The sequence below is a fragment of the Planctopirus hydrillae genome (assembly GCF_001707835.1).
GTDB classification, from domain to species: domain Bacteria; phylum Planctomycetota; class Planctomycetia; order Planctomycetales; family Planctomycetaceae; genus Planctopirus; species Planctopirus hydrillae.
Genome location: NZ_LYDR01000004.1, coordinates 1 through 57671, shown reverse-complemented (window position 1 = coordinate 57671; position 57671 = coordinate 1). Strand labels below are relative to the sequence as shown.

The 57671-nt window shown below is 53.1% G+C and carries 53 protein-coding genes and 2 tRNA genes (1 of these 55 running past the window's edge); 25 read left to right on the top strand and 30 right to left on the bottom strand.

The window, feature by feature from the left end:
* The 4 genes from bamD to A6X21_RS00700 all read right to left on the bottom strand — a co-directional run.
* Nucleotides 1–551: the 5' portion of an outer membrane protein assembly factor BamD gene (gene bamD / locus A6X21_RS00715; protein WP_165603634.1), read on the bottom strand. It extends 895 nt beyond the left edge of the window; only the first 551 of its 1446 coding nucleotides appear in the window; it begins with the start codon at nt 549–551; its stop codon lies off the left edge, out of view.
* A gap of 136 nt (nt 552–687) precedes the next feature.
* Nucleotides 688–1437 carry a DNA repair protein RecO gene (gene recO / locus A6X21_RS00710; RefSeq protein WP_068845284.1) on the bottom strand — a complete coding sequence of 250 codons (750 nt, stop codon included), beginning with the start codon at nt 1435–1437 and terminating at the stop codon, nt 688–690.
* 108 nt (nt 1438–1545) lie between these two features.
* The gene (locus A6X21_RS00705) at nt 1546–2070 is read right to left on the bottom strand and encodes a hypothetical protein (RefSeq protein ID WP_068845282.1); all 525 of its coding nucleotides are present in this window, start codon (nt 2068–2070) and stop codon (nt 1546–1548) included.
* A 111-nt stretch (nt 2071–2181) separates the two neighbouring features.
* Nucleotides 2182–2577 carry a Minf_1886 family protein gene (locus tag A6X21_RS00700; protein WP_230849390.1) on the bottom strand — a complete coding sequence of 132 codons (396 nt, stop codon included), beginning with the start codon at nt 2575–2577 and terminating at the stop codon, nt 2182–2184.
* Between the two features lie 930 nt (nt 2578–3507).
* Here A6X21_RS00700 and xylB point away from each other — a divergent pair.
* The gene (gene xylB, locus A6X21_RS00690; RefSeq protein ID WP_068845278.1) at nt 3508–5043 is read left to right on the top strand and encodes a xylulokinase; all 1536 of its coding nucleotides are present in this window, start codon (nt 3508–3510) and stop codon (nt 5041–5043) included.
* A gap of 63 nt (nt 5044–5106) precedes the next feature.
* The gene (locus A6X21_RS00685) at nt 5107–6063 is read left to right on the top strand and encodes an ornithine cyclodeaminase family protein (protein WP_068845276.1); all 957 of its coding nucleotides are present in this window, start codon (nt 5107–5109) and stop codon (nt 6061–6063) included.
* Between the two features lie 52 nt (nt 6064–6115).
* On the opposite strand, the gene A6X21_RS00680 is transcribed toward A6X21_RS00685, so the two are convergent.
* From A6X21_RS00680 to A6X21_RS00630, 11 genes are all read right to left on the bottom strand, one after another.
* Nucleotides 6116–7060, bottom strand: a complete 945-nt coding sequence (locus A6X21_RS00680; protein ID WP_068845274.1) for a phosphatidate cytidylyltransferase — start codon at nt 7058–7060, stop codon at nt 6116–6118.
* Nucleotides 7047–7712, bottom strand: a complete 666-nt coding sequence (locus A6X21_RS00675) for a lysophospholipid acyltransferase family protein (RefSeq protein ID WP_068845272.1) — start codon at nt 7710–7712, stop codon at nt 7047–7049. The genes A6X21_RS00680 and A6X21_RS00675 overlap by 14 nt, the downstream gene beginning before the upstream one ends.
* A gap of 4 nt (nt 7713–7716) precedes the next feature.
* On the bottom strand, nt 7717–8442 hold the full coding sequence (locus A6X21_RS00670) for a CDP-alcohol phosphatidyltransferase family protein (RefSeq protein WP_068845270.1): 726 nt from the start codon (nt 8440–8442) through the stop codon (nt 7717–7719).
* A gap of 152 nt (nt 8443–8594) precedes the next feature.
* Nucleotides 8595–8966, bottom strand: coding sequence for an Hpt domain-containing protein (locus tag A6X21_RS00665; protein WP_068845268.1), 372 nt, complete (start codon nt 8964–8966; stop codon nt 8595–8597).
* 44 nt (nt 8967–9010) lie between these two features.
* Nucleotides 9011–10684 carry a sigma-54-dependent transcriptional regulator gene (locus tag A6X21_RS00660; protein WP_240490132.1) on the bottom strand — a complete coding sequence of 558 codons (1674 nt, stop codon included), beginning with the start codon at nt 10682–10684 and terminating at the stop codon, nt 9011–9013.
* 87 nt (nt 10685–10771) lie between these two features.
* Nucleotides 10772–11788 carry a diacylglycerol/lipid kinase family protein gene (locus A6X21_RS00655; RefSeq protein WP_068845267.1) on the bottom strand — a complete coding sequence of 339 codons (1017 nt, stop codon included), beginning with the start codon at nt 11786–11788 and terminating at the stop codon, nt 10772–10774.
* A gap of 272 nt (nt 11789–12060) precedes the next feature.
* Complete coding sequence (locus tag A6X21_RS00650; protein WP_068845265.1) at nt 12061–13017, bottom strand: bifunctional riboflavin kinase/FAD synthetase; 957 nt, start codon at nt 13015–13017, stop codon at nt 12061–12063.
* 229 nt (nt 13018–13246) lie between these two features.
* Nucleotides 13247–14731, bottom strand: coding sequence for an alkaline phosphatase family protein (locus A6X21_RS00645; protein WP_083233289.1), 1485 nt, complete (start codon nt 14729–14731; stop codon nt 13247–13249).
* Nucleotides 14732–14903: 172 nt separating this feature from the next.
* Nucleotides 14904–14985 (bottom strand) — tRNA-Leu (locus A6X21_RS00640).
* Between the two features lie 113 nt (nt 14986–15098).
* Nucleotides 15099–15887: a YceH family protein gene (locus A6X21_RS00635; protein WP_068845264.1), complete on the bottom strand. Its 789-nt coding sequence runs from the start codon at nt 15885–15887 to the stop codon at nt 15099–15101.
* Between the two features lie 116 nt (nt 15888–16003).
* A complete protein-coding gene (locus A6X21_RS00630) occupies nt 16004–16285 on the bottom strand; it encodes a hypothetical protein (protein ID WP_068845261.1) in 282 nt (93 codons plus the stop codon).
* On the opposite strand from A6X21_RS00630, the gene A6X21_RS00625 reads away from it, so the two are divergent.
* Together A6X21_RS00625 and A6X21_RS00620 are read left to right on the top strand one after the other, a co-directional pair.
* Nucleotides 16284–17171 (top strand): hypothetical protein, encoded by an 888-nt coding sequence (locus A6X21_RS00625; RefSeq protein WP_068845260.1) that lies wholly within the window; start codon nt 16284–16286, stop codon nt 17169–17171. The genes A6X21_RS00630 and A6X21_RS00625 overlap by 2 nt on opposite strands.
* Before the next feature lie 191 nt (nt 17172–17362).
* Complete coding sequence (locus A6X21_RS00620; protein ID WP_068845308.1) at nt 17363–17899, top strand: hypothetical protein; 537 nt, start codon at nt 17363–17365, stop codon at nt 17897–17899.
* A gap of 363 nt (nt 17900–18262) precedes the next feature.
* On the opposite strand, the gene A6X21_RS00615 is transcribed toward A6X21_RS00620, so the two are convergent.
* From A6X21_RS00615 to A6X21_RS00600, 4 genes are all read right to left on the bottom strand, one after another.
* Nucleotides 18263–18682, bottom strand: coding sequence for a hypothetical protein (locus A6X21_RS00615; protein WP_068845258.1), 420 nt, complete (start codon nt 18680–18682; stop codon nt 18263–18265).
* A 133-nt stretch (nt 18683–18815) separates the two neighbouring features.
* Complete coding sequence (locus A6X21_RS24490) at nt 18816–21041, bottom strand: DUF1559 family PulG-like putative transporter (protein ID WP_068845256.1); 2226 nt, start codon at nt 21039–21041, stop codon at nt 18816–18818.
* 1148 nt (nt 21042–22189) lie between these two features.
* Nucleotides 22190–22513 (bottom strand): hypothetical protein, encoded by a 324-nt coding sequence (locus tag A6X21_RS00605; RefSeq protein ID WP_131818106.1) that lies wholly within the window; start codon nt 22511–22513, stop codon nt 22190–22192.
* Nucleotides 22514–22967: 454 nt separating this feature from the next.
* The gene (locus tag A6X21_RS00600; RefSeq protein ID WP_131818105.1) at nt 22968–23597 is read right to left on the bottom strand and encodes an SMI1/KNR4 family protein; all 630 of its coding nucleotides are present in this window, start codon (nt 23595–23597) and stop codon (nt 22968–22970) included.
* A gap of 325 nt (nt 23598–23922) precedes the next feature.
* Between A6X21_RS00600 and A6X21_RS00595 the strand changes: the two genes are divergently transcribed.
* The 7 genes from A6X21_RS00595 to A6X21_RS25395 all read left to right on the top strand — a co-directional run bounded on the left by A6X21_RS00595 (nt 23923) and on the right by A6X21_RS25395 (nt 30107).
* Nucleotides 23923–24366, top strand: a complete 444-nt coding sequence (locus A6X21_RS00595; RefSeq protein ID WP_068845251.1) for a hypothetical protein — start codon at nt 23923–23925, stop codon at nt 24364–24366.
* 18 nt (nt 24367–24384) lie between these two features.
* Nucleotides 24385–24681 carry a hypothetical protein gene (locus A6X21_RS00590; RefSeq protein WP_068845249.1) on the top strand — a complete coding sequence of 99 codons (297 nt, stop codon included), beginning with the start codon at nt 24385–24387 and terminating at the stop codon, nt 24679–24681.
* Nucleotides 24682–24921 carry a hypothetical protein gene (locus A6X21_RS00585; protein WP_068845247.1) on the top strand — a complete coding sequence of 80 codons (240 nt, stop codon included), beginning with the start codon at nt 24682–24684 and terminating at the stop codon, nt 24919–24921. It abuts the gene before it with no gap.
* Between the two features lie 438 nt (nt 24922–25359).
* Complete coding sequence (locus A6X21_RS00580) at nt 25360–25551, top strand: helix-turn-helix domain-containing protein (protein WP_068845245.1); 192 nt, start codon at nt 25360–25362, stop codon at nt 25549–25551.
* A 137-nt stretch (nt 25552–25688) separates the two neighbouring features.
* On the top strand, nt 25689–26036 hold the full coding sequence (locus A6X21_RS00575) for a hypothetical protein (RefSeq protein WP_068845243.1): 348 nt from the start codon (nt 25689–25691) through the stop codon (nt 26034–26036).
* Complete coding sequence (locus tag A6X21_RS00570) at nt 26037–28409, top strand: phage/plasmid primase, P4 family (RefSeq protein ID WP_068845242.1); 2373 nt, start codon at nt 26037–26039, stop codon at nt 28407–28409.
* A 378-nt stretch (nt 28410–28787) separates the two neighbouring features.
* A complete protein-coding gene (locus A6X21_RS25395) occupies nt 28788–30107 on the top strand; it encodes a tyrosine-type recombinase/integrase (RefSeq protein WP_369009481.1) in 1320 nt (439 codons plus the stop codon).
* On the opposite strand, the gene A6X21_RS00560 is transcribed toward A6X21_RS25395, so the two are convergent.
* The 4 genes from A6X21_RS00560 to A6X21_RS00540 form a co-directional block, all read right to left on the bottom strand.
* Nucleotides 30067–30140 (bottom strand) — tRNA-Val (locus tag A6X21_RS00560). The genes A6X21_RS25395 and A6X21_RS00560 overlap by 41 nt on opposite strands.
* A gap of 131 nt (nt 30141–30271) precedes the next feature.
* On the bottom strand, nt 30272–32839 hold the full coding sequence (locus A6X21_RS00555; RefSeq protein ID WP_068845239.1) for a WD40 repeat domain-containing serine/threonine protein kinase: 2568 nt from the start codon (nt 32837–32839) through the stop codon (nt 30272–30274).
* 2 nt (nt 32840–32841) lie between these two features.
* Nucleotides 32842–33459, bottom strand: coding sequence for an RNA polymerase sigma factor (locus A6X21_RS00550; RefSeq protein ID WP_068845237.1), 618 nt, complete (start codon nt 33457–33459; stop codon nt 32842–32844).
* A gap of 544 nt (nt 33460–34003) precedes the next feature.
* Nucleotides 34004–34438, bottom strand: coding sequence for a hypothetical protein (locus tag A6X21_RS00540; RefSeq protein ID WP_068845234.1), 435 nt, complete (start codon nt 34436–34438; stop codon nt 34004–34006).
* Between the two features lie 933 nt (nt 34439–35371).
* On the opposite strand from A6X21_RS00540, the gene A6X21_RS00530 reads away from it, so the two are divergent.
* From A6X21_RS00530 to A6X21_RS00490, 8 genes are all read left to right on the top strand, one after another.
* Complete coding sequence (locus A6X21_RS00530; protein WP_068845306.1) at nt 35372–36676, top strand: outer membrane protein assembly factor BamB family protein; 1305 nt, start codon at nt 35372–35374, stop codon at nt 36674–36676.
* Nucleotides 36677–37063: 387 nt separating this feature from the next.
* On the top strand, nt 37064–37957 hold the full coding sequence (locus A6X21_RS00525) for a hypothetical protein (RefSeq protein ID WP_068845230.1): 894 nt from the start codon (nt 37064–37066) through the stop codon (nt 37955–37957).
* 111 nt (nt 37958–38068) lie between these two features.
* Entirely contained in the window at nt 38069–40192 is a 2124-nt protein-coding gene (uvrB, locus tag A6X21_RS00520) for an excinuclease ABC subunit UvrB (RefSeq protein ID WP_068845228.1), read from the top strand.
* Nucleotides 40193–40535: 343 nt separating this feature from the next.
* On the top strand, nt 40536–41459 hold the full coding sequence (locus tag A6X21_RS00515) for a DUF2806 domain-containing protein (RefSeq protein ID WP_068845226.1): 924 nt from the start codon (nt 40536–40538) through the stop codon (nt 41457–41459).
* A 292-nt stretch (nt 41460–41751) separates the two neighbouring features.
* Nucleotides 41752–42357 (top strand): tetratricopeptide repeat protein, encoded by a 606-nt coding sequence (locus tag A6X21_RS24935; protein ID WP_068845224.1) that lies wholly within the window; start codon nt 41752–41754, stop codon nt 42355–42357.
* 478 nt (nt 42358–42835) lie between these two features.
* On the top strand, nt 42836–43168 hold the full coding sequence (locus tag A6X21_RS00505) for a hypothetical protein (protein ID WP_068845222.1): 333 nt from the start codon (nt 42836–42838) through the stop codon (nt 43166–43168).
* 105 nt (nt 43169–43273) lie between these two features.
* Nucleotides 43274–43732 (top strand): hypothetical protein, encoded by a 459-nt coding sequence (locus A6X21_RS00500; protein ID WP_131818104.1) that lies wholly within the window; start codon nt 43274–43276, stop codon nt 43730–43732.
* Nucleotides 43733–44333: 601 nt separating this feature from the next.
* Nucleotides 44334–44690 carry a hypothetical protein gene (locus tag A6X21_RS00490; RefSeq protein ID WP_068845216.1) on the top strand — a complete coding sequence of 119 codons (357 nt, stop codon included), beginning with the start codon at nt 44334–44336 and terminating at the stop codon, nt 44688–44690.
* Between the two features lie 260 nt (nt 44691–44950).
* Here the strand turns inward: A6X21_RS00490 and A6X21_RS25825 are convergent, their stop codons facing one another.
* The gene (locus A6X21_RS25825; RefSeq protein WP_240490131.1) at nt 44951–45325 is read right to left on the bottom strand and encodes a hypothetical protein; all 375 of its coding nucleotides are present in this window, start codon (nt 45323–45325) and stop codon (nt 44951–44953) included.
* Between A6X21_RS25825 and A6X21_RS25820 the strand changes: the two genes are divergently transcribed.
* A complete protein-coding gene (locus tag A6X21_RS25820; protein WP_498072424.1) occupies nt 45290–45610 on the top strand; it encodes a hypothetical protein in 321 nt (106 codons plus the stop codon). The genes A6X21_RS25825 and A6X21_RS25820 overlap by 36 nt on opposite strands.
* A gap of 148 nt (nt 45611–45758) precedes the next feature.
* Nucleotides 45759–46076 carry a hypothetical protein gene (locus A6X21_RS00480; RefSeq protein WP_068845211.1) on the top strand — a complete coding sequence of 106 codons (318 nt, stop codon included), beginning with the start codon at nt 45759–45761 and terminating at the stop codon, nt 46074–46076.
* A 692-nt stretch (nt 46077–46768) separates the two neighbouring features.
* Here the strand turns inward: A6X21_RS00480 and A6X21_RS00470 are convergent.
* Nucleotides 46769–47446 carry a hypothetical protein gene (locus A6X21_RS00470; protein ID WP_068845207.1) on the bottom strand — a complete coding sequence of 226 codons (678 nt, stop codon included), beginning with the start codon at nt 47444–47446 and terminating at the stop codon, nt 46769–46771.
* Nucleotides 47447–47675: 229 nt separating this feature from the next.
* A complete protein-coding gene (locus A6X21_RS00465; protein WP_068845205.1) occupies nt 47676–48119 on the bottom strand; it encodes a hypothetical protein in 444 nt (147 codons plus the stop codon).
* A gap of 1023 nt (nt 48120–49142) precedes the next feature.
* Here A6X21_RS00465 and A6X21_RS00455 point away from each other — a divergent pair.
* Entirely contained in the window at nt 49143–50621 is a 1479-nt protein-coding gene (locus A6X21_RS00455) for a TIGR01777 family oxidoreductase (RefSeq protein ID WP_205847354.1), read from the top strand.
* Nucleotides 50622–51035: 414 nt separating this feature from the next.
* Here the strand turns inward: A6X21_RS00455 and A6X21_RS00450 are convergent, their stop codons facing one another.
* The 3 genes from A6X21_RS00450 to A6X21_RS00440 all read right to left on the bottom strand — a co-directional run bounded on the left by A6X21_RS00450 (nt 51036) and on the right by A6X21_RS00440 (nt 53094).
* The gene (locus tag A6X21_RS00450) at nt 51036–51893 is read right to left on the bottom strand and encodes an alpha/beta hydrolase (RefSeq protein ID WP_068845201.1); all 858 of its coding nucleotides are present in this window, start codon (nt 51891–51893) and stop codon (nt 51036–51038) included.
* Between the two features lie 32 nt (nt 51894–51925).
* The gene (locus A6X21_RS00445; protein ID WP_068845199.1) at nt 51926–52381 is read right to left on the bottom strand and encodes a MarR family winged helix-turn-helix transcriptional regulator; all 456 of its coding nucleotides are present in this window, start codon (nt 52379–52381) and stop codon (nt 51926–51928) included.
* Between the two features lie 164 nt (nt 52382–52545).
* Nucleotides 52546–53094, bottom strand: coding sequence for a hypothetical protein (locus A6X21_RS00440; RefSeq protein WP_068845197.1), 549 nt, complete (start codon nt 53092–53094; stop codon nt 52546–52548).
* A 252-nt stretch (nt 53095–53346) separates the two neighbouring features.
* On the opposite strand from A6X21_RS00440, the gene A6X21_RS00435 reads away from it, so the two are divergent.
* Both A6X21_RS00435 and A6X21_RS00430 read left to right on the top strand, forming a co-directional pair.
* A complete protein-coding gene (locus A6X21_RS00435; RefSeq protein WP_240490130.1) occupies nt 53347–55038 on the top strand; it encodes a sulfatase family protein in 1692 nt (563 codons plus the stop codon).
* A gap of 59 nt (nt 55039–55097) precedes the next feature.
* Complete coding sequence (locus A6X21_RS00430; RefSeq protein WP_013108983.1) at nt 55098–55406, top strand: hypothetical protein; 309 nt, start codon at nt 55098–55100, stop codon at nt 55404–55406.
* Nucleotides 55407–55422: 16 nt separating this feature from the next.
* Here A6X21_RS00430 and A6X21_RS00425 read toward each other — a convergent pair whose 3' ends face one another.
* Nucleotides 55423–56514 (bottom strand): hypothetical protein, encoded by a 1092-nt coding sequence (locus A6X21_RS00425; protein WP_131818103.1) that lies wholly within the window; start codon nt 56512–56514, stop codon nt 55423–55425.
* A 291-nt stretch (nt 56515–56805) separates the two neighbouring features.
* Between A6X21_RS00425 and A6X21_RS00420 the strand changes: the two genes are divergently transcribed.
* The coding region (locus A6X21_RS00420; RefSeq protein ID WP_068845191.1) for an aldose 1-epimerase at nt 56806–57671 on the top strand (866 nt) is incomplete at its 3' end.

Genomic DNA, 57671 nt, shown 5'->3' with positions numbered 1-57671 from the left:
GGATTTTGCAGATTGGTCTGCTGAATCTCATCGATTTGCACAACCTTGGGATCATTCAACCAGATCCGGGCAATTTCAAAGAGACGTCGTGAGATCGAATCAAGATATCTGGAGGATGGGTACTCCTTGAGCAGCACAGCGACAATGTCATAAGCATCGGCATAGTGCTGTCTCTGGAAAGCAGATTCCGCCTGCATGAAGAGAGCGTCCTCTCGAATCTCGCTCTTTTTGAACTTCTTCGCGATTTTCTTGAATGCACTTTCCGCTTCAGCAAACTTGCCCTCTTTGAATAGTTCTTCAGCCTTGGCGAACTCTTCAGAGCCAGCGATCGGGGCCAGAGAACGCTCGTCTCCGTCCGCAACTTCCGTCGCACTGGCCTGGGTAATCAAGCCGCGGCGCAGACGCCTTTCGGTGGGGCCTTGAACGCCATCAATTTTGGGTTCTTTGAATCCAGAAACCAGAGGCGATTGCCACTTGGTTGCCGCACAACCCGCTCCTGCAAATGCGCAAAGGGCCAGCAGCATTGCCGCAACGACAAAGCGCGCAGCCATCTGATCAGGTCGTGGGAGCGAATTTATTGGGCCGGTTCCAGACATGGTCATCCATGACACTGAGTCGGACGTGCAAAATATCAGTTGGTGGGAGCAATGAAAGGCTTGAAGAGCGGCTTGTAGCAGAAGCTTGAATTTACTGGAAGCGCAGTAGTTTCAAAGTGTTGGGCCGCTTCCCCAAAGTGTGAGTCACGGCGGCCAACATTACTGCCCGAAGTTCCTTAACCTGTTGTGGCGAAGGGATTAACCGCGACCAGGCCGTATTTTCATTGCTCGCCATCCTTCGCAATAATTGAGCCGTCCCCGCGTGAACAGGAATCTGAGAATAGTCTTCCCGCTGGCATGCAGGGCAAATCATGCCCCCTTGCCCGGGCCAGAAACCAAACAGCCGGCCCTCTGTTAACTCGGCTCCACAAGCCATACAGGTCTCGAAATCCGGGAGTTGGCCACACTCCCTGAGCATGATCAATTCAAACCGAGTCAGCTTGATGGACAGGTTTGACGCATCTGCCAGACTCTCAAGCAGCTTCTGGGCTTCATCGTAAATCTCGGGATGGGGATCGTAATCTTCTGTCAGCCCCAGAATGAGCTCCGCGACGTAATAACCGGCATACAGTGCGTTGAGCTGATTCGGCTCAGGACGGAAGCGATGCACCAGCCGGGCTTCTGTGAGGAGATCCAGCCCGCTGGAAGCTTTCTTGAGAAAGACCACATCACAAGTTGATAGTAAATCCAGTGACGACTCGAATGGCCCTTTTAAACGCCGGCCACCTTTTGCCAAGGCCGAAAAACGCCCGTGCTCTCGGCTGAACATGACGACGATGCGGCTGGTCTCACTGAAGTCTGTGACCCGTAAAATGAGCGCCGTCCCCTTTTCTGCCGCCATTGCCGGGCCTCTGTCCTCTCTGCGGGATGGTCATGCTGAATGATTAAGGCGTATGCAAATCGTGCGGAAGAACGCCTGGTACCAGGAAAAACTCCGGCAATCCCTGGATCATTGGGAGGTTTTTTTTGACTGCGGTAATGCCAGTGCAGTCTCTAATTGCATGAGAACATCTGGCGATTCGACATAGACCAGAGGCTTCAGGTTGGTGGTCACTGGAGGCAAGCGGTAAAGCTGTTCAGCCCACGGGATTTGAGCCCAGGAGGCTGGCCCCTGTGTCACTTCCCAGCCTGTTTCGGTCTTTTGAAGGGGGACGACCAGCCGGGTCTTCGGAGGAAATTTTCTGAACTGGGAAAGTTGAGGGAGTTTTTCCGGGGGCTCTCCCTTCCAGGTTTTTACGACTTGATCGAATGATTGGCCTTGCTCGCTGGTTCCCAGTTCAACTGTCACCACCGCATCAGAGAGGGAAATCTGCAGTTGATTGACTACGACGGGATTGGCTGTGGAAGCAGCCAGACAGGTGAGAATTAAGATCCAGACAACGAGCATTCCTCCGGCCACATACAAGGGCCACTGCCTCGTGGGCAGCAGATCAGGAGGTGAATTCGAATCTCGCAACTGTGATTCAGCAGACAATATACCTCGACCTTTCGCTGCCATCCTCACCCGTCATCCAGTTCTGCAGGAGCAGACCTAAGGCACCTCGGAAGGGATGCATTGACTTGGCGTCGCCAGTGGATCAATTCGTCATGGTTGACGAAACGCCTTGGTCGTATCCACCAGATAAGAATTCAGGAAGACTTCATTGAACTCGTAGATACCATCAAAATCCGTCAGTTGATCTTCATCAGTTTTGCGGAGTTCCCCACGCTCGACGAGGTCAAAAACAACCCGGCCAAAATCGTGTGTCGATTCAATCCCCCACAAACGAAACACGGTGGGAGCCATCATCCCGAACATGCGACTCCCGAGAATTCGCACACCTTCGAGCAGTTCTGCGCCGGAAATGTGAGCAGACTCTTCAGACTCATCCAGATTGCGAAGTTTGCCAGCCTGATCCTGGGCCACTTTCAGGGCCTCTGTGACAAACAGGTAGGCCTGAGGTGGAAATTTCATCTTGGGACGAGTTGCACGATCAATCAAACTCATAGTTTCTGATGCCACCGTTAAGATTTGAGGGATGTAAGAAGAATAAAATAGGACAGCCCTCTGGCGTCTCATTGGATGATACACGCTGTGTCGAGCGTTTCGAAAGTCTGAAGTCGCGGGCATTTCCGCAAATTTATGCTCTTTGTTGTCATATTGACAATCACAGTTCCTGAGGTCTCGGGCCAAATCTGATCTCGAATCAAATTTCCCAGCCAAAACTGCGGAAGGATTGAAGCTCTAGACATCAATCTTTCCCGCAGAAATCACCAGAACGCAGACATGAAAGGCCTGATGGAGGTCTCTGGCTATGTGCGATGCCAGCTCAGCAAAAGCCTGCCAATTCCTGAGCCCCGCTTAGGGAATCGTCCAGATTTTTCGTGGGTCATGAAGGGTTTTTATCGGCACTTGATCAATTCGAGTGACATCGGACTGGCGGCGAAGGGGCTGACGAGCAGAAGGCTTCCTGAACTGTCGGCCAAACCTGCCACCCAACGAGCCCGAAGAGAAACTGCTCCCCGAGTCATGGCTTTAAAGGCGATTTTTGGGAGTGGAGCGCAGCACACGCACGAATCTGTTAAACTCTCGGGTTTTGTCGGGTGCAGGTCATTCAAACCAGCGATTCCTTGAACTCTGTCGAGGTCAAGAATCGCCGGTGAATATGATTTGGCCGTGGATGACAATACAGCGATCAACTCCTTTCGAGGTCATTGATCACAGGATCTGTTTCCACGGATGCTTCCCCGGCCGGCTGGTTTTTGTCAGTAACCAGCACCACGGCAGATGAACCACACGATCAGTAGACAACATCACGAACAGCATTTGGAGTTAAAACAGCTCTCGCCAGAGTGATGTTTTGACTCCCAGGCAATTCCAGCGATTGTGAAACGCCTGAATTCACTGCGAACAACTTGAGGGTAACGGTCTATGGGCGCCTTTCTCGGGATCGACATCGGCACAAGCGGCACAAAGACAATCGTCATGCGGGCTGACGGCGAAATTCTAGGCTCAGCCACCGTCGAGTACCCACTTTCCAGCCCGAAACCCGGGTGGTCGGAACAGGACCCCGAAGACTGGTGGAATGCCGTTGTCGAAAGCACCAAGAAGGCCATTAAGTCAGCGAAAATCAAGGCTGATGAAATCAGCGGGATTGGCCTGAGTGGCCAGATGCATGGCAGTGTCTTTCTGGATAAATCCAGCGAAGTGCTCCGCCCTGCCATTCTCTGGAACGATCAGCGAACTGCCGCCGAGTGCCTCGACATTGAAAAGAAGGCCGGCGGCCGCGAAAAATTGATTGAAATGGTCGCCAATCCGGCACTCACAGGATTTACCGCTCCCAAGATTATGTGGGTCAAGAAAAATGAACCCAAAATCTTTGACAAAACAGCTCAGATCCTGTTGCCGAAGGACTACATTCGCTTCCGGCTGACCGGGACATATGCCACCGAGGTCAGCGATGCTTCCGGCACATTGCTGCTCGATGTCAGCCAGCGGGTCTGGTGCAAGCCACTGCTCGACAAGCTCGATATTCCACTTTCGCTGCTCCCGAAAATGCACGAATCGGAAGAGGTCACCGGGACTGTCAGCGCAATTGCTGCCAAACAACTGGGACTCAAAGCCGGGATCGCTGTCGTGGGTGGGGCCGGTGACCAGGCTGCCGGTGCTGTCGGAAACGGCATTGTCAAACGCGGCGTGATTTCGGCCACGATGGGAACCAGCGGCGTGGTCTTCGCTCACTCCGATGAAATGCAGCTTGACCCTCAGGGCCGTGTCCATACGTTCTGCCATGCTGTCAAAGGAAAATGGCATGTCATGGGCTGTGTCCTTTCCGCTGGCGGCAGTCTCCAGTGGTATCGAAATACACTGGGCCTCGTCGAAGTGGCCGATGCCCGCAGATTGAAAACAGATCCTTACAATCTGATTACCGAACAGGCAGCAGAAGCTCCTGCAGGTTGCGAAGGGCTCTTCTTCCTGCCTTATCTGACGGGCGAGCGCACTCCGCATGCCGATCCACTGGCTCGCGGCGCCTGGGTGGGGCTGACGATTCGGCATGGCCGCGCACACCTCATTCGAGCTGTGATGGAAGGTGCCACTTATGCCATGCGGGATTGCCTGGAAATCATCAATGAATTGAAGATTCCCATTCGCGAAATCCGCGTTTCTGGCGGTGGGGCACGCAGCCAGTTCTGGCGGCAGATGCAGGCAGATGTCTATGGACGCCGCGTGGTCACGATCAATGCGGAAGAGGGGCCTGCCTATGGTGTGGCACTTCTGGCTGCCGCTGGCACTGGCGAATACAAGAGCGTGGTCGAAGCCTGTACTGCCACCATTCGTGTCAACGGCGCGACCGATCCGAACTCCGAGGCCAAACGCGTTTACAACAAGTCGTACCCCATGTTCGGTAAGCTCTATCGATCGCTCAAGCCCGACTTCCCGGAACTGGCCAAGCTGGTCGATGTCTAAAGCCGCTGGAGCTGCATCTATTTGGCTCGATGACGAACAATTCCCCTCCCAGTGACAACTATCATGACGGCATTCTTTCTCTCAGAAGGGGACGTTCGATTTGTAGCCGACATGCCTCTGGCATTGGCAGCGGCCGAACAGGCGTTTCAGGAACTGGCGACCGGGCATGCGGTGAACATTCCGCGCAGCCGGGCGTCGATTCCCGGAGTGATTCTGCACAGTATGTCAGCGGCCTCGACCGGGGTGAAGATTCTGGGGACCAAGTCGTACACCACGACGAAGCAAGGTGCGCAGTTCCTGGTCACTTTGTGGGATGCCGAAACGGGAAAGCCTTTATGTGTCATGGAGGCGGATTATCTGGGCCAGCTACGCACCGGGGCTGCCTCAGGACTTTCCTGCAGGTTGATGTCGAATCCTGAATCGCGGGTGGTGGGTTGCTTCGGCTCAGGGCTGCAGGCACGAACCCAGTTACAGGCGATCTGTATGAGCCGCCCCATCGAGCGCATTGAAGTCTACTCGAGGAACAGTGAGAAGTGTTCGCAGTTTGCCGATGAAGTCTCACAGCTTTGCGATGTCCCGACGATTCCAGTGCATAGCCCTGATGATGCTGCCAGCGAGAAGGACATTGTGGTGTGTGCCACCACCAGTAAAAGCCCGGTGTTTCAAGGCGCTTCGTTAACGCCCGGCACTCACCTGTGTGTGGTGGGGAGTAATCATCTGTCGCGAGCCGAGATCGATCTGGAAACAATCCGCCGCAGTGACTGGATTGCCTGTGATGATCTGGCTGCCTGTCAGAACGAAGCGGGTGATTTTGTCGCAGCGATTGAGGCCGGCTGCCTGGAATGGCAGCGTGTGCAGGAACTGGGTCGAGTGCTGGTGGGTGAACAGACAGGCCGGGCTCACGAAGACGACATCACGCTCTTCAAATCGGTGGGATTGGCGATACAGGACATTATTCTCGGGACACAGGTTTATATCCGTGCCCGCGAAGAAGGCCTGGGTCAACCACTGCCATTCTGAACGGCAGTCCGACCAAGAGCATGCATGCTGGCAAGTGAGCTGAAAGCAACTCTCAAATCGTGCTGTAGAAATATCGCGTGAAATGAAAGAAGAACGGCGCCGCGAAGCAGAAGGAGTCGAGCCGGTCCAGTATTCCGCCATGACCGGCAATGGCCTGCCCCCAGTCTTTAACGCCGCGATCTCGCTTGATGGCAGACATCACGAGACCTCCACCAAAGCCGGCAAGACAAATCGTGAGCGACATTCCTGCTGCAGCTTGTGGAGAAAATGGGGTCACCCACCAGAGTGCAGTCCCCAGACCAACAGTTAATGTCACACCACCAATCAATCCTTCCCACGTTTTCGAAGGGCTGACCTTGGGGGCGACAGGATGCTTACCGAACAGCTTCCCGCAAACATATTGCAAGACATCGCTCGCCTCACAGATGAGAACAAGGTAGCAGAGAAGTTTGCCGTCGCGTGTCGGATAGTCGGGTATTTCGAGCATTGTCAGGAGTGCCGGGCCATGACTCAGGCAATAAACACAGATCATGAGCCCCCATTGGATAATGGCCGTTCTCGTGAGGAAGTTCTGGACATCTCCAGCAGCCGCACTGCGAATCGGGAGAATGAGGTACACATAGACCGGGATAAAGATTGAAAAGAACGCATACCAGTGGATTCCAAGAATGATGTACTGAATGGGAAGAACGACAAAAAATGCCCAGAACAACGCGCGATGATCGCCCAGTCGTGTGGGTGTCAGTGTGAGAAATTCACGAAGTGCGAGTAATGAAAGTAATCCAAACAGCACCACCACCACGATCGGGCCTGAAAGTACTGCTCCCAGAAAAACCAGGATCATGAACCACCAGGCCACGATGCGGGAATTGAGATTTTCAATCGTCTTCGTGGGACCGCATTGCCACCGGAGAATCAATCCCACCAGGCTGGCGCAGCCTAATGCCATGAATGTACCGATGATTAACCAGCCGAGTTCGCGATCAGGCCAATTCATTCGCAAAAGCCTCGGCTGAGTGTAGAGGGGTGTTATCCAGAGGTTCCATCAACGTTTGCTGCATGAGCGCGACAATACTTTGCCTGGCGCGATTGAGAAAATCGTGCCTGCCCTCGGATGCGATCCATCCTAATGGTGCTCCAAATGTGGCTCGTGCAATGATGGGTAACGGGATGAACTCACCCTTGGGCAGAATTCGATTGAGGTTTTCGAGGTAAACCGGAATAAACTCCACATGTGGCAAATCGCGGGCGAGATGGTAAAGCCCACTCTTGAATTCCTGAATCTGTCCATCCGGCGAACGCGTTCCTTCTGGAAAAACAATCACTGAAGCACCGTCTTCAATGGCCTGCCGAATGAACGTCACCGGATTGTTGCGAGCCGTAGGAAGTTGACGATCAATCAGAATCGCATTCATCACGCGGCTGGCAATAAATCGCCTGATAGGCCCGGCCGTCCAGTAGTCTTGAGCAGCCACAGGACGAGTCGTTGACCGGCAAATCGAAGGCAGCGAGGCCCAGATTGCTGGGGCATCGAGGTGACTGGTGTGGTTAGCAAAATAGACGCGAGGTTCGGCTGAAGGAAGACAGCCTTGCCATTCAGCGCGAAGTCCAGTCAGCAGTCGCAGGCATGCGGCAGAAATCTGTTGCATGTTTCTACTCTCCTTCCTGCCGTGGGGCTGCGGCTTGAGCATCTGCCTCCGCACCTGGAGTGCTTTCCAGAATCACAGCAATATTTCTCGCCCGACGAAAAATGGTGATCAGGCTCCCCAGAGCGATGATGATCAGTGACCATGTCATGATCCAGCCATGAAGCGAGGTCGCCACAAAAATTGCCTCCCCTACACAGGCTGTCGTCAGTAACGCCATACGTTGGGGTTTTGCCATGGGGCCTTCAAAGTGCTGACCGGCACCTGTGGAAGCACCGAGAGCCCGGACATAAGCCGTAATAATCGCCAGAGCAGCCGCCAGCCAGCCGACATCGACCACCCAGGGCATTGCCGAAACATAATAGCCAGCCCCGGCGAGTGAGAGGGCATCTGAAAATCGATCCGGGATCTCGTTAAACAGTTCGCCGGATCGCGTCGACTTTCCCCCTTCGACAGCAACCATTCCATCAAAAAGATTGCAGAGCAGCCGACACTGTATTCCCAGTGCTGCCAATAAAAGGCAGGCGATCTGAAGAGACAGCATTTCACTTTGTCCACCGAGAATCAGTGCGAGTGCAGCCAGAACAGAGAAGCCAATGCCTGCGACTGAAATCGTATTCGGTGCAATATTCCACGTGGTCAACAGGTGAGCAAAACGCCCAGCCCAACGCGTCTTGCGAACTTCCAATGGTCTGCGGGAGAGGGGAGGCTCTGTCGGAGTCGATGTGTTCAAAAGACTCTTTCGCCATGCGAGGAACGGTCAATGGTCTCAGCAACAGATCACATCATGAGGAGACCACTGATCATTGCACAGTGAGAGTCGCGAATGCAAGCTGGATATTCCATGGTCTTTGTAAGGCCATCAAACGGGCATAGACAACTCGATTATGATTGAGACGAGGATTGACCATCATCGATGATCTGTTTCAATCCCTGCAGAGATTGATCGAGCTGAATTGTGAGTTCTGGCAGGAGAGCGCGGGAGGTTTCAAAATCTCCTGCAGCAATCAGTTTCTCGATCCTGGAAGCGGTCGCTTCACAGCGCGTGCAGCCAACTGTTGCCACCAGGCCTTTCAGACTATGGGCATGCCGGTGAGCTGATTCGAGATCTTCGAGTGCTAGCGAGTTCTTCAGGTGCCCCAGCACAATCGGGGCATCCGTGATTGTCATCGAGGCGAGTTCTTCTGCCAGATCCCAGAGACCACCGAGGCGTTCCATCATCGATTTGAAGTCAATTTCGTGGCGATAATCTGTCACTGGAAATCCTTAAATCATCTGACAAACGAATCAATGGCAGGAGCTCAACGCGGAGGATCGATGGAGACATTCTTGTCGAGATTGATCCCGAAAGCGGCAATTCGATCACGCACTTTACCGCGAGTGATCCCCAGGATTTCAGCCGCTTTGGATTGATTGGCCTGGCTGGCCTGCAGCACACGGGTCAGGAGATACTTCTCCATCATTTCGAGAGCTTCGGCATAAAGATTGGTCGAACCGGCCTGAAGCCTGGCTTCAATCAACTGGCCGATGTCCGAACTGGGCAGGTCGCTCATTCCAGAAGCCTGGGCATGCGTCGGGAGCATCCCATTTGGTACATGAGCAGCACCCGCAACAGACGAGTCTTCCGGAAGTTGCGAAAGAGGTCGCACTCCGGCAGTGGAAGAGGGATCTCGGCTGATCGATGCCGGGGAGTTCTCTGGAAAGAAAACCCGGTTCGTCACTTCTTCACGGGGAACAGCCTGGTAGTCGAGAATCGCTGCGGGCAGAAAATCGGGAACGATCACGGGCCCCGTACATTTGAGAAGGCATTGCCTCACAACACTTTGCAATTCTCGAATGTTCCCCGGCCACGGGTAGGCCATGAGCAGTGCCAGTGCATCAGGTGAGAGACCTTCAACATCTGGCTTATCCAGTTCTCGCCTGGCACGGGAAAAGGAGTATTTGAGGAGCAGTGGAATATCCTCGACTCGCTCTCTGAGTGGCGGCAAAGAGATCGTGACCACATTCAGCCGGTAGAACAGATCGGCACGAAAGCGGCCATCCTGCACCATCTGCTCAAGGGGACGATTGGTGGCAGCGACCAGACGGACATTCGTCTCGATGGTATCGTTGCTGCCAACTCGTTCAAACCGCTGCTCTTGCAGCAAGCGGAGAACTTTGCCCTGCGTTAAGGGAGACATATCGCCCACTTCGTCAAGAAACAACGTACCACCATTGCACTGTTCGAACTTGCCGATTCGGCGACGATCCGCACTGGTGAAGGCTCCTTTCTCATGCCCGAAAAGTTCAGATTCCAGCAATGTATCTGGCAAGGCGGCGCAGTTGACGGCCATAAACGGGCGCGTCGAGCGGCTGCCAAATTGATAGATCGCCCTTGCGACGAGTTCTTTCCCGGTACCACTCTCTCCGCGCACCAGGACTGTGACATTCTGTTGAGCGACACGACCAATTTCTTTGAAGACTTCCAGCATCCGCGGGCTGCGACCGACAAAAAAGTCGCCCTGGTCGCCGGCTTTATCATCGTCAGTCACCGAGACCGCGACCGGGACACTCATCAGCCTTCGCGTTTCCAACGCTTTGGAAACAAGCTGCTGCAACTGGGCCAGATGCAATGGCTTGGCCACATAGTCGTACGCCCCCAGGCTGATGGCACCAATCGCCGATTCACTCGCCGCATCAGCCGTAATGAAGACGACTGGTAATCGCCGGTCGAGATCTTTAATGCGCTGGAACAACTCCATGCCCGACGTTTGCGGGAGCACCAGATCCAATAGCACGACAGAGGGTTTCAGTGTGCGAATGGCTTCAAGGCCAGCCTGTGCTGTCGTGACTCCCTCGACATGAACGTCTAACGGTTCCAGCGCACGAGAGATCTGCAACAGAATTGTACGGTCATCATCAATCACCAGCACAGTTGACGTCACTGTTTTCAAACTTTCTATAGTCGGGGTTTTCCAGGCTAACTGGCGAATCATGTTCGAGTGGGAACCATCAATCATTCCCGGCAACATGCTTGGTTCAGCAGGGCCCCTGATTCATTTTGATGAGCATATTGCGACTGACTACGGATGCGAAAAGATTGTCTTCCCCCTGGGTTGAGACATACCAGTTCCTGATGCTTCCGCAGTGGATAATGTCCCTGACGGGAGCGAATTGGACAATCCCTCGGATTGCGGCTGGATAACTTTCAAAGCTCGTTCAATGACTCGAATGTGGATCAAGCTGGCTTTGAAACTTTCGCCATCAGCAGTACATGGCCAGGGTTCTTGAGAGGTGATCGTAACGGATTTTCCACAGCTCGTGTGAATCAGCGGATGTTCGGGAGCTTCTCCACGGAAGTAACTGGCGGGGAGCGAAACGAGTTCCGTGGGTGGGCCATCGGCAATCGCCAGAAGATTTAATGTGCCATCAAAAGGTGTGGCATTCGCAGCGACCTCCTGGCCACCGCCCGAGTATTTGCCATTCGCCACAAAGAGATTGAGCCACGACTCGCCTGCAATCTTCTGGCCATCAACTTCAATCTGGCCGTGGTAAACCTGCAGATTGACTACGACATCCACGACTCCTCGCAGGTAACACAAGGGACCCCAGCGGGCTTTGATCTCCTCTGTCAGGTTTTCGAGGTACTTTCCGGTATTCCCTGCTGTCAACATGTTCAGAGCCACCCGCGAATGACCATCTGCCTCAAGTTCCAGCAGGTCGCAATCGATGAGATCACCCTGTTCAATGGCTTCCCAGGCGGCCATCGGTTCAAGTGGTAAATTTAATGTACGAGCAAAATCATTCCCGCTCCCAAGAGGGAGAATTCCAAAGGAGAAAATTCGATCGGAATGAGACTGTTGAGATGCATAAACCCGACCGGCAACCGTACTGGCAGTGCCATCGCCCCCAGCCGCAATCAAACACTGAAAACCATCATCAAATGCCTGCTGGACTAATTGATCCAGAGTTTGCCCGCTAGCGGTGGAGTAGAATCCAATCTGAGAATTCTCTCGAAGCTGCTGTTCCAACTCTCTGGCATGAGCGATGGATCCGGCATGTGCATTCCAGAGCACAGCTTTGCGAGTCGGGATGGGCATAACCATATCTTTTTGTCTGGCGCAAGTTCCGAATTTATCGTGTTGCCAGTTTATGAAGTCCCATGACAAGGCGTCATTCGATCGAAAGTTACCGTTGGCATTTTGTCTTATCGATAGCACACGATATGCAACGAACATGCCAGAGTGACATTTTCAGCAGGAGTGAGCCAGAAGCAGTCGAATTTGAGTGAGCCATCACACGACTGATCGCTGAACGCTCACTCTGGTGGATGATCCTCCAGAGTCCTCTTTAGCACCGCTGATGAGTAAGTTTAGCCCTCGTGAATAGAAGGATTCGCAAAATGAGCGCGTGCCTCCTGGCAATCGCGGTGAAGCTGCGCCAGCAACGCCTCTTTATCCGCGAATTTCGTCACCCCGCGAATACGGGCCTGCAGATCGACAGAGAGCATCCGGCCATATAAATCGCCGGTGAAGTCGAGAATATGGACTTCAATCTTTGATTCCTGCTCGCCAAACGTCGGGTTGGGCCCAATGTGAATTGCCGCCGGATAGTTTCGATCGAGGCGAACTCGACCCGAATAAACACCATGCGCAGGAATCAGATTGGGGCATTGCGTGAGATTCGCTGTCGGGAAGCCAATCGTACGACCGCGCTGCATCCCTGTCCCCACGAGACCACTGATTTGATAAGGATGCCCCAGCAGATCGACAGCTTCTTTCATCTGTCCCGCACTGAGGAGTGAGCGAATCACACTGGAACTGACCAGTTGATCCGCCACAAGAATCGGCGGGACAATGTCCAGTGAAAGCCCCGTTTTCTCGCACAATTGTTTCAGGAGCGTGATATTCCCTTCGCGTTCCCTGCCGAAAAAGAAGTTCGGCCCCTCGATCAATCCACGGGCATTCAAGGTTTCGATAATGATTTGCTGAAAAAAGTCACTGGCGGAAAGTCTGAGGAGTTCGTGGGTTGTTCGGCAGACCAGCACTTCATCAGCACCGTAGCGTTTGAGCAATTCGACGCGATGCTCCAGCGTCATCAAACTGGGAGGGGCACCACTGGGTCTGAGAAGTTCCCAGGGATGGGGATCAAATGTCATTGCTAAAGCCCTGCCCCCCAGCTCTCGCGCACGCTGAGCAAGCAACGCCATCATGGCCTGATGCCCGCGATGAACACCATCGAAGTTTCCAATCGCTACAAAACCGCGACGGCATTCTGGAGTGAAAGAGATCAGTTCTGTGGGCAATTGTGGCAAGTTGTTTGCAGCCAAAAGTCGCCTTTCCCTCATGCCAGTCAATCTAAGTGCCATGCTTGCAGCTCTGGGCAAGCATGTCTTCACAACCAACAACGCGCCGAGTTTTCCACGGAGAAGTATTAAAGGACAGGTTCAGAACGTGAGCGGTGTTTGAAAAAAGCTGTTGAAGTATGCCTGCTTCGAGCCGCACGCCACGATTCTAGTCACGATGAACTCCAGAGTTGCCGATTTTGTCCAGCGCAAACTATTCCTGAGGAATCAGTACTTCCGTCAAGACACGTCCATCGGTTTGCGGGAGTTTGAGTTTCAACAGATGGGCAATGGTGGGAGCAACATCGACATTTCGAACAATGCCCGGGCTATTTTCCGTGCCAAAACTGGCACCGGCCCGAATACCGCGACCAGCCATCACGAGGATGGCGTTCATTTTCGGATTGGTCGAAAGAAAACCATGCGTACCCAAGGTTGTGTCGCTTTCGACAATCGTTTCATCGCCTGTGGCGACAGCGCTGAAGCCATATCCATCTTTGGCAACAAGAATCAAATCGGCCATGCCGGGATGATCCGCAGGATCTGGAAGACCATAGGCCGCGAATTCCGCAGGTTGCAGAATCGACAAGATACCTTCGGAGTCTTTGAACAGCTCGACGACTTTCTGCCGGTCGGCAGCTTTGGATTCGGGAACAGTCAGGAAGACCATGGCAATCCCACCTTCAGGGATGGCGTAAGCCCGGGCGGAATCCACCCGGTTTCCGGATGTCGTTAACAGACCGGCCTGTTTCAGTTTGACATTCGGACGGATCGATTGGGGAATCGAAATAAATCCATGGTCAGCGGTGACAATGATCGTCGTATTCCCGGCGTTTCCCGAAGACTCGATCGCATCCAGAATCCGGCCGAGGCAGGTATCGATGTACGCCACAGCGGCATCGCCACCGGGAGTTCTTGGGCCATATTTGTGATGGACGCCATCCACATTCAAGAGATGGATCGTCATGAACTGTGGCATACGGTGGCGAATCACGTAGGTCGCGGCAGCCGTCCACATGTCATCGCGGACTGTTCCGCTGTATTTATAAAAATTCTTGATGAGTTCATCAGTGAGTATCTGATTTTGCTTGAGGTCGCTGATCAGCCCCGGAGTCGATGATTCAAAGAACTCGGGAACATCGGGCATGTTGTCGTCGACCGCATCGATATTTCGAGTACAAGGCCAGTTAATCCCTGCCGTCGCCAGCCCGGCTTGCTTGGCAAAATCAAATAAAGTCGGCACAGCAACAAGTTCGCGGCCATCTTTTTTAGCTTCGGTCTTTGGTGGCAACCCCAGGCCCGGTCGTTGCAGGACACCATTGAAGAGGACGCCATGAGTTGCCGGGTAAACGCCGGTGATCAACGTGGTATGGTTGGGCCAGGTGACCGAAGGATTCGCCACGATCATGCCTTCGGCAGCCACTCCCTGCTGAGCCAGCCTTCTCAGATTCGGCAGCGAAACGGCCGGGTCTCTCAGAAATGTGGCGGGTAACCCATCGAGAGTGATCAGGACGACCGAAGGTTGACCTTTGGCCGGTGCTGTTTTCACTTGAGCGATCGGGCCATCAGCCAGCACTTGAGTCACCAGCTTAGGCAGTAACTGCGAAGCCAGAACGAGTGCCAGCAGACTCCAGAAGACACCTTTTAAAGCGAGGCCAGTCCCACACAAGTGAAAAGATCTGCGATTGAGTCTCGGCATCGTCTTGAGCTTTACCCTGAAGGTTTGGGAAAGACCGGGAAGCAGGCCGTCCTGCAGATTCACCGCCAATAACGATTCTTGCCGTCAATGAAGATTCTTGCCATCAACAACGATCTTAACGGTGGGCAGGAAAATTGCGGTGAGACTGAATCCGGCTGGTAAGGCCAATCATTGCGGGAGGAGGGACTCGAACCCACACGCCTTGCGGCACCAGATCCTAAGTCTGGCGCGTCTGCCAATTCCGCCACTCCCGCGAGTATGGCTCGAACAGTCTAATTGAATCTTCTTCCCCTGCCAAATCACTTGATTCGCAATTCACCGAACAGCAAGTTCGCGGCAGGCAGTCGAAAAGCCGTCAAAACTGGCATTAGGCTCCCAATTGGCGGCGCAGATCGTCAAGAGCGTCCTTCAGTGCCGACACCTGTGCTTCCAGCGCACTCAGGCGGCTTTTCATCTCTTCGTGAGACTCCTCCAGTCGGTGGATCGCCGAATTCGTAGCCACTGCAGCCGGCACAGGCTGACTGCCACTCTTGTCGCTGACACTGTGCCCGCCCACACTCGGAGAGACTGACTCAACCTTGTTGGTTATCGCTGGTACTGGCAGTTCATCGGCGAGTTGTGCGAGCGGTTCGTGATTTTCGCCCGGTGCGTAAAGATTATGATCTACCTCTACTCCACGTCGGTCGAGCGGGCCATTGGCACGTATCCACTGGCGATCTAACAGACCTTTCAGTTGGGTCTTCAATTCGTCTTGAGAATCAATCGCACACATCCGGCTGGCGCGAGTTCTCAACTCTCCCAGTTGCTGGCGTCCGCGTAAAAGTAGTTCCGTCAGGATGGCCAGTTGTGGCTCGCTGATGGAAAGCTTCTGGCGGCAATAGTGTCGATAACGCTCGGTGCGACCCGTTTCCGTCTGAATAAACGCTACCAGCCCCATCTCGCGCAGTTCATCAAGAACCTGATAGACGGCATCTTCCTCGTAGTTGGAAACTGGCTCGCGATTGTTCTTCTGGTTACAGCCAGTCACTGTGGCCTTGAGGGTCAGCGGATACTGTTCAGGAGTCGTAATCCCCTTTTCAATCAGCGTGCCGAGAACTCGTCGCTGCTTTCTCGAAAGCGATTTGAGGGGAAAAACTTCTGTGTGGGAGGTGTCCATGCCGAAAACCCTGTCCTCTGGATGTACTGATCAGTTGAAGCTCTTTGAGTATTGCTGCCTCTTTCCCCGCGTCGTTGCCACCGCATTCTGACGCAACCTCTGCCCCCTTGCCAACATCAGTCTGCTGATGAACCCACGAGGATTTCCAGGATCCTGACGAGTTTCTGGCAGGCGGAAATCTCCCCTTGACCCTTTGGCGACGTTCGACAACAACCAGTGGCAAAATCTGTCGAGATCGATTGAGGCAGACGTGCAAGGCCCGGCTGAAACGATGGGGCCGCTGGAGGCAACATGCCCAGGTTCTGGCCATTTGCAAATCGTTTGCCTGCTGCATTGCCACCGACATGCAAGGCCTGGGTGCTGAATGTCATGAGTCGCACCGGGATACGCCTCGGCATGTCGGCTCTCTTTCTTTCCACCAACGACCCCGCATATGCCAACGATCAATTGGCCGGGGCCAGGGCCCTCGAAGAACTGGGGTGGGAAGTCATCGATTCCCGATTGCTCAATCAGAAAACTCATCGACCAATCGTCACCACGGAGTCGGCACCTGCTGTGCTGGCTCATCCAGGTTTTACGCCACCACACTCGGCTTTGACACCACACTCCGGGGCGATCAATGACCACTTGTTTTGTAACGATCTCGACGAACTCCAGAAATTTGATCTGATTGTTCTGCCGGGTGTCATCGATGGAGAAAACCTGCTCTCGCGCCGGTTGCGATTGCAGACCGCGAGGTGGCTGTCACTGCTGGCTCCGGGAGGATTTTTTGTTATCCCCCAGTTACCGATTTCAACACAGGGAGTTTCGATACAGGAAATATCGGCAGAGAGAATTTCGGCAGAGGGAACTTCCACAGAGAACCATGGTCTGGAGTGTTACCTTCGTCATCTCACCTGCTTTCCCGGGGATGTCCAGGTTTTGCAGGAACAGCCGCGATGGCGGGACATTTTCTCGGCGGCCGGCCGGCGGAAGTCTGCCCATGGGCAAAAGCTCTCCACGGCATCATCACCTGTAAAAACAGAGGGATTGGAAAACACCTCCCAGCGAAATCATGCTCATCTGGTGCTGCAGATTCCCCCGATTTCTCACAGTTTGAGTGATTGGGAAAATTACGTTGAGAAAGGCTTACTCACAGAAATGGCGGCCTGTTGTCCTGGCCATCAGCAACTCACCCATCAGCAAGTCAACATTGCCGCAAGTGATCGGCAAAATCGCGTGGCTGCCGGGGCAAGCTCTCCAGAAAAGAGCCCCTTCTTCAATGAGCGCCGCAAGGCTGCCTGATCAAACGCAGCTTTTCTCGCAGCCTCTTTGTGGCGACTTGCATGTCGAATCCACTCGGGCCCACTATCATGCGGAGGGTTGCCTGATGGAGCAACTTGACCGATGATACGTGTGCAGACTCTGTTGCGAGAGGCTTTTCAGGTTGTGAGAAGCTTCTCGAATTCTCTCAACTGTCGCCAGGAATGATCCTCATGAAGCTGCTGTTGCCTATCATTTTCGCCGTGATGACGGGTTTGTTCTGGGGGACTTATGGCCCAGCCGTCGGTTTAGCACGAGAAGCACTTCCCGGAGATAAAAGCCCGTTCAAACCATATTTGATGATTGGGCTGGCTTACCTGGTCTGGGGTGTGATTGGCGGTGCCGTGGCCATGCGCGCCACGGGGGCGACATTTACCTACAATGGCGGACAGGCGACCTGGGGCTTTATTGCCGGTTCGCTGGGAGCGTTTGGAGCATTGTCGTTGACGATTGCCATGTTCTCCGGGGGGATGGCGATGCCCCAGGTTGTGATGCCGATTGTCTTCGGCACGGCAGTCTCCGTCAGTGCGATTGTGGCGACGTTGACCATTAAAAATGTCGAAGTGAATCCCATGCTCTATGTCGGGATTGTGGGGATGGCCATCTGCATTGTGATTGTGGCCTATTTCACGCCTCACCCCAAAAAACATGGCCCACCCCCAACTCCTGCAGCACAGGTTACAACTCCTACGACCAGTCACCAGGCCTGATGGAATTGGATTCCCGACGACCGCCGTCGACCGAACAAGACTTTGTGGAGCATACCTGCGGATCGATGCAGGCATGCTCCACAGTCTTTTGTGGCGAATCATCGTGACCACAATTCCGGCAGAGTGGCCCAGATGTGGCTTTGAATCTCTGGGTGACGAAAGTCACAAGAAAGTCCCTGCAAAACTCCACATAAGTTGCGTATCCAGAGAGAACAATTCTCTGTGCCATGCTCACGGCTCGGAGTGAGCATGCTGGAGTTGTGGTTGAGATTGACCGTCGGAAGTAGAAAACACATGCTTGCACAGAGCCGCATGCATGGCAAAGAGGTTGAGAATTTTGAATACTGAGCGAGTCATACATGCCTAGTCGAACGGATCGTACTTGTCTTCAGGCCGGCGCGACTCGAGATAATGTCGGGCCCCGCCGATCAACCAGCAGATCAGTGCCGCCACGACCCCCACAGGAACCAGAAATAGTCCCATAAAGACAAAGGCAATGATGGCGATCCCCATACCGGCCACAAAGGGAAACTCACCTCCACTGCTGATAGTGGCCCACAGAACGGACAGAGGGAATATGGCCACAATCGAGAAAACTCCAGCCATGACGGCACGCCCAAGAGCGGGCCATGGTTCGCAGCGGCAAACCACGAACCATCCCAGCGCACCCATCGCTCCCACGAACAGGCTCGACCCCCATGATCCCGCCGTCGATCCTGATCGCAGCGAGCGCGGCAACACCCCCAGATCGGCCACAAACCACACCAGAGTGTAGACCAGCATCACAATCAAAAGCTGGATGATCTGTGGAGACCATTACCTGAGGATGGAAAGGATCGAATGCTCTGTCCTGCTCATCAGCCAACACTTGATTCTGATTGATATAACCGTGATCGAGCCGTTGCCTGCGTAGCGGTCACCATCCGTTGTTGTGCTCAATCAGATGCCGCAATAAATGGGGGTAAAGCGTTGCCGAAAATCGTTGGACGGATCCATCCGCAAGGAGTGCCAGAAAACCTCGATCGCCGACGTTACCCAGACCTTGTGCCGGGTTGGGCTTCTCGTAGGTCAAGCCACCGGGTTTCGTCCAGATCGTCGCCTGGTCGGCTCCTGCCTGGACAACGAGAATCGTATGCATGGTGCTGTCGCGGAGAGCCTTCAGGGGGAGTCCTTCATCGCCACCGAGGGGTGTCCCTTCTCCAACGAAGACTTGAAAAGGTGTCTTCGTCGGGTCGGCAACAAGATCCGAGTGGAAAACTTCGGGCATCTGTTGCGCAAGCTTCAAGTTGTGCTCGCTATCCCATGGCTCCCCGAGATGAAACTCGTTGTACAAATCGGCTCGGCCCAGAAAGGGGAGCAAATGGACCCGCCAGCTCAAGCCTCCTTTGTCGCCGACTTCCGGTCCCCGCGAGTTCGAGGGGAATCGATCGTGGACATCGTGATATCGATGCAGCGCCAGGCCAATCTGCTTCAAAGAGTTTCGTTCGCTGTTGGCAAACCATTCACTGCCCAATTTCTCGAACAGCGGTTGTACCAGATCGGGAAGCTCTTTGATGTTCGCAGGGGCGAGTACCGTCAAGACGATGTGCGCCCCTTCCTGCTTGACGACGACACCTTTCATGCTGTTAACGACAAAATCGACCAAGGGAGCCCCAGCGGCGGATTCGATCAGGCCCGGGACGACCGCCCTCGCGATGTTCAACTGTTTCCTCAAATCCTCAGTGGCCACTGCCGATGATTCTGGTTGACGGGTCAGCAGTTCCACCCGTGCGAGGGTACCGCCGGCAGTCCTGCGACTTAGATCGGCATCGATCACGATCGACTCGAATTTCAGGAGCTGCTCCGCCTGCGGAAGGAATGTCGCCATTTTTTCCAAAAGAGCATCCTGCGACTTGATATCGACCGCGATGGAGAAGTCATCGGTGCGACTCAGCCGATCGATGAGCGGATGCTGCACGTTCGTGGTGGCTGTGCCAGTTCTCAGGCGGGATTGCAGTGCTTCGTAGTTTCCCATAACGACCGTGGTCGGCGTGGGTGCCCACAGGCCAACCCCGTCTTTCAAGTAAACTGTCTCACCATTAATCGTGGTCCACTCATTCGCGGATCGCTCCATGTGGTGGGCGGCGACCGGTTCTTTGAGTGTTGCAATCATGGTCGGGAGAGGTTGCAAGGGATTTGATGGAGCGTAGACCCCTTGGAAGTTGAGCCATTCATCGCCGTGCGCCGTCATGAAGGCGACCAGATCCTGATCGCGGATGTTGGGCGAGACCTTCAGGATTCGGCCCGACATCATCACGATGGGTCGACCTTCGGTGGGAATCCCGCCCAGGGACTGACGCACATTATCAAGGTCGATTGGCAAGCCGCCGGGCTTTGTCCATTCGGTGGCCAGCGATTGATCGGCCACCACAATCATGATGGTACTTTCATGACCATCCCTGTCGTCACGAAACGAGGGGCCTTGCGCCCTACCATTCTGAAAAACGAGTTTCTCGCCCACCGGCAGGTGCATGGAGGTCTTCCCTGGTTCGGTGACACCCGCTGTAGCAAAGACCTTCGGCATCCTGGGGATCAACGTTTTGTTGTGTGGACTATCCCAGGGTTCATCGAAGTGGAATTGTTTGTAGAGTTCCAACTCGTCGAGCAGAGGAAGCAAATGGACTCGCCAGCTCAAGCCGGTGGCTTTTCCCTCAGCGTCACCATCGGGCCTTGGAAGCCGAGTATTCCTGCCGCCGGCGTGGTTATGCATCGCGACATCGACTTGCATGAGGCCCCACAAGGGATCGCGCGACCTGTTCAGCTTCTTCACTTCGCCGAACTTGGCCAGTTGTGCCCATCGGTCGACGACGGGCTGATCGACGGCGATCAGCAGGCGTTCGATATCGGCGGGATTCTGAAGGAATGGCCAATTCATGAGTGGTGATTCAGCCAGCAGTCCCGCACCCTCGGCTTGTCGATACAGTGGCGACTCAACGATATTCCGCAGCCTGACCGAAGCCAGGGCCACACTGTTGTTCGGAAGATACTTCTGCTCAGGAAACATCTCGCTGGCAGCGGCGCTGTGCGGCAAGCCTACGGGAAGGACATCAGGCAACAGGAGGCTACAAGACAGAGCCGCCATGATCCAAATCGTTCGACGCATGTTTCACCCTTCATTCTCGAACACAGACGTGCCGCAGGCACAGGGGAAGAATTCCCGAAGAGAGGTTTGCGGCGGGGCGCACGCCGGTTCCGCTAATCTCACCATTTACCAATCCCCCGGCAAGAAGAATTTCGTTCAGTACATGATGATTTTCAAAGATTGATGCCTGCTGAATCGGCGCAGCTTCTGATAGCAAACACAAACGATGTGGCGGGTTCGTGAAATGTGGCCGACGGAATAGGTGTTTTCCTGCTCTCAGAGTGGAAGAGTATCGCCGGTGGCGGGAATAGTATGGGCTGGGGACGAGCGAGGTTTTGTTGCCGGCGAAACGGCGACGTGAGTCTCTGAGAATATCAAGTGGAATGCTGACTGAGTTAGGGCGTTGTTCATGGTTTGGTGTGGCAAAGCCAGCTTTAGAGTGAGCGAAGATTCAGCCAGGGAGCACGTTGCGAAAGGCTTTGGCAGCACCTGTTATGGTCGCTTGTGGCGTGGGCGGCATTTGCTTTGGCGCGTTGCAACGCTATACAAGACTGGGTGGACTACTGACTTACAGGTGAAAACCAGATTAACGAGTTGTTTATGCGTAAGACGATAGTTATTTTCCTTATGCTAACGTTGTCTATTGCAGGAGCATCGCTTTCCTGGGCAATTATGTCAGGCCGGAGAACCATCGTTTTCGATGTTCAAGGGAGACAAATTGTGCTGGTCGATGGCGTGCCAGTTAATCCACTCGTGTTTACAGGAGGCGTACTTTGTTGTATTGCCGCCCTTTTTTACACGTATCAAGCATTTAGACGTTTGCTCAGTCGAGCTGGCAGCAAATAAAACCTCACGGCAAAAGTGATGCCCCAGACTTGTTAGCCATACTTGAGAGAAATCACAAGTACCATGCTTCATTCTAAATACAGTCATCGGTATAGCAGAATAACCCAGATTTCTCGCCCGAGAGCTAATTGTGTGCTGGGGACGGAGAAGGTTCTGTTGCTTGAAGAGCAACTGTGCGAATATTTGATGACCTTTGGGAGTAACTTTAGCAGAGTAAAGGTTCTGCCAAGGCCCTCATGTGGTGAGGCTAACCTGTAATCCCGAAACGTTAAGTGTAACAGGTTCACCATCCAATTCGCCCGACCTAATATCTTATTTCTCCATTAAACCTTTCGATTTTCGGCAACTTCGAATGATTCCGCCACAATGCGAACTTTGTTCTTGTGGTCAACGAATTCTACAAACTGATTTCCTGTTTCCAAAGTTACCGTCACAATCGACGCTTCGTTCTCTGCCCACGAAGTTGGTCCGTTAATGAAAAGCGGCTCCATCAAAGAAACAACCAAGTTCTTGCCGCACTCATGGCCACAGATAACGATTGTTAGCGTACGGTGACTTCTCGAAAGCTCATACATCTTTGCATCGCATCCGTGCCAACGCTGAACCATCGTCTTTGTCCTGGCAATCTGCTCTTCAAGATACGTCATGACTTTGTTCCTCGTCATGGAACTGTTGGCGGGGGCACAGGGTGGCAAAGGTAGCTCGTTCGCGAGTTGCCTGTGTGCTTGAGGCAAAAGAGATTTGATTGCGGGAAGTAATTTCATGTGAGTCTCTGAGAATATCAAGTGGAAACTTGACGGAGTTGCATATCTGCCAAGGCCCTCCTGTGGTATGACCAGCCGAGGGAAAAACGGAGTTTCAGCCGGCGTTGTTTTACGGAATCGCCTATGGCATCAGGGTCCTTTTACCTTACTGGGTTTCGCAGGGCCTTAACCAACCCTACTAGACTCCGTGTCTGATAGCGAGATCCATCATGAGAGTGTCCGTCGCTGACGCTTCCGGCTCGTTACTCTGCAAGAACGCGGCGCTGTCAGTGACCTCTTGTGATGAAGCGACCCCGGTAGAAATCAGAATTTCAACGGGTGCCACGCTGCGCAACATCTACTTAAGTGAGGCAATTAATCTCTCAAAACTATCACAAATAAAAGTCACGGCCATCCATGGATCATGTTGTTCGGGGTCCTCATCCTCATGATCCCAAAAAACAATAGAGGGTTCACTATTCCCGCTGAGACGATTAAAGTCAAAGCAAAAGTAATTACCAGCAGGATCCGCAGCAAATGGAACGACATTCTTTGGAAGACGACCACCAAGCCCTTTAATAATTTCACAAATACGTTCCCCGTTGAATTCATCTCCCGGAAAAGAAATTGCGATTAGGTTATTAAAAGACATTCCTTGTGGACGACCTAGCAAGCATTCAGAAGGCTTGGGGTAGGCACCATTATAATTACAGGCCACATCTTTGTACGATTGTGGGAACTTGTAGCCAACTAACGCCTCCAAGTGATCGACAGTCGAATCAGTTGGAGATGGTTTTGGAAACAACCATTCAACACTATTTTTCATTATCGCGCCTTCCCCATCAATCTTTCCAAGTTCGAGCATTATCAAATGTTTGTCCGTTGAACTTCCTCGAATCCAATGATCTTTGCTTATTTTCTCAAGGATCCTTCTTGCTGCAAATGCAAACTGGGAAAACAAAGGGGGCAGGACTTTTTGTTGGTGCAAGACAAGATTATGCGAGGTGGCAGGGTATGCGCGTTGCACAGCTTCTTGTCATCATACGAGTTACGACGACCTGTGTAGGTAAGTTGGGCACGAGTTGGCCGGACCACCGCATGGAGGCTGTTGGGTGTGAGAGACGGGCATACGGGGGCCTGATTTATTTTTCTGTTGGTTTACCACACCTGTAGAAAGCGGAGATTCAATCGGGGACACTCTGCGTTAATGCATCAAGATTCCTTGTGAGGATCGTTTCTTGTGCCTGTCGTCACCCAGACGTGCAAAGCCACGCCTGCGTCACTCTGCCACCTTGCCGATTGCGAAATCCATCATGAGTGCGACCGTCGCTGACGCTTCCGGCTCGTGGAAGGGGGAGGGGATCCCCACAAAAGTAGAAAACCCCACAAAACCAGGAGTTTTGCGAGGTGCTGATGCTTGTGGGGTACGGATACTGCCCGATGAGGCAGGCGAAATGGCTGGGATGGGCGGTGAGGGACTCGAACAACCCCCGCTTTCCAGTTTGAAAACCGCACTTACTAGTTCCGGCGGTGCAGAAAGCGGTGCAGTTCAGAATTCATCGGCTCTCGTGGCTGGGTTGGTGCAAGCTCTCGCCACGGATGCCGATCTCCGGCGGCTGGCGGCTTGTTGGGGGCGGCTCTCTCCCGATGACCGGCAAGCCCTCGCCAGCCACGCGGAAACGATGGCAGCGGCCCGTGGATCTACTCAATACTCGCGGACGGGGAAACCATCGTCCAAAGACCTTTCGGCCCGATAAGCGTAAAGAGAGCAGGGAATGAAAAGTGAACAGATCGATTCTCAAGCGGAGCACGTTGGCCTCAATTTCACATTTCGAAGAAACCGAACCTATACCAAGCATCAGCTTTTGAACGAAATGGGGTGCTCGAACAGTGCAATTGCGGCCTGGATTCGAGCGGGATTGAAACCACTCAATACGGGAACCAAAGTCAAGTATTTCTGGGGTGGAGACCTTTTCAAAATCTGGAGAAGCGAAGCCAACATGAGCCGTAAACGTCCGGAACGGGAACGGGCGAACATCGTCAGCAGACGTAATCAGAAAAGGAACGGATAAATGGCTCGCGCAAAATCGACCTTGGCAGAAAACTCTCTTCCGTTGCTTGTGGCGGGCGGACTTTACAGCCAACAGCAGGTGATTCAACTTTTGAAAGTGACAGGCGCAACGCTTCAACGCTGGCATGAAGCGGGACTACCAAAGATTCAGCCTGGTACGAAACAAGTCTTCTATTTCGCAGACGACATTTTCGAAGTATTCAGGAAGCCATTACCGGCCAAAGATCAGAAACGGCCCTGAGGTTTTTATGGATCAAACGCCAGCTTGGGGCTGCTCCCTCGCTGGAATTGGTGCCCGTGGCAGTTGGGAACCCTACTCCTGACGGCCACGGGCATTGTTCGTTTCTTGGTGAAAAACTTCTCATTTAATCAGTTTGACGCAAGAGATTTTTAAAAAAGTCGAAAAGATAACTAGAGAGATTTTACTACACATAGAACGAACTGACTTTGGGGGCACGGCATATGTCAAATGAAACTGTGGAATCCTTGGCACTGAGACCACGAGAGGCGGCTAAGGCGTTAGGGATCAGCACCAGTATGCTTTGGGGCCTGACGTCACCACGCGGCCCAATCCCGTGTGTTCGGTTCGGAAGTTCCAAACGTCCATCTGTTCGATATCGCATGGTCGATTTGCATAAATGGCTTGCCAATCAGGCACAGCCTGAAAGTGGGGTGGCTGATGCTGCCCGCTAATTCGCTTCCTGCCCCCGTGGCCTGTGATCGGGTGGAAGCTGCCCAACTCCTGGGGTTGTCGCTGGCCACTCTGGATCGGCTCGTGAAGGCGAACAAACTGCCTCACCGAAAAATCGGGCGGCGGGTGCTGTTCCACAAAGCCACGCTTGAACGCTGGCTGCAAGGCGAACCCGCCTGATTCTGGCGAGTGTCTCCGCTTCGATCTCTATTTTGTTCCCTGCCCGAATTTTAGAGAAAGCCCTGCCACAAAAGGCAAGCGGCTAGGGCTCTTCGTGCGCGGTAAACTCCTCTTTGAATCCAAGAAAGTGAATTGCAATGAGTGTCTACGATTATCCTTCGAAGCGATTTGAATGGTACTGCGAAGAACAGCGAGAAAAAACAGTCTCCGAAAAGAATACTGAACTCAATTGTCTATACAGAGACTTTGCTGCCATTCATAAGCGGATGAGGGAATCGCCTCTTGCCTATGAGGATGACGGCCCTGAAAGGCTGAGGTTACTAGCTGAAATTGAGATCTTGTCGAATCATCACATCGTCAAACATCTCTCCATGTATCCTATACGTTTTGGTTCCGGAAGAGATCAGGATGAAGCTGTTCTAAATAGCTTGATGAGTCCGGCAAATGACCTGATTTATCAACTCAAGAAAAAGGGGGTAAAGTAATTGCCTAAACCCCCTCTCTCCCTTGAAGATTTCGAGCAGCTTGTTCATGGCCAGAATGGCAAGGCCCGCTGCCCGGCCCATGATGATCAGCAATCCAGCCTGACCTATTCCCGTGGCAACAAAGGGGGAATCGTGGTGAAGTGCCACGCGGGCTGTGAATTCAAAGCCATCGTGGCGGCTCTCGATCTGCATCCCTCGCAACTGATGCCACCTCAGAATTCTCGCTTGCCTGGTATCAGAAAATCGGGCAGCAAACCCTCAGTAAAGCAAAGGAGAGGCGGGTTTGCCAAAATTGAAACTGCTCAACAGGCACTGGCAGAACAGTTTCAAGGTGAAAAGCCTGCGAACCACTGGCCTTACCATGACGCGGCGGGAAATCTGGTCGGACAAGTTGCCCGCTGGAACACTCCCGGCGGCGGCAAGGAAATCCGTCCTTTGGCTTTGATCGATGGGCGGTGGCATGTTGCAGCGATGCCCGAACCACGCTCGCTATATCGCCTTCCCGAAGTGGTGAATGCGGAAACGGTCTGGATTGTGGAAGGCGAAAAAGCGGCTGATGCACTCCGTTCCCTGAAACTCGTGGCCACGACATCTGCAGGCGGTGCGAAAGCGGCCAACAAATCGGACTGGGGGGCCCTGACTGGAAAGAACGTCAATATCTGGCCTGACCACGACGAACCCGGCGAGAAGTACGCGGCGGACGTGGCAAGCTACCTCTTGGCATTGGATCCACCCGCAACGGTGCGAATCGTGCGGCCTTTCTCTGGCAATCCGGACGCGGCCAAAGGTGACGATGCTTTCGATTGGATCGAACGCCAGAGAAAGGCAAATCCCGACACGATGCCCGGTGATCTTCGGAAGCAGCTTGAAACCATGGCCGAAACACAAACGGCATTCGTGGCGACAGCAACAGACGGGGCTGATTCGACTGTTTATGACCTCATTCGGAATGCGGATCAATACCCGGGAGTTTCTGCGGAATATGGGCAAACTCACGCTGCAAACGGAATTCGATTCCATCTCCGCTATAAAGAACAAGCGATGTTCATTACCCAGTGGGATAAATGGTATGTCTGGGACGGAACCCGCTGGAAGATGGATAGCGGAAACTGCCAAGTCGAACGGCTCGCTGCGGAAATGGCCGCCAGCCTGTTTGATGAAGCGGGTGCCATTAGCGAAGCAGAACCCGACAAAAGGGCGATTTCATTCGCGAAAAGCTCAAGCAATTCCAGTGGAATCAATGCCACGGTTCGGCACGCACGCGGGCTGCTCTCCGTTTCATTCGATGAACTCGATAATCATCCCTATTTGTTGAATTGTTCCAATGGGATTGTTGACCTCAGAACAGGGGGCATCAGTCCACACGACAGAAAACTTCTCATAACCCAGTTGTGTCCAATCGCCTTTAGACCGGATGCAACGGCCCCTCGATTCCTGCGGTTCGTGGAGGAGATTTTCCCGAACCATCCGGACGTACCGGGCTACATTCAGCGGCTCGTGGGCTACTGCCTGACAGGCGACGGAAAGGAACACATTTTCCCGGTCTGGCAGGGGGAGGGGTCAAACGGGAAAAGCACATTGGCCGAAGTGCTGCGGTTCACCTTCGGGGATGACTACAGTGCCCAGATCCCAGCTTCAACACTCCTGGTGAAGCATGGGGAAAGCCACCCCACAGAATTGACCGTGTTCCACAAAAAGCGGCTCGTTATCGCCAGTGAAACACCTGAAGGGGCGACACTCAATGAATCCATGGTCAAGCAGATTACCGGCGGCGACACGATCACGGCGCGGCGGATGCGAGAAGATTTCTGGGAGTTCAAACCCACCCATAAAACAATTCTGCTGACGAATCCAAAGCCAAGAATCAAAGGGACTGACAACGCCATCTGGCGACGGGTGCAAATGATCCCCTTCACGCGAACATTCTCCAATGAAGAAAAGGACGCTTCTCTTCCCGATGAACTGAAAGGGGAGGCGGAAGGAATTTTGGCATGGGCGGTTCAAGGTTGTCGCGACTGGCAGGAACACGGACTGCAACCGCCGGAAGTCATTTGCGAAGCCACCCAGTCATATCGCCATGATGAAAACATCGTGGGACGCTTCATAGAAGAACGCTGTTTGACTGGCCAGAACGTCTACCGGGTGACATTCGCGAATCTCTACGAAGATTACCGGAAATGGGCTTCGAAGAATGGAGAAGCAGAAATCAGTGGGAAAGCATTCTCCGGGAAGTTGAAGGCCCTGGGGTTTGAACCTGCCAGAACACGAGAAGCCCGTTGGTACACCGGCCTGACTTTGAAACCTGACTATGAATCAGCTTTCGAAGATGACGACTCCGAAAGCTCTCCCGTTGAAGAGTTCCAGTTCTCTTGATGCCGGTTCTGTGACTGATGACGGATAATGACACGAGTTTCCTATTGTCCGTACTTTGAAAAAGCAAATTCATCGCAAATATCGTCAATTACAAAAACTGGCAACAACCGGGAGTTAGTGTCGCATGAGTCACTTGCGTCACGGATTCGATTCGGCCCGGCCAATCGCCACGAGAAAGAAAGACTGTTGCCAATCGACCGGGCGACGTAAGTGGTCAATCGAAAATTTCGCCGGGAGTACCTTTTGCCAAATCGCCAATCATCATGGGCAAATGGCAAACGATGACTTCTGACATCTCCTGATGTCTATTGCGCGCTAACCGTGAGTTGTGATAGCTTGCGTATATTCCAGCCAACTCGAACTGTAGGGGTTCATTCAATGGCAAGTCTCTCTCAAGATGCTTCTGGCAATGTCACGTTACAAGTCGTCTGTTCCGATGGGCGGCGGCGGTCGATCCGACTAGGGGCACTTCCTACCAAAGCGGCCAAGTCCTTCCGATTGAGACTGGAAGCTCTCGTGGCCTGCCAGCGGTCGGGAACTCCCTGGCCAGTCGATCTCGCTGCATGGGTTGGCTCTTTGCCAGATGATGTTCACGAGAAGTTATCGCGGCCCGGCCTTGAACTGGTGCCACGTCGGGAACCCGTGGCGATTATCACGCTGGCCAGTTTCGTCGATGAGTTCATCAGCAAACGCGCCATCAGCACAAAGCCATCAACGCGGGCAGTCTATGGGCGAGTTCGCAAACATCTGGTGGAACATTTTGGCGAGAAAATGCGGTTGGATGAAATCACAGCAGGCGATGCCGACGATTGGGTGAGATATCTCCAGCGTGAGAAGTTGGCCGAAAATACGATCCGGCGGCATACAGGAGTGGCAAAGCAATTTTTCAATGATGCCATCCGGCGGAAGCTCCTGACAGAAAACCCGTTCAAGGGGTTGAAGCAATCCGTTCTCGCCAACGAAAGCCGATTCCACTTTGTGACGATTGACGATGCCGAGAAAGTGATCGACGCTTGCCCGAATGGCACATGGCGGTTGATCGTCGCACTGGCCAGATATGGTGGTCTAAGGACTCCCAGCGAGACGTTTGCCTTGAAGTGGTGCGATATCGACTGGGAACGCCAGCGGATGACTGTTTCCTCACCAAAGACAGAACATCATCATGGGGGCGATAAACGGGTGGTGCCGATCTTTCCCCGGCTCAAGTCTCACCTTGAAGCGGCTTTCGATGCGGCAGAACCTGGAAGTGTATTCGTGATTCCTTCCATGGGTGATGGTCGGAAGAATCTGCGAACCCGTTTCGAAAGAATCATCCGGCGGGCGGGGCTGACTCCCTGGCCGAAGCTGTTCCAGAATCTGCGGTCTACCTGCGAGACAGAACTTTGCGAGAACTTCCCTTTGCATGTCGTCACGAAATGGCTGGGGAACAGCGAGCAGATTGCCAAGCGGCATTACCTGCAAGTGACCGATGAACACTTTGAACGCGCCACGTTCCCCGAAGCGGTGCAGAAAGTGGTGCAGAAAGCGGTGCAGTCGGAAGCCATCAGAACGCTTCCCGAATTGGCAGGCGATTGCCCGGGAGAAGAGAAAACCCCACAAAACATGGGGTTTTGCGGGGTTCTGATGCTTGCTGATGAGGCAGGCGAAATGGCTTTGATGGGCGGTGAGGGACTCGAACCCCCGACATTCACGGTGTAAGCGTGACGCTCTAACCAACTGAGCTAACCGCCCCTGGTGCAGGCTCGAAAATCGATCCTGCTCCTTGGATCTCGTAAGAATAGTTGATCGGAAACTGGCAAACAACTGTCTCGCAGCAAATGTTGATTGTGGGCCCGAGAGAATTGGCCCAACGACCTTTTGGATCACTGTTTTGCTTGTCGATTTGCCGGTTTATTTGCCTGCTGATCTGGCTGTCTGGGAACACTCCATTCCCGGGTGATGCCATCGCGGCCGGTCGTGAGGACTGATTTTCCGTCAGCCGAGAAGCAGACCGAGTAGATTGTGCCGGATTGATCGTTCAAGACCGCCAGGGGTTTCATGGTGTCGAGATCCCACAACCTGAGCATCCGGTCTTCACCGGCTGAGGCCACCAGTCCCCCGACTGGCGAGCAGGCCACCGACCAGATATCGGCCGTATGTCCTTCCAACTCTCCCAGGCTCGAACCTGTGGCGGCATCCCAGACATGCAGCTTTTTATCCCAGCCACCCGTGACGATTTTCTGATCATCCGCTGTAAAGGCGACACTGTAGACGCCGCCAGTGTGGCCCGTCATTTCCAGCAGGAGAGAACCATCGGCAGCATCCCACAGATTAACCGTCTTATCTCCACCGCCAGTCGCCAGAAACTGTCCATCTTTTGACCAGGCGACAGAGACGACACCACTGGTATGACCGGGATTCATCAAAAGGCGTTCTTTGGTATCCACATCCCAGATTTCCACCTGGCCGGTGCGAGTACCGACAGCCAGGCGATGCCCTTTCGGGGCGAATTGCAAGGTTCGCACCGGGCCACCGGCCTTCAAGGTTTCGTGAAGCTGGCGAGTGGAGAGATCAAAAACTTTCACACTGCCGTCATCACCACCGCCGGCGAAGAATTTGCGATCTTCAGAAACCGAGACATCCCAGACCTGGCCGGCAAATGCCTGGACAGTGCCGGCAATGCGATGCTGATCACGGTTCCAGACGCGGATGGTGCCGTCGTCAATTGCCGTGAAAAGCTGCTTGTTGTCAGAAGTAATCTCCATCCCCCAGACCGGGCCGGCATTGTTGGTGTAGACCCGCACTGGTTTGGTGCGTGGTACGGACTCTATCGGACTTCCGGAACCATCCAGCCCACCGATCGATGCGGTATTGGCACCCGATGAATTGGCTGAGGCCCCCGCAGGATTGGGAGCCGTCAGCCCCAGTTGCCACCAGTAAAAGCTGACTGCTGAAAGTGTGAGGATCATGCCTCCCAAGATGCCGCCGGCCAGTGCGAGGAGACGATTGCGGGCGTGCCGCTTTTCGGCCTGTCGGCAGGTGAGTGACGTTTCGTGGAAGGCATCGCCAGCGACTGTCGGGAGTTGTAAGGGCGAGAGGTGTTCCAGTTGCTGATACTTCGAAGCGAGGATGTGAGCCACTTCCGCGGCTGAACTGTAGCGATCGGTTCGATTTCTCTTGAGAAGATTGCCGATGATCTCGACCAGCCAGGTGGGGATCTCCGGGTTGAGCTGGCTGATGGGCCGGGCATTTTCTTCGGTGATTTTGCGGAGGATGGCAAGTGGCGTGGTTCCGGAAAAGGGAGGGACACCTGTGGCCATTTCGTACATGACTGCACCCAGACTGAAGAGGTCGGAGCGTTCGTCGATCTCTTCGCCCAAGGCCTGTTCGGGAGCCATGTAAAGTGGAGTGCCGGTGACGAAGCCAGTCTGTGTGAGTTTGACATCCTCAACACAGCGGGCGAGGCCGAAGTCTGTCAGCTTGACGCGTCCACTGGGACCTTCCAGCAGGATATTTGCGGGTTTGACATCGCGATGAATCAACCCCTCAGCATGCGCTGCTGCCAGACCGGCAGCCACCTGCATCCCGATCCTGACGATTTCGCGGACAGGGAGTTTATGTTCGCTGGCAATTCGAGCTTCAAGAGTGGTTCCCTGAACCAGTTGCATCACCAGAAACGGCAAGTCGCCGTTATCGGATTTTTCGACGTGATGCAACGAAACGACATGCTCGTGAGTAATGGCGGCTGCGGCCCGAGCTTCCCGGCAGAAGCGAAGTCTGGCGGTCTCGTTGGAGGCGAGTTCCGGGTCGAGCACTTTGATGGCGACGGGCCGCTGAAGGTGCGTATCAAAAGCTTCCAGAACGACACCCATACCGCCACGGCCAATTACGCGGGAGATATCAAAATGAGAGAGCCGCCCGAGATAGGCGGGGTCTTCGGGAGGTGAAAGAAAGTCGAGCTTCAAATCTCCCCGGCTGGGATGAGAAAAGTTCGAGGGCTTTCCACTCGATCCGGAGGGGGAGGCTGCCCCCTCTTTGCCAAGACCTGATAACGAGCTGGGGAGTGGACTCAGTTCCGGAACAAAGGTCTCGGCCAGATCGACTTCGACCTCGCGTAAAGCGGGCCAGTAGGCTGAGCCCGATTCGGGAACTGTTTGATCGACATGCTGGCAAAGCTGGCCCATTTTTCGACCGAGTGCGCAATCGCCAGTCGCCAATCGTTCCAAAGCCTGCTGGCAAGCCGTGCAATGATCGAGATGGCAGATGCAGACCTGCTGCTGCTGCGAATCGAGCGTACCGAGCATGACCTGCTTGAGCACTTCGACCGAAGGACAGGGCGAATCGCAGATCTGCCGGGCATTGGTCGTCGATGAATTGGCTGTCAGGTCAATATCTGACGAACTGTGGCCTGTCGAATGCTCGGCAGGAAAAGGGGCGGGCTGTGATGGCATGACTACTGATCCTCTTCATCGATCAACCGCTGAACCTGCTCTTTGAGACGGGCAAGAACCCGGCTTTTGGCAACATAGACCGCACCACTGGACATTCCCAACCGCTCACCGACATCCGTCGCGGATTCTCCGTTGACGGCAGTGCCCCAGAAGGCTTCCCAGGTGTTGGGTTGGAATTCTCCCTTGATGCGTTCGATGGCAATGCCCGCCAGTCTGCGGCGATATTCGTCTTCCCAGGACTCTTCGAGGCTGTTGTCGTCGGAGGGAGTGGCTTGCAGCAACTCGTGGGCTGCCGTGTCACCAGCCGCCCTTGGCTTATTCTTCCGCGAAGAGAGCAGGTTGAAAATCTTGTTCCTGGCAATAGTAAATAGCCACCCTCGGAAGCTTCCTTTCGCGCTATCGTAGTCGAGACGACCGATTGCGTTAGAAACTGACCTGAGCGTGTCCTGCATCACGTCGGCGGCGTCAGCATCCTGAAGTCCGCGTCCGCGAGCAAATCGATAGATGACAGGGCCGTACAGTTCTGCAAACTGTTGCCATGCCGAGTGGTCTGCGGCATCCCTCAGGCGGATCAGCAGGCTGACTCGTGTGATCGGTGAATTCTGAAGCACCCGGTCCATCCTTCAGAGATGTCGGCAAGTTCGACTCAGATCGAGTCGCCACCGCCAGTGCTCGAAATTCTATTTGTTTTCGGGGCAAGAATCGATGCTTCTCTCTGAGAAAGCAGACAGCTTGAGAGAAATTTACGGCCGATCAAAGGCGACAAATGCTGTTGACAGTCGGTCTGAATGCCAAGCCACACAAGGCCCGGCGATCTTTGATCAAGCCGGTATGGGCATGAATGTTGCCTGTGAATCCCTGAAATATGGCTGCCCATGTGCTCGCAGATCGACGGTATCTGAAAACATGCTTCATGGCAGTCGAGAAAGTTCGCCAGGGACCATTGAAGTCGAATGACGTGGGGGCGAATGAGCATGCTTGAGCACAGTCACCTGACTCCCCCCCGCATATGTGCCGATTTCCCTCATCCCGGCCTTCTCCCGTCGGAACGGGAGAAGGAGTCAAGAATTCCAGCCACCCAATGTGGACATTTTTTCAGGCCACTGGGGTGTTCTGCCTTGAACTGGGGATTATGTTCTGAGAGCAGTCGATCCGAATGGAGTTTTAGTGAGCCGTCAGAGCGGTAGAATCCATCGACAATTCCGTGTGAGAACTGATCCCCACAGCCGTTGTCACTGACGATGTAACTCGTGGCTCTGTATTGGCTGATGATGAACTATTGGCTGTTGGCACTGTGGCCTGATTTGCCGCTGTGGAGAGGGATGCCGCCTGAGTCTTATCGAAAGTGTTCGTCTTGACGGCCGTGTTCGTTTTACCGGCACTGTTCGCATCGAGCCAGACGACGGCAGAGATCAATCCGACCGCAGCCAGAAACAGCAAGATGGTCTGCTGAACTCTGCGTGTCCTCGCCTGCTGGATCTGGTCCACCACTTCCCGGCGAGCCACCTTTTCCAGCTTGATGGCAGCCTGCCAGGTGTCGGTACGGTTATTGAGCCAATCGGGCTGTGAGGAAATCTGTGGTGCAGCAGGAGGGGTCATCTGGCATTCCATTTCTGTCTTCTATGCCAACCTGTTCGAGCAGCAGGCCGACGGATGTGTTTAACAATTTTTATGTATTGAACCGTGCGCCATGAATCGATGTTTTGAGCCTGCCGACTGAATGATAGTCGACTGCATCACCACCAAGCTGACATGGCCCAGAATTCTCCATGATTCGGAAAAGTCGAGCTTTTCAGACGTATCGAGATTTCGTGGGGTATTGGGCTTTCAGAGCATGGGAGATTGCCGGGCGGGCAGAAATCTGTCGGCCCGCGGCAAGTTCCCGGCAGTCGTCAATCTGAACACTGCGAGTGATCACTCAGACCCGCAGATTCAGGAAAAGTTCAGTTCATCTGACCCATTCGCACTGTTTTTGATGTTGCCCATCAGGTTTTGATGTTGCCCATCAGGTTTTGATGTTGCCCATCAGGTTTTGATGTTGCCCATCAGGTCTTGATGTTGCTTATCAGGGCGATTGTGACCACCGATTCATCATTCTCAGTAGCCATCAACCGGGTGTTGGTTATCAAAAGTTCTGGTATGACCTTAGATTCTGACATGACCATCGATTCGAAGATTGTCCACTGGTGAGTCAGTTCAATTCCGTTCCGCGATCATGCTTGCTAAGGGCTACCCGCTGAAGCGGAAAACCTTACAACAAGTCGTTCCCTGCGGTGAATTTCCATCAAGTGAAAGATCGCTTTTGCTGATTGGTCTGCCACTTTGGGCCTGATTCGCTGACAATACGTTTTCCGTTGCGAAGCAGATGAATCTTTTCGGGAGAAAAAATGACTGTTGCCGGGCGCAGTGCGTCACCTTAGATTTCGAGAGATCCACGCTCGCCCAAGATGGCTGGTCTCCTTTGGGAAAACCTGGCGATTCATGGCCCTGCTCATTTTCATTTCCCTGCTTAAAGGTTCTTCGGTGACAAACATGAATTTGTGGAAAGCTTTCGTACCCCGCCTTTGGATTCTGGCAATATGTGGCCTGGGGCTCTTCGCATCGACACCTGTTGATGCTGAAGATCGTGGGATTGCCGACTTTCCTGCCCTGAGTCCCAAAACCGACTGGCCATGGTGGCGCGGGCCGAGTCGGAATGGCTACGCTCAGCCGGATGCTCAACCTCCCACAGAGTTCAGTGCCAGCAATCACGTGAAATGGAAAGCACAGGTTCCCGGCCGCGGACATGGCTCGCCAGTCGTCGTGGGATCAAAAGTCTTTTTGCCCACGGCTGACGAAGCGGCACAGATTCACTCTGTCATTGCGTTTGATCGAAACACGGGGAAAAAGCTCTGGGAAACTGAGGTTAATCGCGGGGCCTTCCCGGAGAACAATCATCCCAAAAACACCGAGGCTTCACCCACGATTGCCTGCGATGGTGAGCGACTTTTCATCTCCTTTTATCATCACGATCAAGTCGAATTGATCGCGTTGACACTCGACGGCAAAGTGAGCTGGCGGCGGTTTGCCGGTCGCTTCAAACCCATGCGATTCGAGTATGGCTATGCACCATCACCTTTGCTTTATCAGAATTCCGTGATTGTCTCGGCTGAGTGGGAAGGTGAGAGCTTTATTGCAGCCTTCGATCGTCAGACCGGCAAACCATTATGGAAAACACCACGCGCCGGCATGTTGACCTTTTCATCGCCCGTGATTGCCCATGTCGCGGGGAAAGATCAGCTCCTCATCAGTGGCCAGGAGAAAGTCTCAGCTTATAACCCCACCACCGGGAAACTTCTCTGGTCGACTCCCGGAACGACGATGGCCACCTGCGGCACAATGGTCTGGGAAGGAGATGTTGTCGTGGCCAGCGGAGGTTATCCCAAGGCTGAAACGATTGCTGTCAAAGCTGACGGAAGTGGTAAAGTCCTCTGGAAGAACAACCAGAAATGCTACGAACAATCGATGATTCTCATTGATGGCTACGTTTATGCACTCACTGATAACGGTGTGATGTTCTGCTGGAATGCCGAGACGGGAAAAGAGATGTGGAAGCAGCGATTGACAGGGCCCGTCAGTGCTTCGCCAGTCTATGCCGGCGGCAATATCTACTGGGCGAATGAACTGGGGACTATGTACGTCTTTAAGCCGAATCCACAGAAGTATGAAGAAGTGGCCCGCAATACGCTGGGAAACAGCACCTTTGCCAGCCCGGCTGTTGTCGGGAAAGAACTGTTTCTGCGTGTCGGTGAGGAAGCTGGTGGCAGTCGGCAGGAGTGGCTCTATTGCCTCGAGTAATGACGTATTGAATATGGCAATTGATTTAAAGATCAGAATTACGGGATATCGTTAACGTTCTACTGAATGATTGAGCTGGCGGAGAATTTGCCAAGAGCAGGTTCGCCGCCAGTTTGCTTTTTGAATTGGCAGGATCGAGCGGCAGCGCCGTTAACAGGCGAGATGGAGGGAGCTCAGGTTTGCACGTGAGGGTCGCACTCAACACCCAATGTGTCGTGTTCCTCGTGGTGAAGAATTCGTGAGTCCATAAATTCTGATGGAGAATGGAAACTGACACATTGACACCACCGTTGTGGCGGTTAATTTAGGCTGCAAGTGAACAGACTGAGTCGCGAAGCACTCGTCACATTTCCAGTAACCAATCACGACGCGGAAAATCGCCACTTTATGATCATTATCTACAACCTCAAAGGTTTGCTGGTGGGTTTGGCCGGGCTGGCTTTTGGGATCCTCATTCTCTTCCTGACTCGATCATTAACGCTGGGGATTGTTGCCGTCACGATGATCTGGATGGCCTATGGGCGATCCACGATTGATAAAACGACGCAAGAGAAAATACCAGCTGCTTCCGTCTTCTTTATCCCATTGTTTTACTGGGGGATTCTCACAGCCTTTTTAGTAGTGCCCGCCATAGGAATCGACTTTATTATTTCCACGATCGATTTTAAGGAAATGCAGCGTCAGGCTGCTGAAAATGCGGATCCCCGCGAAGCGCTTTTACGGCATGATGAGAAACGAATTGCTGCCAATCTCTCTGACGACCCGATTCTGGCACAAAACCTGAAAACTCTCATGGCAAAAGTGCTTCCGTGGGAGAGATATCAACTCGGTATCAGAACAACTCCAGAATCTCAGTTAATTCTGATGAGTATCTCCAAGTTAAAAAAGATTGATCATGCAGATCGTCAAGCCCTGCTGGATGCATTCCGAAATCTTGCCGAGATGAATTCCCCTGACAAGAAGATTTACATCGGGATTAAGGGGAGCGTCTTCTACGGAGCGATTTCAACTCCCACAAACCCCGGAGATGTCGGTTCGATTGCAGATAAGGAGTTGCTATTTGACTTTTACGGACCGAAACCCAGTCGTCAAACACAGACTGACGAAGAACCTGTGGCGCCCGCATCGGCATTGTTCCCGGAAAATGTGACTCCTTCATCAAATATTGAAAACGCCCCTTCAGCGACGCAGCCAGGTGAAGTATCTCTTCCCCAGAGCCCGGAATCTCTTCAAGTGAAACCTGAGTCGCTGCCAGAACCTGGAGTTTCCGTCAGCCCATAATTCTGGCTGAGTCCACACAGAAACAGGGCTGACAGTGCTGATCACTGGCGGACTGTGGTAAAATCCGAGAGTTCGATTTTTGTCCTTCCGGGACTCTCGAGGAAACCAGCCATGCCACAGTTTCAGATTGATTCCCGTTTTCGTCCCGCCGGGGATCAACCCAAAGCAATTGAAGCGCTCGTCAAGGGTCTGAAGAACAACCGGAAAAACCAGACACTGCTGGGGGTCACTGGTTCGGGGAAGACATTCACTATGGCGAATGTCATCGAGCAGCTTCAACGGCCGGCACTTGTGTTGTCTCATAACAAGACGCTGGCGGCACAGCTTTATGCCGAGTTCAAAGAGCTCTTTCCGCATAATGCCGTCACCTACTTCGTAAGCTACTACGACTACTATCAGCCAGAGGCATATATCCCTCAGCGGGATATCTATATCGAAAAAGACTCCTCGATTAACGAAGAAATTGACAGACTCCGTCTGCTCGCGACGAGTGCACTGGTGAGCCGGCGGGATGTGATTGTAGTGGCTTCTGTCAGTTGTATTTACGGGCTGGGCTCCCCCAAAGATTATCTCGAAATGATGATCCCCCTGCGCAAGGGAGAATCGATTGATCGAGATGAATTGCTCCGCAAACTTTGTGACATCCAGTACACGCGGAATGATCATGCACCGGAACGAGCCAACTTTCGTGTGCGGGGCGATGTGATCGATGTCTGGCCGGCTTACGAAGAGTTTGCGTATCGCATTGAGCTATGGGGAGATGAGATCGACAAGCTCTCCATCATTCACCCGGTGACGAGTGATGAAGTGCGCTCGTTAGAAGAAATCTATATTTACCCGGCCAAGCATTATGTCCTTCCGGAAGATCGTGTCGCGAGTGCTGTCGCTGAGATCGAAAAAGAGTTAGCCGAACAACTGGAGAAGTTCAAGAAAGAAGGAAAACTTCTTGAGGCTCAGCGGCTCAATGCCCGCACGCGGCACGACCTGGAGCTCTTACGCGAAGTTGGCTTCTGCCCCGGGATCGAGAACTATAGCCGAGCCCTTTCTGGCAGGCCGCCTGGCGAACCGCCCTATACGCTACTCGACTTCTTTCCTAATGATTTCCTCACGTTTATTGATGAATCGCATGTCACAATTCCGCAGATTCGTGCGATGTTCAATGGCGATCATGCTCGCAAAACAACACTGGTTGAACATGGCTTCCGCTTGCCGATGGCGCTGGATAACCGGCCACTCAAATTTGATGAATGGGAGACTCGCCGCAAGCAGGCCATTTTTGTGTCGGCGACACCTTCGGACTGGGAGCTGGAACAATCGCAGGGTGAAATTGTCGAACAGGTGATTCGTCCCACCGGGCTGGTGGATCCGGTCATCCATATCCATCCTTCGCGCGGGCAGGTTCAGCACTTGATGGGGCTGATTAAAGGGCGTGCCGAAAAGGACGAGCGCGTGCTGGTCACCGCCCTCACCAAGAAACTCTGCGAAGACCTCACCGCTTACCTGCGTGAGGAAGGTTTACGCTGCGCCTGGCTGCATAGCGAACTGGATGCGTTCGAGCGTGTCGAAATTATTCGCGAACTTCGCGAGGGGAAGTACGATACGCTCGTGGGGGTGAACCTGTTGCGAGAAGGTCTTGATATTCCTGAAGTTTCGCTGGTCGCGATTCTCGATGCCGATAAAGAAGGCTTCCTGCGCAGCGAAACCAGTCTCATCCAAACGATTGGTCGCTCGGCACGAAACGTTAATGCCGAGGTCTATCTTTATGCCGATTCGGTCACGAACAGTATGCAGTTGGCGATTGATGAAACCAACCGCCGCCGCGAATTGCAGTTGGCATATAACAAAAAGCACGGCATCACTCCCGAGACGATCCGCAAATCGATCCGGCGGGGGATTGAAGAGGATGCCGAAGCCAACAAGATTGTGCAGCAGGCCAGTGGCAAGTCGAGCGAGGTCGAGTACGTGACTCTGGAATACATATCAGAGCTTGAAGCGGAGATGCTCAAGGCGGCGGAAAGTCTCGATTTTGAACGGGCTGCTCAATTGCGTGATCGGATTCTGCAACTCAAGAAGCAGGTGGGCCAGGCGATTCAGGCCGATGAAGACCTGACGACCCAGCGCGATCGGGAACCGAAGAATCGAGGCCGCCGTAAAAGCCGAGGTGCCGCCGCCCGCGGAGAAGAAAAGCCCGCCCAGCGCGGGCGAGTTCCGAAGCCGAAGAAGTTTGGGAGTTAGGTGTTATCAGGAGTGTGGCCCAAATAAACGAGCCGGAAGCGTAAGCGACGGGCCCTAGTGAAACACTCAAGGAGGAAACGGGGACAGGACTCGTTTCTGCTACCCGCTGCGATGGCTGTCAGCCTGGAGGTGACGGACGCACGTCGGGTCGCGATTGTGAAGAGTGCGGCATAGTATGGTCGCCAAGTGCGGTATAGCATGAAGTTGTAATCAGCGGTTCCTCGCAACTCATTTCGCAGTTTGACAAATCAATTTCGACAAGTCCAAACTACGCCGCCGAAGCGAGGTAAATTCTACCGAACATCGGCGGTCGAATACCTGTTATCCCTTTAGCGACATTTTTATGGCGAATTGGTTACAAAAACCGAAGGATTGGTACGCCGGAGCGATTAACGTCATCCGGAGCGTCGGCCCCTTTTTGATCTCTCAATCGGATCAAGCATCAGAGGCGTTTGCCCGGCACAAAGGCCGATTGGCAACCGCAGAAGCCATGAAGACGCTTCTTGTTAGCGAAGCTGAGTCGATCGCGGCTGTTCGAGACTCGCTGCGAAAAAAATACGTCGAAGCAACAACGGAAGAACGAATCCGTATACGTCGTGATATAGCGGATGCAGAGGCGGATATTCGGCAGTTGCACACCGCTGCACAGGCGCTCCACTACCTTCCACATTTTTCCACGAATTCCAGTGACGCGAATCAACAAGTTCCAGACGCATCGACAGCAGACGAACCTGCATACACGGTTTCTGAACACTGGATGGATAAATTCAATCAACTCGCGCGTAGTAAGAATGAGCCTTGGAGACAAGATTTGCTAGCGAGAGCACTTGCAGCAGAATCGGCAAACCCTGGGTCAATTAATGCCCGTGCGCTTTGGTTAATTGGAACCCTCGAAGAATCGAAATTCAAAGCGTTTGCAACTTTGCTCGATATTTCGTCGGTGTTCGGAGGAGGTTACATGATTCCCGGCAACAATGTTGTCGGCCGAAGTATCCCTCAATGTGAGTTCGGCAGCGACGTACCGATTGGGCGACTCGTTTTTCAGTTGGGTGACACAGGGCTAATCGCCGATCTGAATTCCCACAAAGAGATACCAATAGAAAGCGTTTTCCTTGTGGCATATGACGAAGACTATGTTTTCGAAATTCACGCGAGAAACGCAAAAGTTTCCATTCGCGGAGTTATTCCGACGACCGTTGGGAGCGCAATCGCGATCTTCTATGAGCGACGCACAAACCCGTTTGGAATAGCATTGCTCAATGAATAGGTGCAGACCTTGAGTCCATCGAACTTTGGTATCACGAAACACCTGAAAAATGGAATAACCATCACATGCACCGGAGATCGCGAAGACGCGTCTTGAAATTGAAATTCACTTCCGCCGCCCGGTGAACTTGGTCCTTTTGCCATGAATACCTGAGCCAGAGCCGTGTTGGCGTGTCGCCAATGGTCGTCGGTATCGCTGCTCGGTTGAATCTTTGCAGTTGGCGGGGATGACGAGTCCATCGACTGCAAGCTGCCCAACCCGTTTGTTCTCCCACTAACCCCATACGGTGATCATGCAATTACGTGACGCGCTTGCCTATCATGCTGATGTTGCGATTTTCGCTGTCGTTGACTCCGACGCCGATGACGAGTCGCAATGGATCGTCGAACCAATCAATGCCAACGTGTTGACCGAGTCCGACGAGTACGACGTCTTTCTTGTCAGAGGCAAGAACATTTTGCCGGACGGGGGCATCGTCGATTGCTATATCGACATTTGCCTTCCAGAGCGCATCAGCGACTGTGTGTACTTCCTTCGCAGTGATTGCGTCGATGTGTGCCATCACCACGAATGCGATGGCGACATCATCTCGGCCGTGCCCATTGACTTGTACGGCAACTACGAGCTGTTTTATTCAAAAACAGCGCCCGATATTGGGATCGAGATTCTCCGGCAGGGTCTCCAGGACTCGCCACAAAAGGGCTACATCGCCGAAGACCTTGGCTACATCCTACGAGATGAACGCCGTTTTCCGGAGGCTGCGGAGATGTTTCAGATTTCCGTAGATGAAGGTCCGTCGTCCTACTTCATTTTTGGCGAGCTCGCCGCTTGCTTCGAAGAAATGGGCGATACCGACCGGGCAGCGAAGTATCGACGCATGTTTGAGCGGGAAGAGTGAACTTCGGCAGAACCAGGCGTTGGGAGCAGACTCGCGATAGCGTCCTGCGGTATGGTGAGCCTGTTGGATGCAAGCTGCTTAACGTTTTCGTTAACTGACCACTCGCTTACAAGGTGCGATGTGTTGATGAAACCGCAGGGTAGCCCAGGTTGACTATACTCAGTCTATCTGGGTGGCAACGCCACGAGACGTTAGCGAAGGAGGACGGGAGGAGGAAAAAGGACAGGACTCGTTTCTGCTATCCAATGCGATGGCTGTCAGCGTGGAGGTGACGGATGCACGTGAGGTCGCGATTGTGAAGATTGCGGCATAGTATGGTGGCCAGGTGCGGTGTAGCGTGGAGCTGTTTGCGACGATCTGTCGTAAATCTCAGGAGAGTCTGGCACATCAAAATTGACAGCTCCATGCCACACCGCAAAACTGCGATAATACTCTACCGCACTTCGGCGGTCGAATACCTGTTAGGACCGCCGAGACCATGGCCGCCATTTCCGAAACTGAAATACACGTAGAGTTAAGAAACGCCGAGGCAGCTTTGGCAACTCTTGGCGAACGCGAGACACGCCTTTGGGAACGCGTGAAGATCACGCCAACCCAATGGCGACACAACCAATATCCGAACGTCGGCCCGGTTTGGGTTGTCGCCGTGATGGGAAAACGATGCCTTTATTACAACGCCGTCGAGGGCGGCTGGGGCTGGGGACGATTCGAATCGTGGGGTATCGTTGCCGATTATCATTGGCAACAGGATGAAATTCAGCACGCAATTCACTTCCTGTTATTCGCCATCGACAATGGTGGCATGGGCTAACAAACGCATGCAACGGAGCCGGCGGCCGGGTCGGTTTGGAAATCAGCACGTATCGCGCCGGCCCGCTGATGCGTGACGTTTATGCCATCGAAGGCGAATGAGCCCGTGACTGCACAGGACTATAAAAGACGACTCGACGATATTGACTGGGCGCACTTTCAGACCGCATACGGACGCGCTGACGATGTTCCTGCTGAACTACTTAGACTAGCGTCGTCCGACCATTGCACGGCTATGGAAGCGACGCATAAGCTTTGGTGCGGCCTTTGTCATCAACATGCCTATGTGTCGTCTGCAGCACTACCTGCGTTGCCCTTCATCCTTGAGGTGCTCGATTCCGCAAATGATGAATTGACTGTAGAGATACTCGATATCCTGACAGGTTTTGCGATATGCTCCACACTTGGGCCAAAAGGCGCATCGCCAAACGAATGGGAACGAAACCTTCGCGATAAGTTGCGCAATGAATTGCCGCGATTTACTGTACTCACGAGCCACGGCAATGAGGAAATTGCTGGCTTTGCTGAGCGCATTGTGGAAAACCTTAACACGTATGTGGCATAACCAAGCGGTGAACCGAAGCCGCCGAAGACGCGTTCTTTGAAATCAAAATTTTTTTGGCGGCGGCTCAGTTACCGCCGTCGTCTGCCTTCAAGGCTACACCAACATGAAGCAATTCTGTTTTTTCTCGATCGTCGTGATCTGCGCCCTGACAGGCTGTTCACAACCCGCAAGCAAAGAAGCGAATTCAGACGTCGACCGACAAATTGCGGACTATGACCGGCAGATGGCCGTGGTTGATCAGCACCAGGAACGGACAGCTAAACAATTGAACGAAACAGACAAACAGCTTCAACGATCCAGCGAGCAAGCAGATCGACTCGAAAAACTAATTGACCGATGGGAGGCGCAAGCTGACCGGCAGGATAAGATTTTCGATTCGATGCAGAGACTCGTTGACAAAATGTCTGGTGCGACAACTGACTCGAAATCGAACGCGAGCTCGAACTAGTAGCAGTGCTTAGCACACGTCGATCCCCATTTAAATCACGAACAAGAGGCAGAATATAGCCGTGAACCGGAGCACGCGATCCGGAGTTCTTGACATCGAAGCCTTACTGGCGCGTGCCCGGTTACGGCAGTCGTTCGACAGAGGACCAGTGCGATGCACGAAAATCGCAGTTTACTCGGATTAGATGAACCGCATTCAATCGCCGAGAAACTCAGCCTCTTCGTATTCGCGCTTTTGATCGGGCCACTCATCGCCGCATTGATATTCCTCGGAATACCGCATCTGGAACCGCCTTGGCGAAATGTCGCATTGTGGGTCTCTGAAACTCTGGTTGTCTTCTGGATCTGCCTGCTTGTTTTCATCTGGTGGCGTCCGCAGTGGTTTCGCCGAATCTACCTCTCCGTCGAGCGAATAGTTGTGGTCGCCATTCGCACCATCGTATTGGTGGGCGTCATTTGGTTGGCGATTATTAGCGTAATCGGATGGCTCCGGGCGATGCATTTCGTATAAAGCAGCAGCCGAATATGTTGGCCAAGTGCGTTGTCGCATGGATTTGTAATCCGCGGTTCGTCACAAGTCGTTTCGCAGTTTGACAAATCAAAATCGACACGTTCATACTAAATCGCCGAAGCGCGGCAAAATTCTACCGCACTTCGGCGGTCGAATACCTGTTCTGTGCCTATTGAAAGCGTCAATGAATGACCGACGACGTTCCCGCACAGATAACGCTCTTTCCACCGAGCTCGGATATTGAGACTTCTTACTGGGGTTCATTGGCTCCAACTTTGTGGCATGCCGGTTTGATTTGGCGCGACTATGAACAGGTCGCCTTCAATCTGAATCCAGTTGAACTTCGAATCTGGTGCACGTTCACAGATCGAGAGGCTTTCAACGCGTGGCGGCAGCACGAACTTGTCGCGAAGCGTTGCCCAGAAATCCTTGCATCGAAAATTGAGGTGATTGAGACCACAACTCCCTGGGCACGTCACGATGAGCGGTGCACCTGTGAAGAAAGTTCCGCATTTGGTCTTAACGGCCATGGTTTCGGTAACCGAAAATCGGTTCTCTATTGCTGTGACTGCCTCGGATACTTCCCCAACCACCGCATATTGGAATTGATTGGCAACATTTACGGTCAACTGCAATCGTGGGCTCTAATTTCTGGTCACGTTTATGATATTTGGATGCTTACCGCTGATCTGGAAAACTGGGCGCTCAACGAACTACGATCACCTACTAGTGAACTCAACTCATCCGGGCGTGAATTTACGAGACTTGTTCGTGAACGTACGGGCAAACAGGTCTGGTATTGTCTCTTTGTTCAATCCGATGCAAGAACCAATTTATGTCCAGCTTGCAACAGGCAATGCACGCCAGCAAAATGGAGCCATAAGAGGTTTGTTTGCCATAATTGCAATCTCGTCTACTAACGGCACAAAACCAAGCGTTGCACACGGAGTCGAGCGGTTTGACAATGAAATTCGTTCGCCGCGGCCAGGTGAACGCCGCCGTTTGTCCTTTAAGAAACACTGCTGAACCAGATGACCTTCTTGCGCGGCAGCAAATGAGCAATCCGGCATGTCCACCAGCGACGACATAGCAAATCGAGCGATTCGATTCGCCGAAACGTTTCAATTTACGAATCCGCAGATCGTGCGAACAAAATCCGCACGCGATGAGTTCGTTGCACGATACGGAACTCCAAATTCGACAGAGTATCGCGAAATGGAGATTCACATGGATTGGGGGCCAAACCAGCAGAAGATCATCAACTCATCCAAAATTGAGAAACGACAGGATGTAGAATCCTTCCTCAAAAAAGGCGTCAAGATACTTGTAGTTTGCTCCGCGCGAGATGTCATATATCACGAGTTCCTCGGGATGGACCTTGACTGACAATTCTCCGCAAATCACTGATCCATAAACGGACGAACAATCCGTTGCACATGGAGCCGTGGGCCGCGCGGTTTCACATAGACTTTTTTTTGGTTTGCTGAGGTCCGGTTAATGAGGTCGTTCGGCAGCAGGGGGCGAGATGTTCACACACAATGAACTATACGCATGGGATACGCCGGATAAGGTCGAGGAGCGTGGGGAGATCAATCGGGATCAGCCTATTGGATTTTTTCGCTCTTTCCCATTCGCATCCGAACTTGCGAAGCGAGCCGAAAACTCCGACCTTACGGTTCCCACCATAACGTTCAAGGACGTAACATCGAACGCATGCTTCGCAATTTGGTCAGAGGTGCCGGGTGTCTACGTCCTCTGGCTGCCGTCTGTGGTTATGTTCGCTGATGGGGTCGCCGACACAGCTGGCATTGAGCGGTGTGTCAGTCTATTCTTTGCCGGCAGGCTTGACGAGGTCGAATGGCAAATGGCTAAGTTAGGTAACAACTAACGAACCAACGAAGGTGGCGACGGTTTCATTAACTAGTGCTCCTCGCGGGGTGTCCCAGACGTGGTTTTGCACGTCTGGATGACGACAGTCACAAGAAACTGTTGAGACAACAAAGAGTCCTGACTCCTTTGACTTTTCTGATTCCTTTGGACTTTTGTCACAACTACATATTGCATAAGATTCACAGTTGCTAATCGTCGCACTTGGTGAATTTTACATAAAGCTGCAAGTCACTGCTAATAGAGACCCACTGTCCGATAACTTTCTCTTCATTAAGGCGAATAGACACTTCCTGCCCAGCCGTCAACATAGGGACAAATACTCCCTGCTGTTGAACACTCAAATCACCGGACTCAATCGATCTTCTTCCGCCAGACCACCTGCCCAAAAAAGCACTACCGTCAAAAAGTCTACTAAACGAGCCGCCGCAATCACGCGAACTTGTCAAAACTCTTTCTCTTCCAGATTCTCGTATCCCAATAACCATTACTCCATATTCATTTTGCATGTCCGTTGTATAGATCATTGACATCTGCCCATCTAAGTCGGATGAAAGCGCAGTTACCTGGAATCGAATACCTCCGGATTTTTTCCCAACCATTATGTTGACCACAATGAAAATCAAGCTGAAAGTAAGGATCAAAGCGAATAAAATCACTGTTCGCCTATTCGTGGGAATAACTCGCTCTTTCGTGAGACTTCCAGCCATTCTACGCAGCATAATCTTCCATAAATATAAGGTGAACACCTCTTTGAGGAAGTGTTTCTGTTCTTTGGACTCACAAGATACTCCAATTTTGATCTGATTGTTCACGGCCTCGGCGAGCAAGCACTGTTTGTTGAACTCGATCGAAGCTTCTGTAACCATTTCAAGGACCACGCCAAATGTGATGTTGATTTTCCCGCAGCATAACCCAGATTGGCTTTACTTATTCTGCCTGGGAAGCAATACCAAGAGATATTCACGAGCTTGGAATGAATTAGTAAAGGGCTTTCAATGCTTCGGCAGAGTGATCGACGCTGACATTCATTTTTTACCGGGGCGACCAAGCCAAAAGATGCTGGTGGGTTGCGAAAACTTTACCCACGCTACATGGCTAACGAGCTGCATTTTTTTGATCGGGACTGTCATGCCTTTTTAATGCAGCTCTAAGAAACGTTACAATTGTTCGATCCCGCTCCATCAGTTGTTGCGGCGACTGATAAGGAATGTGGTTCTTATACCAATCCTGTGAATCCTCGTACATTTTCACCCTCTCTTTCCAGCCCTCCTCATCCTCCGGATATGCAGAGACTTTACTCTTCACGTAATCGAGGCACTGCCCGCTCAACAACGCGAGCATCTGATCGACATTGCTCTCAATAGCATAATCAAAAAGGATATCCCAGACTTCACCATAGCCAATTATACCACGCTTTACATAATCTTTCTCGATGCGATACAATGCTGGGTTTTCTGGAGGATCAGCGTTTGTCTCGATGGCGATTTTGTTGCATCGTTCAATCAACTGTTTATATTTATTATACTTAGCTTGCAGCATTGGTTGTAATGACCGCAACTCCTCAAGAGCTGCCAGTCGATCTTCAAGAGTCTTGAACTGGGTAATCTCACGGGGAAGTCGGCCATCTCCCCGATAGGTAAACCATACGTCGTGAACTAGTTCTCCTCCGCAAAGGCATATTCCATTCAGGTCCTTTGCACAGAGTGCGCAGCATATGGCAGCACATTGTGGGCACCCATATGACCCGTCTCTGTTTGTTGGGGTAACACCATCGTAGTAAAAACATCCGACTGAGCTTAATGCTGAACCTCGGCCATGAAGAGGTTCACAAAAATTACATCTGTAAGCAGTCATAGTCGATTCTCGGGCGGCGATAAATGTTTGCGATTCAAACGGTTCGGAAACTCTCGCTGGACTTGCTGCTCTCAGCAAGCATGTGTTTTCAACTTTTAACGATCAATAACATCCGCAAAGCCGGCATGCTCGCTCTGAGCTATGGGCGTCGCAAGATGAGTGGCACATCCGCTTTTGGATTCTGTCACAAGCATGACTTCGACTGGAGCTTGGCTGCTTTTCTTTGAACGCTTCTTGTGAAATACGTTTTTCAAGGCTTTCAAGGATAGTCCCTTGGCCACCCTGCTGGAAATGTGATTCTACCACGAAGTTCACGAAGAGCACGAAGGTTGGAAGTCGAGTGAGGGGTGAGAGGAGCACTGCTGGCAAGCCAGCAGTGGCACCCCTGAGCGTTAGACCCGAGAAGGTGACAGGCAAAGAGTTGGCAGGCAAGAGAGTTGCAGCCGGGAATGTGGTAGCCGGGCGGAGTATGGTCCGCACGGCGGATCCCACGGGATTGCCGGAAAAGAGGTGCTGATGGGTCGTGGGGGCGGTGTGTGATATGATTCTCGTGTGAAGATTCACACGTATGGAGATTCATGAGGGCCACCCCTCCTTTGGACTTGAATTGGCCGGCGATCACGATTCGACCTGATCACGGCGCAAGCTGACCTGCTCTGAATCCAAAGGTGCCCCTGGTGAGTGAAGAACTGCAGTGGGAGAGACATCTTGGCCAGTCATGCAGCGACAGCAATCGAGCAACCTGTGACGACAGAGGCGTCTCTGGCTGTGAATCTTCAATCGTTCCAGCGCTCGGTGGTGCTGCCGGTGAGTGCCGAGAGAGCATTTGAGTGGCATGCGGCTCCAGGTGCACTCGAGAGATTGACGCCGCCGTGGGAAGAGATCCGTGTGATTTCACGAACCGGTGGAATCGACAACGAGGGCGAGGTAGTGCTTTCGGTTCCAGCCGGTGGGCTGCGGCAGACATGGGTAGCCAGGCATAGCCACTGCGTCTGGGGGCAGGAGTTTCGTGACATCCAGGTGCGTGGGCCATTTGCTCATTTCGAGCATCGCCATCGCTTTGCGAATCACGGCGTCGACGCATCTCAATTGACAGATGAGATCAGTTATCGATTGCCGGGAGGATCATTGGGGGCGTGGCTCGGCGGATCGTTTGTCGAGCAGAAGCTGGCCACAATGTTCGGCTATCGCCATCGTACGACACTGATGGACCTGACTCAGTGGAAGCAGTTGCATGAGGCGGGTTTTTCGAGCCGGAAGGTGCTGGTATCGGGAGCAACAGGATTGGTGGCCTCGACGCTGATCCCCATGTTGACAACACAGGGGCATCGCGTCGCACGGCTTTTGAGAAAACCAACTCCCAGTGTGTATGCGACCGGATTGCCCGATGCGATCTGGAATTCGGAATCGGGTGAGGTGCAGGAGGGTTCGCTCGATGGCGTCGAGGCGGTCGTGCATCTGGCGGGTGAGAATATTGCGGGAGGTCGCTGGACGCCCGCATTCAAGCAGCGAATTCGTGACAGCCGGGTGGTGGGAACGCGGAAGTTGTGCGAAAGACTGGCAGCGCTTAAGGAACCACCTTCAGTGCTGGTGTGTGCTTCCGCGATTGGCTTTTACGGCGATCGCGGCGACGAGGTGTTGACCGAAGAATCGGCCATGGGCCAGGGATTTCTCCCCGAAGTGAGCGAAGCCTGGGAAGAGGCGTGCGAGCCTGCGCGGAAAGCAGGAATTCGCGTGGTCAATCTGCGGATTGGGATTGTCCTGACACCACGAGGAGGGGCGTTGCAGAAGTTGCTGACGCCGTTCTGGTGGGGTGCCGGCGGTGTCGCTGGGAAAGGCTCGCAGTATTGGAGTTGGATTTCAGTGGATGATTTGTGCGGGGCAATCTTGCACTCGATCGCGACTCCGAGTTTAGCGGGGCCCGTGAATGCGACAGCTCCCCAGGGGGTGACGAATCGGGAATTCACTCAAGTGCTGGCACGGGTGATGAGGCGGTTTGCCTGCGTGCCATTACCAGAGTTGGCTGCCCGTATGGCACTGGGGGAGATGGCCCATGACCTGCTGTTCGCGAGCAGCCATGTGCAACCCGTCAGACTGCTTTCGACGGGCTATCAGTTTCGATTTACCGATCTGGAGTGCTGCCTGCGGCATCTGCTGGGGCGCCCGCTGGAACTACCGAAGGGTTGAGCGGGCGGATGGTTGCCTGTCCCTTTAGATTAAGTCCAAAGAGTGTGGTATACGCGGTCGGCAGGCGGGAGCCTTTCCTGTGAGACTGAACTGGTGCATTGGCATGCACCCTACAGTTCACGATGTTGTGAGTAGTGGAGGATGGTCCGCATAGCGGACCCTACTTCATTCAACGCATCGTTAATTGGAAATGGCATGCTTGCTCAGAGCCGCAAGCATGGCACGGATTTTTGAAGGTTTTCAATTGCCAAAGGTACCCTTCGGCCCGAAATTCTGCTCGGATGGCATCGATCGACGAGCCTCAGCAAGCTCACTGAAAACCACTGCGGGGCGAGCCAGCAGTGCCACCCAGATCAAACACAGGTTATCCGACAGGCGGTACATAACTTTGCTGACACTCCGCCAGGGGATTCATCAGGTGGGTGCACGAAAAATCCGCTGGGCGAAGTGGTAGAGATCGCTCTTCCAGACTTTGAAATCGTGGGCACCACCCGGGATCACCCGATAGAGATGAGGCACGCTCTCTTCATCGAGTTTTTTATGGACACCTTCGCTGATACGAAAAAGGCTGTCTTGATCGCCACAAGCCACATAGAGGAGCTTGAGTTTCTGCCTGGCCTCAGCGGGATCATCCAGAAGTTCCGCAGGTCGTCTGGTATTGGGAGCTGACGAAAAGCCACCGACCCATGCAAAGGTATCGAGGTTTTTTAAACCGATATTTAATGATTGACCGCCACCCATCGACAAGCCGGCCAACGCTCGGGATTCTCGATCCGATTGCACGGGATAGGTCTTTTCGATCCACGGAATCAGATCGTCGAGCAGATCCTGTTCGAAAGCTGCAAACGCGGGTGATTGCTTGGGAATTGGATCTCGTGGCCCGACATCTTTCGCTGCCCGGCCATTCGGTAAAACAACAATCATAGGGACCAGTTTTCCCTCGGCATAGAGATTATCAAGAATCACTTCGGGGGTCCCCTGGCGATACCACTCATTCTCATCGCCACCGATGCCGTGGAGCAGATAGAGCACGGGGTACTTTTTCTCGGGCGAGTACCCGGGTGGCGTATAGACGCGAGCTTTGCGTTTGACGCCCACCGTTTTCGAATCGTATTCGATGAGTTCAATCTTCCCGTGCTCAATCCCTTCCCGCCGCACGTCGTAGCCTTCCGGCGGAGCGGTAAGCTTCGTTTCCTCGGCTGTCGAATTCGCAGAGATCGCGAGTACCGAGAGCAGAGTCAGTGCCAGTTGTCGCCAAATCAACATGTTCATGATGCATCCTCTGGAGAGCCGGGTGATGAGAGTCAAGAGACTGTTTCAAGATCTGTGTGGAGATCAGTCTTCAGACCAGTGGCTACACATTGAAGCAGCCGGACGAGATCCTGAATTGTGCCGGGGGGAAGTGAGTTCTGAATTTGCTTGCGGATCGGTTCACCAGCCTGCCAGAGCTTTTGAAACAATTTCTCCCCCTGCGGAGTCAGTGCGACGGTTCTGGCACGGGCATCGGTGGGATGGGTTTTTCTTTGAATCAACCCCTGCTTTTCGAGCAGCACCAGCATGGCCCGGACAGTACTGGGATCTGAGGGCATGCGCCGCGCCAGTTCGCGCTGAGTCAGAGCTTCTCCGCGCTGCAATGTCGCCATGAGCACAAACTGATCGGCTGTGACACCATATTCGGCAAAGCGATGATCTGATTGTCGATGGAGTGCCAGATAAGCGGCACGCAGCACCATGGGCAACTGGTCTCTGGCGGTCTTCATGCGATCAGTCTCCGCAAATTTCATGCGTACACGCACGAAGTTAGCGACTGAACAGCAGGATCGCAAGAATCAATTTGCCATTGTTTTGAAATGGAGTACCTGGAGAGTTGTGACATTTTCCTACTCACTTCGCTCTCAGGTTGCCCGCTTCATTCGATGCCTCATTAACAGGTGGGTTCCCGGTTCAACGGAACTGCTGCGCATGACGAGACAGGTAAATTACAGAGGTCGAATCCCTTGACGACGAGAAATCTGGCGGATTCGTAAAAGCTGCGGGATTGCAGAAAGAGCACGCCATAGAAGGGCATGAACATGCACATCGGTGAGAAAAAGATCCCCACACAACAGGCCGTCGTCGTCCAGAAACCGGTGGCAATTGCCACCCATGGACTGAACAACCCGGAATGTACCCAGACGATCAAACCACAGATGATCAGCAGCAGTCCCGACAACAAAGGGAGTCCTAGGGTATGCAGCTCAAATAACCCTGGGAGATCAGGGAAGCTCAATTGAGAAGGCTTTTGAAATCTCGTTAGTCGCACAAGAACATTGGTAGAGAGCCAATAGACATAGAGTAGATGAATTCCACCCGCAAACATCCAAAATAAGGCGGTGCGATTTCTCTCTCGCTGATAGACCTGGAGATGAGGGTCAAGCTGCAGCCTCTGCATGCCAATCGATTCTTCAGCATTGTTCCGAGAGGATTGAGTCATGAACTTCCAGAGAGACAGACATTCGTGATGAGATCAAGAGCCGAAACGGCCATGCAAACAACGAGGTGAAGATTGCTTTGCAGGTTCGCTGACGGCAGACTGGAATTGATTAGACATGAACCTTCAACCAGATGATGATTGACATTCGCTTCAGAATCGATTGCTGAGAAATATGCCTTTTGATTCAGCTGCGATGATATCCGGGAGTCGCCAATGATCGAAAGACGATTGCAAACAATAGCATACAAGAAATTGCGCTCTATTTGTGATGGGAATCCGCCGAGAGCATTGAGCCTCGCTTACCTCGCTGTTGCCTGGTTCTGCCTGGTAACTGCTCCAGTTCTGGCGGCTGATCCACAAGCGGCCAGCAGGCCGAATTTTGTTTTTGCATTCGCCGATGACTGGGGCCGGATCGCTTCGATTTATCAGGAAACTGCCCAGGGGCAGGATCCCATCGCGTTACATCAATTTGTCAAAACTCCGGCTTTTGACGAAGTCGCTCGAAATGGTGTGCTCTTTACGCATGCCTTTGTGAATGCCCCTTCGTGTACTCCTTGCCGGAGTTCGTTGCTTTCCGGTCAGCATTTCTGGCGCACGGGAATGGGTGCCATTCTTGTGGGTGCCCAGTGGGATGATGCCATCCCTGCCTGGCCGCTGCTGTTGAATGAAGCGGGCTATCATATTGGAAAATCGTACAAAGTCTGGAGTCCGGGAACTCCGGCCGATGCTCCTTTTGGAGGACGCCGCTTTGCATACGAGCAGCGTGGGCGGAGGATCAACAATTTCTCTGAAACAGCCACCAAACTGGTGAGCGAGGGAGCCACGATCGAAGCGGCCCGCCAGGAGTTGCTGGCGGAAACTTCGGGGAATTTTGCGGATTTTCTCAAAGCCCGGCCGGAAGGTCGCCCTTTCTGTTACTGGTATGGCCCGACCAACGTCCACAGGCTGTGGGTGCGAGGCTCGGGCCAGGCTCTCTGGGGAATCGATCCTGATTCTCTCAAGGGACAACTCCCTCCATTTTTCCCGGACGTTCCCGAAGTTCGTGAAGACGTCGCCGACTATCTGGGTGAGATCCAGGCCTTCGATGCCCAGGTGGCGGTTTTGATTCAGCAACTCAAGGACAAGGGGCTGTGGGAAAATACCGTCTTCATCATCAGCGGAGATCACGGCCCGCCCGGCTTTCCGTATGGAAAATGTAACCTCTACGATTTTGGTACGCGGGTTCCTTTAGCAGTGTGCGGGCCCGGGGTAAAGAAGTTTGCCATATCAAGCCCAGAGGCATCGGCCCCACCAAGAGTTGTGCATGACCTGGTTTCACTCCCGGATCTGGCACCTACGATCTTGCAGATGGCGGGCGTGCCAGTCCCTGAAGTGATGACTGCCAGAAGTCTGCTGCCGATTCTTCAATCGGATGCTGCGGGGCATGTTGATCCTCAGCGGTCGCATGTGCTGATTGGTCGTGAGCGGCACGTGCAGAATGCCCGTGCAGGACGCTTGCCTTATCCACAAAGAGCGATTCGCACGCCGGAGCATCTGCTGGTGGTGAACTATCATCCCGAGCGTTCACCCATGGGAGATGGCGCACCGACTCCACCAGCAGGATGGGATTTCAATGTTCTCGCGGAAAACACCCGCGCTACGTTTGCGGATATGGATGCGGGAATTACGAAAGCGTGGATTGTGATGAATCCTTCCTCGGCAGGTTTGGCATATACACTTTCGTTTAACCAGCGGCCAGAAGTCGAACTTTACGACTTGAAAAACGATCCCCACCAGATGGTGAATCTGGCCATCGGTGCCAGTGCCGACGATCCCCAGGTGCAGGCGACGATTCGAGAGTTGCGAGAACGCATGGAACAGGAATTGAGATCGACCGGTGATCCACGCCTGACGGGGACGAAAGACACATTCGATAAGCCGCCATTTACGAATGAAGGCCGCTAAAGACGATCGAGAACTTCGATCGGTAAGATTGCCGGAGTATTGAAATCGAGGAGAGAGTCATGAGTGAGCCTGTCCGACAGCGTCCTTTGCAATCGGCAGGTTTTGTCATGCTGGCGATTGCTGCGACCGACTTTATCATCAAGCTGATTGAATACATGGCGGGAGATACACCGCTCTGGAAGATGATGCTCGGGGCGGGGATTGCGGTGCTGCTGGTTGATCTTGTGGCTTACGATCGATCGTCTGTAGGAGCCAACCTGCGCTTTGCCACTCAATGGCTCTGGCAAGGACTGAGGCAAGGCTTTACGACAATCTGGCAAACCATCTCGCCACTCTTCCGCAGGACACCACCCGGCACGAATGGCTGACAGGAGTTAGCAAGAGCTACTTGCAACGCCACCAGAGATCTTCTTCGAGTTGATGTTTCTGGCAATACTCGACGATTTCGGCACGGAAACGTCGCGCATCCTGCGGATAACCCTGAGTGGGTTGAATCTGCGGGAGTTGCTGCAACCACCAGCGATTAAAGGCGTGCATACAGCATTCGCGTAGATACTTACATATCAGCGAAGCTGCTGCGACTGGTAGATAGCTTTCACTACGAGGAGCAAACGACGCGAGAATGTTTTCTGCCAGATAGTAGCGGCCTTCACCGGAGGCTGGCAAAGTCTTCCACCAGACATCCGGAAAGTAATTGGCTAATAGCGCCTCGTAATTCTTGCGACCACCGTGCTGATCACTCAGCAGAAGGATCGGTGCAGCAGGATCAATCGCCAGAACCTGCTGAACCGCCTGTTGCATTAACTCGAAGGCCACTTCTGAGACAGCGGTCGATTTATTGCCTGTACTCTTCACTCGACGATTGAATTCTGGAGTCATGACGACACGGGAATGAATCGCTGTCAACTCGATCTGTGCCTCGTGGCAGACATTGAGCCAATTCGAGATGGCACTTTCCTGAACGGGAGTCAGCGGTTGACCCGGTAATGAAATAGCCTTCAAGTCCGCAAACCAGGGCTCGATGATTTCGCTTGTCTGATGTTTTGCAGGCGACGATTGTTCAACCAGATCAACCAGATCTCTAATACTCGCAGGCAGGTTTTTGCAGGGGGAATCTGTGCCGGCATGCCACACATGCAGCAGCCCATGGACAGATGCGGCCAATGAGCCGAGGCCGCGTGATGTCGAGTAAACGGCTTTGGAATCGGCAATATGCAGGCGTGTCTCGTCACGCGAAGTCGTCTGGGTAATGGCGCTGCTCTGGCTCGCCCAGAATGTGTTCGATGCAGCATTCAGGCTCTGAGGAAATTGAGCTTGAGTTGTGGAGGACCACCAGGCAAGAGGGGTTTCCCAGACTGTCGCGGTCATCACAAGCGGCCCCAGGTTCGGTCCCAGTCCCGCTTCATCCAGGCCAATCCAGCGCAATCTCCCCGGTTTGGAGCCTGCTCGATGGTTTTCGGTCTGCAGAAAGTTCATCAATGATCCCACGATTCAGGTCAGCGAAAATCAGGAATATCCAGTGGTGTTTGTTACGAGTCAATTTTCGGTTCTGACGAAAGGCTGGCACGTCTGGTGGCATGTCCAAGGGCTGTTACTCTGAACTTTTTCAAATCGTGAAGATCCTGATGGTGAAGACCTTTTCGAGAGAGAGGTATCGGCGGACGAAAGTCGTTATCATCCGTACAACCGAGTTTATCAAGTTGCCTATGATCCGCAGGGGATGGATTTGCGTTTCCATGCAAAAGCCCCTTCGAAAGCCTTCGTTTCATGACAAATCTAATCCAACTCATTGATCAGCAGACGGGTGCCAAGGCCACCATTCTTCCCGACATGGGGTTCAACTGCTTCCAATTCACAGCGGTGATTGACGGGCAGCCGGTGGAAGTGCTGGATGCACCGGCAGATTTTGCCTTGGGGACTGCGAAACCTTCCAGCGGTGGGATTCCGATTCTCTTTCCCTTCCCGAATCGAATTCGCAGTGGTCAGTTCCGCTGGGAAGGCCAGGATTATCAGCTCCCACTGAATTCGCAGGGAAAGAATGCCATCCACGGATTTGTTTACGACCGTCCATGGCGTGTGACGGCACAAGGGAATGACTTTGTGACTGGCGAATTCCAGTTAAGTGTCGATGCTCCCGACCGCATGAGCCTCTGGCCCGGTGATTTCCTGCTGTGCGTCGATTACGAACTCATTCACAACCGGCTGCGAGCAAACTTCCGTATCACCAATGTTGGCTCCAAACCCATCCCGTGGGGCCTGGGAACGCATCCTTACTTTCGCCTGCCACTTTCTGCCCAGGGGCGGTGGGAAGACTGCGTGATTGAACTCCCTGTCACTCAGCAGTTTGAACTGGTGGAAAGTCTGCCCACTGGGAAGATCGACGCCATTCAGAACGAGCTGGATTTCCAAAGTGGTGAATATGTTTCGACTTTGAAGCTCGATGACATTTTCACTTCCCTCGATTATGACGGCCCGCAATTCGATATGACGCTCATTGACGAAGCCGCCGGCCTGCAAGTCGTACAGACCTGCCCACCGATCTTTCGCGATGTAGTGGTCTATACTCCAGCAGGGCGACCTTCCATCTGTATCGAACCTTATACCTGCCCTACCGACGCTATCAATCTGGAGAG

Bases quoted from the DNA above. Each gene is read 5' to 3' on its own strand.
- A6X21_RS00660 (WP_240490132.1), bottom strand. From the start codon at position 10,684: ATGATTCGCCAGTTAGCCTGGAAAACCCCGACTATAGAAAGTTTGAAA.
- A6X21_RS00595 (WP_068845251.1), top strand. From the start codon at position 23,923: ATGAGTGCGACCGTCGCTGACGCTTCCGGCTCGTGGAAGGGGGAGGGG.
- A6X21_RS00490 (WP_068845216.1), top strand. From the start codon at position 44,334: ATGCACGAAAATCGCAGTTTACTCGGATTAGATGAACCGCATTCAATC.
- A6X21_RS00645 (WP_083233289.1), bottom strand. From the start codon at position 14,731: ATGCCGAGACTCAATCGCAGATCTTTTCACTTGTGTGGGACTGGCCTC.
- A6X21_RS00630 (WP_068845261.1), bottom strand. From the start codon at position 16,285: ATGCCGAGGCGTATCCCGGTGCGACTCATGACATTCAGCACCCAGGCC.
- A6X21_RS00470 (WP_068845207.1), bottom strand. From the start codon at position 47,446: ATGGTTACAGAAGCTTCGATCGAGTTCAACAAACAGTGCTTGCTCGCC.
- A6X21_RS00575 (WP_068845243.1), top strand. From the start codon at position 25,689: ATGAGTGTCTACGATTATCCTTCGAAGCGATTTGAATGGTACTGCGAA.
- A6X21_RS00515 (WP_068845226.1), top strand. From the start codon at position 40,536: ATGGCGAATTGGTTACAAAAACCGAAGGATTGGTACGCCGGAGCGATT.
- A6X21_RS00615 (WP_068845258.1), bottom strand. From the start codon at position 18,682: ATGCTGGTCTACACTCTGGTGTGGTTTGTGGCCGATCTGGGGGTGTTG.
- A6X21_RS00585 (WP_068845247.1), top strand. From the start codon at position 24,682: ATGGCTCGCGCAAAATCGACCTTGGCAGAAAACTCTCTTCCGTTGCTT.
- A6X21_RS00635 (WP_068845264.1), bottom strand. From the start codon at position 15,887: ATGGACACCTCCCACACAGAAGTTTTTCCCCTCAAATCGCTTTCGAGA.
- A6X21_RS24490 (WP_068845256.1), bottom strand. From the start codon at position 21,041: ATGCGTCGAACGATTTGGATCATGGCGGCTCTGTCTTGTAGCCTCCTG.
- A6X21_RS00620 (WP_068845308.1), top strand. From the start codon at position 17,363: ATGAAGCTGCTGTTGCCTATCATTTTCGCCGTGATGACGGGTTTGTTC.
- recO (WP_068845284.1), bottom strand. From the start codon at position 1,437: ATGGCGGCAGAAAAGGGGACGGCGCTCATTTTACGGGTCACAGACTTC.
- uvrB (WP_068845228.1), top strand. From the start codon at position 38,069: ATGCCACAGTTTCAGATTGATTCCCGTTTTCGTCCCGCCGGGGATCAA.
- xylB (WP_068845278.1), top strand. From the start codon at position 3,508: ATGGGCGCCTTTCTCGGGATCGACATCGGCACAAGCGGCACAAAGACA.
- A6X21_RS00440 (WP_068845197.1), bottom strand. From the start codon at position 53,094: ATGACTCAATCCTCTCGGAACAATGCTGAAGAATCGATTGGCATGCAG.
- A6X21_RS00465 (WP_068845205.1), bottom strand. From the start codon at position 48,119: ATGCTGCAAGCTAAGTATAATAAATATAAACAGTTGATTGAACGATGC.
- A6X21_RS00685 (WP_068845276.1), top strand. From the start codon at position 5,107: ATGACGGCATTCTTTCTCTCAGAAGGGGACGTTCGATTTGTAGCCGAC.
- A6X21_RS00525 (WP_068845230.1), top strand. From the start codon at position 37,064: ATGATCATTATCTACAACCTCAAAGGTTTGCTGGTGGGTTTGGCCGGG.
- A6X21_RS25395 (WP_369009481.1), top strand. From the start codon at position 28,788: ATGGCAAGTCTCTCTCAAGATGCTTCTGGCAATGTCACGTTACAAGTC.
- A6X21_RS00540 (WP_068845234.1), bottom strand. From the start codon at position 34,438: ATGACCCCTCCTGCTGCACCACAGATTTCCTCACAGCCCGATTGGCTC.
- A6X21_RS00580 (WP_068845245.1), top strand. From the start codon at position 25,360: ATGCTGCCCGCTAATTCGCTTCCTGCCCCCGTGGCCTGTGATCGGGTG.
- A6X21_RS00530 (WP_068845306.1), top strand. From the start codon at position 35,372: ATGAATTTGTGGAAAGCTTTCGTACCCCGCCTTTGGATTCTGGCAATA.
- A6X21_RS00425 (WP_131818103.1), bottom strand. From the start codon at position 56,514: ATGAACTTTCTGCAGACCGAAAACCATCGAGCAGGCTCCAAACCGGGG.
- A6X21_RS00430 (WP_013108983.1), top strand. From the start codon at position 55,098: ATGAGTGAGCCTGTCCGACAGCGTCCTTTGCAATCGGCAGGTTTTGTC.
- A6X21_RS00625 (WP_068845260.1), top strand. From the start codon at position 16,284: ATGTCGGCTCTCTTTCTTTCCACCAACGACCCCGCATATGCCAACGAT.
- A6X21_RS00655 (WP_068845267.1), bottom strand. From the start codon at position 11,788: ATGCCCATCCCGACTCGCAAAGCTGTGCTCTGGAATGCACATGCCGGA.
- A6X21_RS00675 (WP_068845272.1), bottom strand. From the start codon at position 7,712: ATGCAACAGATTTCTGCCGCATGCCTGCGACTGCTGACTGGACTTCGC.
- A6X21_RS00445 (WP_068845199.1), bottom strand. From the start codon at position 52,381: ATGAAGACCGCCAGAGACCAGTTGCCCATGGTGCTGCGTGCCGCTTAT.
- A6X21_RS00505 (WP_068845222.1), top strand. From the start codon at position 42,836: ATGGCCGCCATTTCCGAAACTGAAATACACGTAGAGTTAAGAAACGCC.
- A6X21_RS00450 (WP_068845201.1), bottom strand. From the start codon at position 51,893: ATGAACATGTTGATTTGGCGACAACTGGCACTGACTCTGCTCTCGGTA.
- A6X21_RS00605 (WP_131818106.1), bottom strand. From the start codon at position 22,513: ATGACGTATCTTGAAGAGCAGATTGCCAGGACAAAGACGATGGTTCAG.
- A6X21_RS00680 (WP_068845274.1), bottom strand. From the start codon at position 7,060: ATGAATTGGCCTGATCGCGAACTCGGCTGGTTAATCATCGGTACATTC.
- A6X21_RS00555 (WP_068845239.1), bottom strand. From the start codon at position 32,839: ATGCCATCACAGCCCGCCCCTTTTCCTGCCGAGCATTCGACAGGCCAC.
- A6X21_RS00590 (WP_068845249.1), top strand. From the start codon at position 24,385: ATGAAAAGTGAACAGATCGATTCTCAAGCGGAGCACGTTGGCCTCAAT.
- A6X21_RS00480 (WP_068845211.1), top strand. From the start codon at position 45,759: ATGTCCACCAGCGACGACATAGCAAATCGAGCGATTCGATTCGCCGAA.
- A6X21_RS00550 (WP_068845237.1), bottom strand. From the start codon at position 33,459: ATGGACCGGGTGCTTCAGAATTCACCGATCACACGAGTCAGCCTGCTG.
- A6X21_RS24935 (WP_068845224.1), top strand. From the start codon at position 41,752: ATGCAATTACGTGACGCGCTTGCCTATCATGCTGATGTTGCGATTTTC.